Below are 57671 nucleotides of genomic sequence, written 5' to 3' on the forward strand. Positions count from 1 at the left end.
GTTCGCTTCATCAATGGAGTGAAAGAAATGGAGACTCATCAACAAGCTACTGCATGATCTTCCATACACCACATTTGACAATAGCTCGATGGAAAGAGAAGCATGCATTTTTTGATTTTTCTTGGTTCAGTGAGAGACAGCACGCCACCACGACCAGCCCGTTTAGGAATGCGAGTCAGTAGAGCGTGTGAGAAACTCATCGTGAGTCAGCATTCGCAACATACGGTCGAAATCATTGACCCATTGAACTACGACTTTGGCGATGTGTTTAAGCCCGAGTTTGCTTATCACCGTTCTAAAGTGCCAGAGCACCTAAGTGAGCTGGCAGACAAAATCAAACAGGCCGATGGGTATGTGATGGTTAGCCCGGAATATAACCATTCGATGAGTCCAGCTTTGGCAAACATGCTTAATCATTTTGGCAGTTCGCTGTTTTCCTATAAGCCAAGTGCTATCGTGACCTACTCTGCAGGGCAATGGGGTGGAGCTCGTGCTGCAGTGTCGATGCGTACTTTCTTATCAGAGCTGGGATGCTTGCCTGTGTCGGCAATGATCCACATCCCGAAAGCACAAGAGGTGTTTGATGAACAGGGTGTGGTTGCGGATGAATCGGATCAGGCGCAGTGGGACAGTTATATGAATCGCACTATGCATCAATTGATTTGGTGGGCAGAAGGGGCATTACAGCAAAGAGAGAAGCTTGATCCAACCTCGTTGGCACAAGCATTTAAGAGCGATCCTTCTCAAAGAAACGCCCCATAGAGTCTAGCTGCTTTCCACTACCGGAAGGGATTAGAAGGATCCAGAAACAAAAAAAGCTTGGTCATTGCTGACCAAGCTTTTTAAATTCTAACAAGCTAGTTTACTGAGAGATTATAGAGACTCAGTAAAAGTACGAGCGATTACGTCACGTTGCTGTTCTGGAGTTAGCGAGTTGAAACGTACTGCGTAACCAGAAACACGGATAGTTAGCTGTGGGTAGTTCTCTGGGTGTGCAACTGCGTCTTCTAGAGTTTCACGCTTAAGAACGTTCACGTTTAGGTGTTGACCACCTTCGATGCGAGGAGCAGTTTCGATTGCTACTTCACGGCTTTCGTATTCACCTAGGTCGCTGATTGCGATAACTTGGTCTGCTTCGTAAGTTGATGCTGCAGCAACACAACGCGCTTCGTTCTTCTCGCTATCTAGTAGCCAGATTGAGTTTAGTAGTTCGTCGTTAGCTGCTTTAGTAATTTGGATACCTTGGATCATCACTATCTCCTAGACCACTTACGTGGTGATTATTGGTGTTAATTTTCGAATTTTTGTCGAGCTAAGTATTATATAGCCAATATCCATTATTTTAATATTGATTTAAGTCAAAAAACAACCAAAAACCTTAATTTTTTGAAGGTGATTTTCTTGAGTTAAATCAATAAAACGTTTGAAAACATACTATTTACAATTTATTTGATAATATAAAAAATATTTAAAAGTTAATTTTGTTGTAAATTTACTACAAAATAAGTTCAAAACTTAACCTTGTTTACGCAACTGCCTGTATTTAGGTAGCCATACTGAAAGTCTAAAGTGATTAAATGACAAACATGAAAAACAAGTTTGGAAACAAATTTATTGGTGCTCACGTATCTGCGGCTGGAGGGGTTGATCAAGCGCCTCTTCGTGCTCGTGAAATTGGTGCGAATGCGTTTGCTCTGTTTACTAAGAACCAACGCCAATGGGTTGCAAAACCACTCGAAGAAAAAACCATTAGTGCGTTCAAAGCAAACTGCAAAATGCTTGGTTTCGGCGCTGAACACATTCTTCCCCATGACTCTTATCTGATTAACTTGGGTGCTCCAGAAGAAGAAAAGCTGAATAAATCCCGCGCGGCATTTATTGATGAGATGGAGCGTTGCAATCAATTAGGTTTAACGTTGCTAAACTTCCACCCTGGTAGCCACTTAAAGAAAGTGTCGGAACAAGAGTGTTTGGCGACGATCGCCGAGTCGATCAACCTGGCGCACAAAGCAGTGCCGAATGTGATCGCTGTGATTGAGAACACGGCAGGTCAGGGCACTAACTTAGGTTGGAAGTTTGAGCATTTGGCTGAAATCATCGATCAAGTGGAAGACAAAGAACGTGTTGGCGTATGTCTCGATACTTGCCACACGTTTACCGCAGGTTACGATCTGCGTACTAAAGAGGATTGTAAGCATACCTTTGCTGAGTTCGACCGTATCGTTGGTATGCACTATTTAAGAGCAATGCATCTAAATGATTCAAAAGTCGAATTCGCTAGCAAGGTTGACCGTCACCACTCATTAGGCAAAGGTGAGATCGGCTGGAGCTGTTTTGAGTACATCGCTAAAGATCCACGTTTTGATGGTATCCCTCTGATTTTAGAAACAATTGACCCAGATATTTGGCAGCAAGAAATCAACACCTTACGCCAATTCCACATTGAAGAAATGGTTAATTCCTAACGGGATGGCAAAGTTGGCATCCTTCTTTCTTAGCTAAAACCATTGAGCGGTTATGCGCTTGTTTTAAACGCCTGAACTCAACGTTGTAGTTAGGCGAAGCTAGTTAGGAGGATGACAATATGTCTCGACCAGTTTCTTTTATCCCGGCGACACACTCTCGACGAGTGTTGCGTTTACCCACCCCAAATCGCCATATCACCGGACAGGGGCATTTTCGAACGCCGCAACGACATTAGCGAGGGCTCTCGTTAATGTCATGATTTTTTGAAAAGCCATCTCAAGCTGATAGTAAGTTTTTGTTTGTTTGGACTTCGCTCGGTAGAATAAAGGAAAACCCTAGGACAGGAATTTTCCATGAATCAGTTACCGACTTGGCACGATGTGATCGGCGAAGAGAAACAACAGAGCTACTTTGTAGATACCCTGAATTTTGTTGAAGCAGAACGCGCCTCAGGCAAAGCGATTTATCCGCCAACCAAAGATGTGTTTAATGCGTTTCGCTTTACTGAATTCAATGATGTGAAAGTCGTGATTTTAGGGCAGGATCCCTATCATGGACCGAACCAAGCACACGGTTTGTGTTTCTCTGTGCTGCCAGGCATTAAAACTCCGCCATCTTTGGTGAACATGTACAAAGAGTTAGCGCAAGATATCGAAGGCTTCCAAATTCCGCAGCACGGTTTTTTACAAAGCTGGGCCGAACAAGGTGTGTTGTTACTCAATACAGTATTGACAGTAGAGCAGGGTAAAGCACATTCACACTCTAAAACCGGTTGGGAGACCTTTACTGACCGTGTGATTGAATCGATCAACCAGCATCAGCAAGGTGTGGTGTTCTTACTGTGGGGAGCACATGCGCAGAAGAAAGGTCGTTTCATTGACCGTAGCAAGCATCATGTGTTGGCCGCTCCACATCCATCGCCATTATCTGCTCACCGCGGTTTCTTTGGCAGTAAACCATTTTCACAAGCGAACCAGATCCTGCTTCAGCAAGGTAAAGAAGCCATCAATTGGCATTTGCCTTTAACGGTGTAAATCTCACTTTTCCCTTATATAAAGAGGTAATTCTCAGTACAGCGATCGTGACACAACGATCGTTGTTTTTTTGAACATCGTCGAATCAGATATTAGGTTTCTCATATACACTTATAGAAAGTAGGTGTTAAGGAGAGACGCTATGATGATCGAAAGAATTCGACGAGAACACGGCTATATGGTCCGTTTACTGGCGATATTGCGCCATAAATTAAATGAGATTAAACAAGAGAATGCCATCAATTATGCGTTGGTGAGCGAAATCGTAGATTACCTCTCTAACCATTCTGAAAAAATCCACCACCCTAAAGAAGACATTCTCTACCATTACTTCCTAAAACAGTACGGTCAGCAGAAGACAATTGAGAACTTAGAGCTTGAGCATCAAGTGTTGGCGAGCAAAACCAAAGAGTTCTCACTGTTGATAGAGATGATCTTGCAGGATGCGGTTGTCCCTCAAGAAATGTTCATTAATCAGTTAGAAGACTTTATTGTGACGCAAAAACGCCACCTTGAGTTGGAAGAGCGCCAGGTACTGCCTCTTATTGAAGAACTGTTTACCTCGGACGATTGGCAATATGTAGAAAGCCTATGGCATCAGAGTGAAGATGATCCATTATTTGGTAGTACTATTGCAGATCGCTATAAACAATTGGCTGAACGAGTGCGTCAGAACGATGTTGAGTTCGTTTAAAGCGAATTATGACAAGGTAAACGATTGCTTTAGCGCGGTTTATTTTACGTTTTCTTATTTGATGAGAATTAAGGGTAAATTGGATTCTTACAAATAGGGCAGAATTTTGAGGTGAATTCTCAATCAATAAGAATGGGTGTTATAGGACGAAATTCAACGCAAAAACACCCATCAAATTCATAGGTCTATAAATGACAAAAGGCACCCACGAGGTGCCTTTTGTCTAAATTATAGTTTGATATCTTCTAGAGAGATGTCGTTACAGACATCCAGTTCACGCAGTTCCTTTAGCAAATTACGTCGATCGTTCATTTCTTCTATTTCTCGCCACTTACGCTTCAATGGTTTCGCACGAGATTTTGATGTTGAGGTAGTATCCAGACCAAATAGGTCATCGAGTTGAAAGCCTTCCATAAGCCACCTTTACCTTTCTATATCTAAACTGTTGTAACCAGTCCTTGTGGAGCTTTTTAAGTACCACAATAGACGTGAGGATAACCATGATATATTTCGCATTTGTGTCGGTAACATGACATTTTCGCGCAAAAATACTCACAGAATCACATTTTGCATGTGGACGGAGTGCGCAAAAAATAAGCGAACGAACTCACGGAAACGATTAAATGAAGAGATTTGGTATGTTAATTCGAGCGACAGATTTTACTTAAATTTTGAATACTAAGGTTGCATAGCATCGCTTTGATGAAAATGTATCCAATCGTAACAGAGTGAGGTCATTAAAATTTGTCAGATACCTTGTGGTTGCTAGCCTCGCTAAAAATAAATGGGATGGTGTTTTGTTAACGATTGCGGGGCTATTTATGTTGAGTTTTGATAAACGCAATGTTGCTGTTTGTGAGCGATAAGTTTTCATTTTATGTTAATCAATAGTGACTTTATAGTGAAAAATAACAAGCTTATTTTACTGGTTGCATATTGATTTTTGCTTGTCGAGGCTGCATTATCCGCCCGTCAAAAAATACGCTGGTACGTAAAATGGATGCATGAAGCGACGTTTACGATTCTAGATTGCGAAATAAACATTATTCAAAAAGCTAAGCAGACTTTGACACTTAGCATGCAATCTGGTGGATGGCTCGGAAGCAAAGACTGGCGCAACTCACTTTGAGGTACACATGACAGACTTAATCAATTTGATGAACGACCTCCTTTGGGGCTCGATTCTTGTTTATCTTCTTGTTGGTGTAGGAATCTACTTCACCGTTCGATTGGGATTCATTCAATTCCGCCATTTCGGCCACATGTTCTCTGTTCTAAAGAACAGTCGTAAAGCAGACAAAGCTGGTATCTCTTCTTTCCAAGCGCTTTGTACTAGTCTTGCTGCACGTGTTGGTACGGGTAACATGGCGGGTGTTGCAGTTGCACTGACTGCGGGTGGCCCTGGTGCAATCTTCTGGATGTGGTTGATTGCGATGCTTGGTATGGCGACGTCGTTTGCAGAAAGCACACTGGCGCAGCTATACAAAACCAAAGATGATGATGGCAACTACCGCGGTGGTCCTGCTTACTACATGGAAAAAGGCTTGGGCATGCGCTGGATGGGCGTGTTGTTCTCAATTTTCCTAATCATCGCTTTTGGTTTGGTATTTAACGCCGTTCAAGCAAACTCTATCGCGAATGCAATGAGCAATGCATTTGGTTGGGATGACCTTTACGTAGGTATCGCAGTTGTTGCTTTGTCCGCTATCGTTATTTTTGGTGGTATTAAGCGTATCGCGAAAGTTGCTGAGTTAGTTGTTCCTGTAATGGCTCTGGCTTACCTCGTTCTTGCGATGTTCGTGATGCTTTCTAACTTAGAGAAACTACCAGACGTTCTAATGCTTATCTTCAAGAGCGCATTCGGCCTGCAAGAAGCAGCTGCTGGTGGTCTTGGTTATGCCATCGCACAAGCGATGATCAACGGTATCAAACGTGGTCTATTCTCGAACGAAGCGGGTATGGGTTCTGCGCCAAACGCGGCAGCATCAGCAACGCCTTACCCACCACACCCAGCATCTCAAGGTTATGTACAGATGCTAGGCGTGTTCATGGATACAATCGTTATCTGTTCGGCGACAGTTGCTATCATCCTGATGTCAGGTGAGTACGTAGGTCAAGCAACAGAAGTGACGGGTATTGAGCTAACTCAGCGTGCATTGAGCTCGCAAGTGGGTGATTGGGGCGGCATCTTTGTTGCGGTTGCGATCTTCTTCTTCGCATTCACCTCAATCATTGCTAACTACTCGTACGCTGAAACAAACCTAATCTTCCTAGAGCATAACCACAAAGCGGGTCTAGGCATCTTCCGTATCGTTGTACTAGGTATGGTTATGTTTGGTGCGTTAGCTTCTCTGCCTGTGGTTTGGTCGCTTGCTGACGTCTCTATGGGGCTGATGGCGATTGTGAACTTGGTGGCGATCATCTTGCTATCTGGCATCGTGATTAAACTGGCGAAAGACTACAACCGCCAGTTGAGTGAAGGTAAAGTGCCAACGTTTGATCCGAATGACTTCCCTGAGCTGAAATCTCAGCTAGAGGAAGGTATTTGGGACAACAACAAGAAGGCAGACTAAGTCGCTTAATCATTGTTGAAAGCTATCAACACGATTCAAAAAGCCATGCAGACAATGCATGGCTTTTTTTGTACCCTAATGGAAAACAAAATTAGGGAAGTTAAAGTCATGCTTATCGTCGTTTCTCCAGCTAAAACGCTTGATTACGAGTCTCCACTTGCAACCGAGAAGTTTACTCAACCAGACTTGGTTAGCTATTCAAAAGAGCTGATCGAGGTATGCCGTAAATTAACACCTGCCGATGTTTCGTCACTGATGAAAGTGAGCGACAAAATCGCTGACTTGAACGTCGGTCGTTTCCAAGAGTGGAGTGAAACCTTCACGACAGATAACGCTCGCCAAGCGATTTTAGCGTTTAAGGGTGATGTGTATACAGGTCTTGAAGCGGAAACTCTTTCAGATACCGATTTCGATTACGCTCAAGGTCATCTACGTATGCTGTCTGGCCTTTACGGTCTGCTTAAGCCGCTTGATTTGATGCAGCCATACCGTCTTGAGATGGGCACTAAGCTAGCAAACGAAAAGGGCACTAACCTCTACCAGTTCTGGGGTAATGTCATTACCGATAAGCTGAATGAAGCGATTGCTGCGCAAGGCGACAACGTGCTGATCAATCTTGCATCGAACGAATACTTCAAAGCGGTGAAGCCAAAGAACTTGGATGCTCAAGTGATCACACCAATCTTCAAAGATTGTAAGAATGGTCAATACAAGGTGATCAGCTTCTACGCGAAGAAAGCGCGCGGCATGATGGCTCGCTACATCATTGAAAACCGTATCGAAAGCGTTGCTGACCTCACTAAGTTTGATGTTGCGGGTTACTACTTCGTTGAAGAAGAGTCGACGCCAACTGACTTGGTGTTTAAGCGCGAAGAGCAAAACTGATTGAAGTAAGTGAATCGCGAGTTGATGACTCAGCGAAATAAAGTACGCCAAAAAGCCGGATAGTTATCCGGCTTTTTTATGTCTGTTAAACCTGATCTAAATCGGACTTTATTACATAAAAATTTTATTCATTAAAAAATAGTTGAGTGTGAAGGTTTAAAGTTGTATTTTGAATGCAACTTTAAGATAAAGGAGTTCTCCTATGTCAGACTTCAAGCTCACACACAAAAAAGCCTCTAAGTTATCGGAGTACATTGCACTACGTATTACCAAGTTGCTGAAATTCACTCTGAACATCTTTTATGGCAAGAAATACGCGAAGCGCGCTGTGATTCTCGAAACAATCGCCGCTGTGCCAGGTATGGTGGCTGGGATGTTCAATCACTTGAAAGCGCTGCGCCGAATGAAAGACGATGAAGGCTGGATCCGAGAACTCCTTGATGAGGCCGAAAACGAGCGCATGCACCTAATGATTTTCCTCGACATTGCCAAACCAAGTTTGGTTGAGCGTTTATTGGTGTTGCTGGGACAAGGTGTTTTCATTGTTGTGTACAGTTTCATCTATCTGCTTTCTTCTAAAATTGCTCACCGTGTTGTGGGTTACTTCGAAGAAGAAGCGTGTAATAGCTACACTGAGTACCTAGAGAAAATTGATAGCGGGGAAGTGGAGAATGTACCAGCTCCGACTCTGGCGATTGACTACTACAAGCTGCCTGCTGATGCGATGCTAAGAGACGTGATTTTGCGTATTCGAGAAGATGAAGCGGAGCACCGTGATCGCAACCATGGCTTCGCTGATGCCTATGAAGATAAAACTCTTCCAGCTCATCAATTATAGATGAAAAACAAAAAGAGCCGCGATTGCGGCTCTTTTAGATTTGGAATCAATCAGACGTGATTACTTCTTCTTAGCGGTTTTCTTTTTCGCTACTTTCTTCTTGTCGTCTTTTTTCTTTTTCTTCTTAAACACTGGTTTTTTGTGTTTAGGGCGCATCTCTTTGATGAAACGCTCTTTGATGTCTTCTTTTACGTAACGTGCAACACGATCCATCATTGGCTGGTCGTGCGCTTCTACGATAGAGATAGCGTTACCTTTTTTACCTGCACGCGCGGTACGGCCAATACGGTGAAGGTATACGTCAGCTGTGCGAGGCATGTCATAGTTGACAACGTGTGATACGTCTGGAAGGTCGATACCACGAGCAGCAACGTCAGTGGCAAGTAGTACGTTCACAGCACCTTCACGAAAGCGTGTAATGGCATTGTTACGACGATCTTGCGGCATTTCACCTTGGATCCATGAACAAGGAATTTGCGCACTTTCTAATTGGCCACGCAACTCAGCTAGACGCTCACGAGTCTTCAAGAACACAATTGTGCGTTCTGCTTGCTCTGTGATGATGTGTTTTAACAGTTCTAGCTTATGTTCTGCTGTGTCGGCACGGTGATACCACTGAGCAATTTTTTTGCGCTCACGCAATGGTGATTTTGCATCGATCTCTGCTGGCTCGTTAAGTAGGTCTGCTGTGAAGCCTTCTACGCCTTTACCTTCTAGTGTTGCGGAGAACAGAAGGGTTTGCTTACGCCAGCGACATTCGTTTGATAGACGGTCTACCGTTGGTGCGAAGCCCATGTCTAGCATGCGGTCTGCTTCATCCAGCACTAACCATTCAATGGCACGACAGTCAAAGCGCTCTGCATCAATGTACTCACGTAGACGACCCGGTGTAGCTACGACGATGTCTTGCGTTGTTGCAAGAATATCGGCGTGCTCTTGGTACTGAACACCACCAGTGATGGTGAAGATATTCAATTTTGTGTTCTTTGCAAGCGCACGCGCTTGATCTGCAATTTGCATAGCAAGTTCACGTGTTGGCGTCAGGATCAGGATACGAGCAGGTCCAGGCTTGCGACGAGGGAAGTCTTGCAGGTATTGCAACGCAGGCAGTACGAATGCTGCCGTTTTACCTGTGCCAGTTGGTGCTGACGCTAGAATGTCACGACCATCCAACGCTTGTGGAATCGCCTCAGCCTGAATTTTAGTTGGGCGTTCGTAGCCCATCTCTTCGATGGCTTCAAGTAGGTTTGGGTCTAGATCAAGTTCAGCAAAGGTTCTGATCACAATGAGTTCTCCACAAGCAAAGCTTGGTTAATGGTTCGCCGCAGCAGCATAGAATATAAAAAGGTCGCACATTATAAAGTGATTGGTGACAAGGATCACATGTTATTTCACATCTTAAGATAAAACTCGTGAGTTAGACGGATAAATTCTTCGTCATAACCCTGATTTGAGTGGATGGTCAATTGTGATTCTTCGGTGTCGCAGACCTTTTTCGATAACTCAAATAGTACACGATGCACCGCTTTTTTCTGTGATGGTTGCACGTAGCATAGACGTGATACATACCAGTTTTGTGTTTTCGCCATGACAATAAACTGCTCACCTTCGGTGATTGGCAGAACAAAACTGGCTTTGCCGTCTTCTTCAAGTAAGTCATAGCAACACGCTAATAACGCGCGATGTTGCAATGTGTCGGTATGTCGGGCGGTGGCGCGCTGAGCCTGCTTTGATTGCTCACCATTATTGAAGTAGGGCGGATTACAAATGATGTGCTGAAAACGTTGCGTTGGTTCAAACGTTAATACATCGGTGTGCAAAACGGTTAATCGGTCAGCCCAAGGTGAATGCGTAAAGTTGGTCTGGGCGGCTTCTACTGCGGTTGATTCGATGTCCACCGCGGTGATCATCGAGCCTGAAAAGCGTTGTGCGCACATTAGAGCCAACAGACCCGTACCAGTACCAATGTCCAGAATATTGCACTGCGATGGACACTTTGTCCAAGCGCCCAGCATCACGCCATCGGTACTGACAGGCATGCCACTTTCACCACCATCGATGGAAAATTGCTTAAACTTGAAGCCTTTAGTCTTGAATGTATCGCTCTTCATGATTGTTTTATATTTACTCAATAATAGAGTTAAATGCTCTATTGTTTCTAAATTGTATAGTTTGTTATCTTGTTGGTTATTAATTTGTATTGCTTTTTGATCAAGATAAAGAACTGGTCATGAATGTCAGTGTAGTGATATCCACTGCTTTTGAGTTTGCAAACTAAATTAATATGGTGTTTTTTTCTTAAAGGTTGCCAAATGATGGGTCTTTCGTCATTATGCGGCGGAAAATTTATAGATTGAACCACAGGTACTCATTTTATTTGGGTATACAAAAAGTGGTCGATGCATACACAACATTCATCAATTCAGAAAAAGGGTTATCTGTGAAGCAGACGTTAAAACTAACAGATATTATCGCAGTAGGCTTTATGCTATTTGCGTTCTTTTTGGGTGCTGGCAACATCATCTTTCCACCTCTAGCGGGTCAGCTAGCCGGTGATCATTTGATGCCAGCAATGTTTGGTTTCTTGCTAACAGCGGTAGGTCTACCTCTTATTACTATCGTTGCTATTGCTGTTGCAGGTGGTTCTTGGGATCATCTAACGCAAGACCTTCCTAAGAAAGCAGCAGTACTTATGGCTGCGCTTATCTTCATCATTATCGGTCCTGCATTTGCAGCGCCGCGTACTGGTCTCGTGGCTTACGAAATGGCAATCAAGCCTTTCTTCGTTGACGCGACACAAGCACACCTTACGTCATTCTCTATCCTGTTTTTTGCAGTAGCGATGCTATTTGCTTGGTTCCAAGGTCGTCTGATTGACTTGATCGGTAAAGTGTTAACGCCAGTTTTGTTCCTTGGCCTTATCGTACTTGCTATTGCGGTATTCGTTGATCCGCAAGGTGAGATGATGGGTGCGCATGGTGAGTACTTAACGCAGCCACTAACCAAAGGTTTCCTTGAAGGTTACAACACCATGGATACGTTCGCTTCGCTGATGTTCGGTATGCTAATGGTGGATGCACTGCGCAGTAAAGGCATCACTGAGCGTGCTGCAACGACGAAATACCTAATTTGCGCAGGTTGTATTGCAGCAGCAGGTCTGGCGTTCGTATACATCTCATTGTTCTACCTAGGTGCGACGAGTGCAACTATCGCAGCTGGTGCAGACAACGGTGGTGCAGTACTAAGCCAATACGTTCAGGCACTATTTGGTCCTTACGGTCAGATTGTTCTTTCAATCATTGTATTATTGGCGTGTTTGACGACGGCGATCGGCCTTATCTCTGCATGTTCAGACTTCTTCAGCTCTAAGACGAAACTGACTTACAAGCAATGGGTTATCATTAACGGTGCCGCTTGTGCACTGATTGCGAACGTAGGTCTATCACAGCTGATTTCGTTGTCAGTTCCTGTATTGTTTGCGCTGTACCCAGTAGCAGTCGCATTGGTTGCGCTAACGTTTGTACGTAGCAAGCTACCAAACCCGCGAGTAGCATACCGCTCTGTGTTGCTAGTATCATTATTGTTTGCATTGATTGATGCTGCGAAAGTAGCAGGTCTAGACGTTTCCGCATTCAACATGCTACCACTGTTCGAAGTGGGCATGGGTTGGGTTCTACCAACGTTTGCAGCAATTGTCTGCATGTTCTTTGTTGCTAAATCTTCTCAACCTGAGTTGACTGAAGAAGCGGCATAACTGCTGACTCGCAAGATTAAAAAAGCCCGGTGAAGTGATTCACCGGGCTTTTTATTTGTCTGTCGTTTTATCAGGGTTTATGCGGACTTATAGCGTGTCGTGAAACTCAACCAACACTTGCTCACACCATTTCTCGATGCGTTCGTCACTCAATTCGTACTGGGAATCTTCATCTAATGCCAAGCCAACAAATTGACTACCATCTTCTGTTAAAGCTTTTGATGCCTCGAACTCATAACCTTCATTTGGCCAGTAACCGATAAACTGCGCCCCCGTTGCTTTGAGCTCGTCATGAAGTAGGCCCATCGCATCAAGGTACCATTCGCCGTAGCCTTCTTGGTCACCCAAGCCAAACAGTGCAACTACTTTGTCTTTTAGAGGTGTGGTTGCAATGTCTTCCCAAATAGCACTCCAATCTTCTTGGATTTCACCGAAGTCCCAAGTAGAGATACCAATCAGCAATAAATCGTAGTCTGCCATCAGTGACAACGGTGTCTCTTTCACGTTGTGAATATCGACAAGGTCTGCGCCAATGATGTTGCGAATTTTCTCTGCTGCCATTTCGGTGTAGCAGGTTGTTGAGCCGTAAAAGAGTCCGATTTTCATTATATTCGTCGTTTTTTGTGTTGCTGTTGTGGCAGATTCTAACCATAAATTGAAGAAGATTGCAGCGAATATCCCGAGGGAGATGATTTTTTTATGGTATTGGCTTGGCTGTTGCCTTACTCTCAATACTGTAAATATAAACAGATAAGGACGCGTTCATGACGGCACAACAGCCTGTCAATCAACAAGATTTTGGTCTTGTTGAACAATTCTTAGATGCAATGTGGATGGAGCGTGGTTTATCAGAGAACACACTAGCTTCTTACCGAAATGACTTAATGAAGCTGCTCGTGTGGATGGAGCAACATCGCTACCGCCTCGATTTTATCAGCTTGTCAGGTTTGCAAGAGTACCAGAGTTACCTTGTTGATTTGGATTACAAGCAAACGTCCCGCGCGCGTATGTTGTCGGCGATTCGTCGTTTATTTCAATACATTCATCGTGAAAAAGTACGCGCGGATGATCCAAGTGCGTTACTGGTGAGTCCAAAGCTGCCTCAACGCCTACCAAAAGACATCAGTGAAGAACAAGTGGATGCTTTGCTTGAAGCGCCAGACCCGAATGACCCAGTAGAACTGCGTGATAAAGCCATGCTAGAGCTGCTCTATGCGACGGGGTTGCGTGTGACAGAGTTGGTCAGTCTGACAATGGAAAACGTCAGTTTGCGCCAAGGAGTAGTGCGTGTGACGGGTAAAGGTGGTAAAGAACGTCTTGTACCTATGGGGGAGAACGCCGTCGATTGGATTGAAACTTTTATCCAGCAAGGTCGGTCTGCTCTATTGGGAGAGACTACGTCAGATGTGGTATTCCCAAGTAAACGTGCCAGACAAATGACCCGTCAAACCTTCTGGCATCGTATCAAGTACTATGCTGTGATTGCGGGTATTGATACTGACCAATTGTCGCCACACGTTTTACGTCATGCATTTGCAACGCATTTATTGAACTATGGCGCAGATCTCAGGGTCGTACAGATGCTGTTGGGGCATAGTGACTTATCGACCACGCAAATTTATACTCACGTGGCGACTGAGCGATTGAAACAGATCCACAGTCAACACCACCCAAGAGCATAATGATGGTTTGTTTCATCCATTGTCTCATTGGATGAAAGGATTTTATTTTAAGGTGAATTTAATGAGCGTATTACGCCGACTAACTCTGCTGACTTTACCGTTTTTCGTTACCGCTTGTGGTGCTGAAGAAAGTCAGGCAAAAACGGAAACTCCTGCACAACAAGTCGCACCAGCGGCAAAACAGAACTTTGATGAGGCAGCGCTAAAAGCGAAGTTCTCTAAATTGGGCGTATCTATTCTTGATATCAAACCATCAGACGTTGCTGGATTATTAGAAATTCAAACTAATGGTGGTGTGCTGTTCGCATCAAACGATGGTAATCACTTTATTGCCGGTACGCTTTACGCCATCGATGATAACGGTGGTTACAAAGACGTAATTGCTGAGCGTCAAGCACCTCTAAACGCAGAGAAAATTGCCAAGTTTTCAGATAGCGTGATCGAGTACAAAGCGGACAATGAAAAGTACGTAGTGACGGTCTTTACTGACATCACTTGTGGTTACTGCGTGCGTCTGCACAGTCAAATGCAAGGTTACAACGATCTGGGTATTACCGTGCGTTACATGGCTTACCCTCGCCAAGGTGCAACAGGTCCTGTCGCTGAGCAAATGGCAACCGTTTGGTGTGCTGAAGATCCTAAAGCAGCAATGCACAACGCAAAAGTTGATCGTTCATTTGGTAACCCAGCGAAAGATCTTAAGCAATGTAAAGAAACGATTAAAGCGCATTACGATCTAGGTCGTGAGCTTGGTATTTCTGGTACGCCAGCTATTTTCCTACCAAACGGTGAGCTAGTTGGTGGTTACTTACCACCAGCAGAACTGCTAAAACGTTTAGAGCAACAATAATCCTTTAAGGAGCAGAGTCAGCGGTATTCGCTGGCTCTTTTCAAACATGATAGAAATTCAACGACGTCCCGAACCGGACCTTTCTCTTCTTCCTGATTCTATTCCTGCGATTCTCAAACGTATCTACATTAACCGTGGTATCACGGATGTGGCGCAGTTAGAGACATCTGCTCGTGGTTTACATTCTTACCAACAACTTGGCGGTATCGATAAAGCGGTCGAGCTTTTATTCCAAGCGATCGAAGAGAAAAAACGCATTATTGTCGTAGGTGACTTTGACGCTGATGGCGCTACTAGCTCGGCTCTGTCGGTACTCGCATTGCGTATGCTTGGTAGCAACAACGTCGACTACTTAGTGCCGAACCGCTTTGAAGATGGCTATGGTCTGAGCCCTGAAGTAGTGGACCAAGCCTTAGAACTCGGCGCTGAAATGATCATGACGGTCGACAATGGTGTGTCGTCGATTGAAGGTGTTCGCTATGCCAAAGAAAATGGCATAACGGTACTGGTCACCGATCACCACTTACCGGGGCAAGTGCTACCGAATGTCGATGCAATGGTTAACCCGAACCTCGACAGCTGTGCTTTTCCATCGAAAGCGTTAGCAGGGGTTGGTGTTGCTTTCTATCTGATGATGGCACTTTGCGTGTACATGCGTAAACAGAATTGGTTTGCACTACAAGGTATGCAAGAACCAAAGCTTATGGAGTTGATTGACCTTGTTGCGCTTGGCACCGTCGCTGACGTTGTTCCACTCGACGAGAACAACCGCATTCTTGTACACCAAGGCTTGCAGCGCATCCGTGCAGGTAAAGCACGTCCTGGTATTCAAGCGTTGATCGAAGTGGCGAAGCGCGATGCGCGTCGTTTGGTTGCGTCTGATTTTGGTTTCGCCTTGGGGCCACGTATTAACGCCGCCGGCCGTCTTGATGACATGTCATTCGGTGTTGAACTACTGATGAGCAATAACATCCACGCTGCGCGCCGCATGGCAAGTGAATTGGACGGGCTTAACCAAACTCGTAAAGAGATTGAAGAGGGCATGAAACAAGAAGCGATGGCTTTCTGTGAGCGTCTTCAGTTTGGTGAAAACAGTGAACTGCCATACGGCTTGGCACTTTTCCAACGTGATTGGCACCAAGGTGTGATTGGTATTCTGGCTTCACGTATTAAAGAGAAGTTCCACCGTCCTGTTATTGCTTTTGCTGATGGCGGAGAAGGGACGATCAAAGGTTCTTGTCGTTCGATTCCTGGCTTACACATGCGTGATGCGTTGGACTTTATCGATACGCAAAACCCAGGTTTGATCATCAAATTTGGTGGTCACGCGATGGCGGCAGGTTTAACCATCAAAGAGCAAGACTTTGAGCGTTTTTGTCGTCTATTCGATGATGTTGTGAAAAAAGAACTTGATGAAGCGGCGCTAAAAGGCGTGATCATGTCTGATGGTGAGCTCAAGCCAGAAGAATTTTCTATGCACATTGCGGAGCAACTGCGCTCAGGTGGTCCATTTGGTCAGGCTTTCCCAGAACCTATCTTTGATGGCGAGTTTAAAGTATTACATCAAAAGCTGGTGGGAGAAAAACACCTTAAGCTAATGTTAGAGCCACTGCATAAAGGTCACCCAACGAATGTGATGATCGATGGTATTGCCTTCAATGTTGATTTGCGTCGTTGGCCAGATGCCTCGGTCAAAACGGTACGTCTCGCGTATAAGTTGGATGTGAATGAGTTTCGTGGTAATCAATCATTGCAATTGATGATTGACTACATCGAAGCCAAGTAAAGTCAGGTTTTACACTTTATATAGAGTACGGTTGCCTTTAAGTGGGGCAAAAATTTTATGACCGTGCTCTCTCTAATTGCAATCTGATTTCCCAGCCGAAATTTTCCTGTATCTCCGTCACATTTTTGAGTAGAATTTCTCGGTTAAATTCTATTCTAAAATGTTGAGCAAACATGTTTGAAATCAATCCAATTAAAAACCGTCTTCAGGACGTGTCTGAGCGCACGAATGTCCTGAGGGGGTATCTTTGACTATGACGCAAAGAAAGAGCGTCTAGAAGAAGTCAACGCAGAACTTGAACAACCAGATGTATGGAACGAGCCAGAGCGTGCGCAAGCACTAGGTAAAGAACGTGCATCTCTAGAAGCGGTTGTTGAAACTATCGTTCAACTAGAACAAGGTGTAGAAGACGTTGATGGTCTTCTAGAGCTTGCGGTTGAAGAAGAAGATCAAGAAACGTTTGACGAAATCGAACCAGAACTTGCTGAGTTGGAACAGAAGCTAGAACAGCTTGAATTCCGTCGTATGTTCTCTGGCGACCACGACAGCTCTGATTGCTACATTGACTTGCAAGCAGGCTCAGGTGGTACCGAGGCACAAGACTGGACCAACATGATGCTACGTATGTACCTGCGTTGGGCTGAAGCAAAAGGCTTCAAGGCAGAGGTTATCGAAGTATCTGAAGGTGAAGTTGCCGGCCTTAAAGGCGCGACAGTTAAGATTTCTGGTGAGTACGCTTACGGTTGGCTACGTACGGAAACAGGTGTTCACCGCCTAGTACGTAAATCGCCATTCGATTCAGGCGGCCGTCGTCATACGTCATTTGCTTCTGCGTTCATCTACCCTGAGATTGATGAAAACATTGCTATCGACATTAACCCTTCTGACCTACGTATCGATGTTTACCGAGCGTCAGGTGCAGGTGGTCAGCACGTCAACACGACTGAATCTGCGGTACGTATTACACACGTTCCAACGAACACCGTTGTGCAATGTCAGAATGACCGTTCTCAACATAAGAACAAAGATCAGGCAATGAAACAGCTTCGAGCGAAGCTATTTGAGCTTGAATTGCAAAAGCAAAACGCGGAAAAACAAGCTAATGAAGACGCTAAGTCTGACATTGGCTGGGGTAGCCAGATCCGTTCTTACGTATTGGATGACTCACGCATTAAAGACCTCCGTACGGGCGTTGAAAACCGCAATACTCAAGCGGTTCTTGATGGCGATCTGGACAAATTTATTGAAGCTAGCCTGAAATCAGGTCTATAAAGCTTTTCACCGACAAAAAACAGGATACATCGAAAATGACTGATGCTGTTCAAAACGAAACTGTACAAGAAGCCTCTGCACAAGAAGAGAACAAGCTAATTGCTGAACGCCGCGCTAAACTGGATGCAATCCGAAAGAGCTGCAAAGCGAACGGCCATCCAAACGACTTCCGTCGTGACGCACTAGCGGGCGACCTTCAGAAAGAGTTCGGTGAAAAGACGAAGGAAGAGCTAGAAGAGCTTAACCACGTAGTAGCAATTGCTGGCCGTATCATGGCTAAACGTGGTCCATTCTTGGTAATTCAAGAAACTTCTGGCCGTATCCAAGCTTACGCTGACAAAGCGGTACAAAAAGTACTGAAAGACCAATACCAAGGCCTAGATATCGGTGACATCATCGGTGTGAAAGGTGCACTTCACAAGTCTGGTAAAGGTGACCTATACGTGAACATGGAAGAGTACGAGTTGCTAACCAAAGCACTACGTCCACTTCCAGAGAAGTTTCACGGTCTAACTGACCAAGAGATGCGTTACCGTCAACGTTACGTTGACCTAATCGTTAACGAAGATTCTCGTCAAGCGTTCGTAGTACGTTCTAAAGTAATGTCTGCAATCCGTAACTTCATGATCTCTAAACAGTTCATGGAAGTTGAAACGCCAATGATGCACGTTATCCCTGGCGGTGCGAGTGCGCGTCCATTCATCACGCACCACAACGCACTAGACATGCCAATGTACCTACGTATTGCGCCAGAGCTATACCTGAAGCGTCTAGTCGTTGGTGGTTTCGATCGCGTATTTGAAATCAACCGTAACTTCCGTAACGAAGGTCTTTCTCCACGTCACAACCCTGAATTCACAATGATGGAATTCTACATGGCGTACGCTGACTACAAAGATCTGATGGACCTAACTGAAGAACTACTAAGCTCTATCGCACTAGAAGTTCTAGGTTCAACATCAATGCCTTACGGTGAAGATACAGTAGAGTTCGGTGGCACTTACACTCGCATGAGCATGTTCGAAGCAATCAAGCACTACAACCCAGATCACGCGCAAATCCAAGCGCTAACAGAAGAAGACATTCAAAACCGTGACCTAATGGTTTCTATCGCGAAATCTGTTCACGTTGAAGTGGAATCTTTCTGGACATGTGGTCAGCTTCTAGAAGAGATCTTCGGCGAAACTGCAGAACCTAAGCTAATGCAGCCAACGTTCATCACTGGTTACCCAGCGGATATCTCTCCACTGGCTCGTCGTAGCGATGACAACCCATTCTTCACAGACCGCTTTGAATTCTTCATCGGTGGCCGTGAAGTTGCGAACGGCTTCTCAGAGCTTAACGATGCAGAAGACCAAGATGCGCGCTTTAAAGCACAGGTTGAAGCGAAAGAATCTGGTGATGATGAAGCAATGTTCTACGATGCAGACTACATTACTGCTCTAGAGCACGGCCTACCACCAACAGCAGGTCAAGGTATCGGTATCGACCGTCTAGTTATGCTATTGACTAACACGCACACAATCCGTGACGTGATCCTATTCCCAGCGATGCGCCCACAAGCGTAATCTCCTCGCTGAGCCATAAAAAACCACCTTCGGGTGGTTTTTTTGTATCTTTAATTTGAACAAATTCAACTATTTGCATTTGAGGTCGGATAGGAGTAGTAAATAAGTATTCGCGAAATCTCAATCTGTTGCATAGTCTTAATATTGAGACAGACTTCGTCAGGCGTAGTCTCGATAATGTTACCCGTTCGCAAAGTTGGGTTTGTGGCGCGAAATTTCAATCAACAATCAATAAGGGTTAGAGAATGGCTGGGCAGTTTAAGATGGATTCCATTCCGGGATCGCTAGTCGTAGTTGGCGGTACTTATGAACCTTGGTTATCAGTACTAGAACAAGTGGGATGGAAGTGTCACCAAGTGGGTGACTTACGTAAAGCCAACACATTGTTAGAAGATATTGGACCATGCATCGGTATAGTTGACCTCAGCCATGATGAGTTCAGTCTTAATGGTTTAGCGAACTTAGTGAGTTCTCATAAACACGTTCGTTGGTTGGCGTTCATCCGCGAATCTCAACTTGGTACTGACACCATCTGCCAGTTCATCGTGAACTTCTGTATCGACTTCTTTACTGCACCAATCCCAGATGCGCAGCTATTGAGCACGATTGGTCACCAATTGGGTATGCTTAAGCTTGAAAAGAAAGTTTGGCCAAGTTTTGGTAACAGTTTAGATATGGGGTTGATTGGTGAGTCAATTCCAATGAAGCGCCTGCGTGACCAAGTTAAGCGTATCGGTCCAACAGACGTGAGTATTCTTATTTACGGTGAAAGCGGCACGGGTAAAGAGGCTGTCGCTCGTGCAATTCACAAAGTGTCGTCACGTTCACATAAGCCGTTCCTATCGATTAACTGTCGTGCACTTAACGAGCAACGTTTCCAAGCCGAAGTATTTGGGATTGAGGCGGAAGAAGAGATGGGACCAAGCCTGCTAGAGCAAGCTGATGGCGGCACCGTTTTATTCAATGACATTCTAACCATCTCAAAAGAGCAACAGATGAACCTGCTACGCTTCCTGCAAGAAGGGACGATTGAAACACGTGATGGCGCGAAGAACGTCAATGTACGGGTTCTTGCCGCTAACTCGTCTGATGTAGAGAAAGCACTCATTGACGGAGACTTCAATGAAGAGCTTTACCACTACATTAATGTACTGCGTATCAACGTACCAAGCTTGAAAGAGCGCGCAAGTGACATCGCTTTGTTGGCGCGTTTCTACCTGCAGGAGTTCTCTAAAGAGTACAACTCACAGGCGAAGAGCTTTTCTGAAGATGCTTTGAAGGCTCTGACACGTTATTTCTGGCCAGGTAATGTCCGTGAGTTGATGAACCAAGTGAAACGCGCTGTACTGATGTCTGACAGCGTCATGATTGAAGAGCATCACCTAGACCTACCTCAACGCAATGACTCAAAGCGCAGCTTGAAATCGATTCGTGAGAAGAGTGAACGAGATGCGTTGCTGGTGGTATTAGAGTCGCATTCTGGTCAAGTATCGAATGCCGCAAAAGAGCTTGGTGTGTCACGTGCGACCATGTATCGATTACTGAACAAACACAACTTGATTACAGAGCAGACGGTATAAACCCTCTATCTGACAGCAAGATAAAAGGAGCGCAATGACGCTCCTTTTTTGTGCGCAAATTCTAAATATTTATAAAACTCGAGTTTTTATATATTCCTTAGTTGAATATGTTATTCAAAAAACCATATGCAACCTTATTTTAGGCTAATGGTTTGTTTTTAAGCAAAAACACAAAAATGGTTTGATAAATATCCTCTGTTGCTTACAATTCAACCGTAACTCAATGAGTTATACCACATCAATCACGGATTAATTTTTAGCTAGGAGGCGCAAGATGAAACATTACGTTGTTAACACCACTGCTTGCGCTGATCGTATGTCTGATGTTCGCTCAACCTTTGAAGCGATCAAACAAGATACTACTGGCTCATTAGATTAAATTAATCCGTAACCTACCTCTTATTACTAGGCTGCGGAAAAGTAGCGGCTTAGTCTCAACAGAGTCTTTCTGTTTAATTAGTCCACTATTTTTCCCTGTCGATTATTTATCGCTATTTGGAGAAAAATTATGCGTCACTCTATCTATTTGAAACTGGCCACTGTGCTTTTAAAAGCCGATCTCAAACGTGAAGAAAAGCAATGGCAACGTATGGTCCGCCGTAATGCTCATCAAATCCCTTGGACAAATGAGCACTTGTTAAAAGACATTGGCTTAGATAAAGAAGGTCGTTCAAACCATGTCAGTGTGCCTGATGCTGTCAAAGTTGAACGCCGAGTTCGTCATCTACGTCGTGTTTTAACTGCGCGAATACCAACGTAATCAATAACCCAAGTGGAGCTCTCAATCATATCTATTCGGTTCAACTTGGGTTTAATTCGCCAATGCAAAGAGGCTGACCATTGTGGTCAGCCTCTTTGTTTTTAGTCTATTGGGAAGTGAAATACTATGGGCATGGGTTCGAGTAAGTCGTACCAATCGCTTGGATATCATTTAGCAACGCTTCACTTAGGTGAACATCGATACTGTCGATATTGGATTTGAGCTGTTCTAGGTTAGTAGCGCCAATGATATTTGAACCCACAAACGGGCGCTGATTGACGAAGGCAAGCGCCATTTGCGCAGGATCTAATCCATGGTCTCTCGCTAGGTTGACGTATGCTTCTGTCGCTTTAACACCTTGTGGTGTGAAGTAGCGAGCGAAGCGTTCCCAAACCGTGCAACGCGCACCTTCTGGTTTTGCTCCGTTGAGGTATTTACCGCTCAAACAACCAAATGCTAGTGGTGAATAAGCCAGTAGCTGAACGCCTTCGTAGTGGCTTATTTCAGACAAACCAACTTCGAAACTGCGATTAAGTAAGTTATATGGATTTTGGATTGAAACGATTCTTGGTAAGTCATGCTTTTCTGCCAAACGCAGCAGTGACATCACCCCCCACGGCGTTTCATTCGATACGCCGATATAACGCACTTTCCCAGCCTTAACTAGTTCAGTGAGCGCTTCCAACGTTTCAATCAGCGTGACTTCTTCTTGTTTGTCTGGGTAAGGATAGTTGAGTTGACCAAAGCAATTGGTTTGACGTTGCGGCCAGTGCAGCTGGTACAGATCAACATAATCGGTTTGTAGGCGTTTAAGGCTGTCATCAATCGCAGTATGAATATGGCGACGGTTAAGGCTCATGTTTTCACGAATGTATGGGACGTTGCGCGGACCAGCTACTTTAGTTGCTAAAACCACTTTCTCACGTTTACCACTTTTCGCTAACCAATTGCCAATGTACTGCTCGGTGAGTCCTTGTGTCTCTGCTTTCGGTGGTACGGGATACATCTCGGCAGTATCGATGAAGTTCACCCCATGATCGAGGGCAAAGTCGAGCTGTTGAAAAGCTTCTTGTTCGGTATTTTGCTCACCAAACGTCATAGTGCCAAGGCAGATCTTACTGATCTCGAGTGATGAGTGCGGTAGTTTTGTATATTGCATTTCACATCCTTGAAGAGTTACCGACTGAATAAGTTATTCCAATATAGGGGATTTTTAGTTGCTGTCGCAAATGATTTAAGTTTCGTTATGTAGTTAACTCGAAAGTTATCAATACGGTAACTAGACTTAAAGGATCTTGTAAAGGAGGTGCAATATGCAGAAGCATCAACTCGACATGTGGTTGCATGGCTATCACAAAGACTCCTATAAAACGCCTAAGGTCTTTGTGATTGGTTGTTCTGATGTCTCTGATTACCTATTAGCAGTGGAGTACAAACACCAACTTGAACCGATCAAAGACGGTGAAGATCCGATTCATTTCGGCTCATTGGATCTGGTGAAAGAAGAACTGCTGAGGTTGGGGATAGATAAAGCTTATTTGAGGCTGCACAATGCTTACGATGAGTTTGGCAGTGAAGGTACAGCCTCGTACTGTGATATTGAGTTGTCACTCGTGACGCACTGATCATTCTGATTGGGCGTTGATGTAGTGTTTCAATAATATCTGTTCGGTGAATTGTGTCCTAAGGTAGAAACCACGGGGCAGGGTTTTTATCGGTTTACCATTTGAGCTGTAAGCTTCAGTTAGTGCTTTTGCGTTTGCTGCTTTAGGTCGCAAGTGAAGCGCTTCTCCATGTCTGGCGGAAATTTGATCAAACTTACCCAACACGATCAATTCCATCAGTTCTTCCCAATCATTTTTTAGAATTAACTCTTCTTCTTGATCGGGTGACCATATCAATGGGCTACCAACTCTTCGCTCTGCCAAAGGAATCTCGCGCTCGCCCTCTACAGGTACCCACAGTACTCGTGACAGTTTGTTGCGAACGTGACTGGTTTCCCACGTGAGTCCCTGAACCCCAGTCAATGGAGCGACAGAGACAAACGTTGTCTCTAATGGTCGACCTGAATAACTGATCGGAATGCTTTTTAGTTCGATCCCAAGCTTGGCAAAGTCTTGTTGCGGTTTGCTTCCTGCTGGCGCACCTAAATGCCATTCCAGTAATTGCCCAACCCAGCCTTTATCGCGTTTTAAGTTTTCAGGAACAGCCATTCCTGCCTCTTCGGCAAGCTCTGTAAAGCTTAAGCCCGCAATATCATGTGCGCGCTCCATCAGTTCAGCTTCGGATTGTGGTTCTGGTTTCATAACGGCAATGTGATGAGGGAAAACGTTAGTCTACCAAATTTCATCAAAATCGACTGTCCAAGATTTCACCGAGCTGGATTAAGAATGATCAATTCATAACTTATCCACAGATTAGAAAGCCACCAATAGGATCTCCATGTGGGCTGGATGAATAAACAGGGGTTTAAAGGTGGATTGAGACTTGATTTTATTGAGATGTCATGAAGTCCTACCTGTTCAATGTGGATAAATAACCGATTGAGCGATCTTTGACCGATCTGTATTTGGTGAAAAGATCATCAGGAAAATAAAGATCGTTAAATCGCCATTTTTGGGTTTTATGTTTTTATAATCAATGTCTTATGTTTATTTTGTTTGTGGTTGGAAAATATTGCTTGTAATGGTTTTGAACAAAAATCTTTATTGATAATGATTTCTTCACAAAGTTATTCACAGAAAAGGTGAATAAATGTGGGCTATGTCTCAATCTTGTGTTGATAAAATAATGTCTGTCTAAAAGATATCCAAAAAAGGCCAAAAGGTAATAAATCTTGCTCATATCACATCAGTAAGTTTGCTAGTAATGGGGATATGTGGAAAAATCACGGTAATAAAAAATTATTCATAGAGGTTAGCCGGTGATAGATGGCGATGGTTACCGACTTAATGTTGGTATTGTGATCTGTAATAACCATGGTCAGGTCTTCTGGGCTAAACGATACGGGCAACACTCATGGCAATTTCCACAAGGTGGGATTGACGAAGGTGAAACACCTGAACAAGCCATGTTCAGGGAGTTATATGAAGAAGTCGGTCTGACGAAAAAAGACGTTAAGATCATCGCAACAAGTCGTCATTGGTTAAGATATAAGCTACCAAAGCGATTGGTGCGTTGGGACTCCAAGCCTGTTTGTATCGGCCAAAAACAGAAATGGTTTCTGCTGCGATTAGAATGCGATGAATCCCGCATCAATATGCAGCGTGGGAAATCCCCTGAATTTGATGGTTGGCGCTGGGTAAGCTACTGGTATCCAGTTAGGCAAGTTGTTTCTTTTAAGCGAGACGTTTATCGTCGTGCGATGAAAGAGTTTGCATCTTTAGCCATGCCTTTTCGAGAGCGTAAGACGAAAGGGAAAAGAAAAAAGCAACGTAGATAGAGGATCAACATGCTCAGTCAGCTAAGGGAAATAGTTGAGAAAGTCTCCAGAGTCGATGATGTGCATCTGGCACTGGATATATTGGTTAAAGAGACTTGCGCAGCCCTATGCACTGAGTGTTGTACTATTTATCTAGCTAATGATGAAATGCAGCGCCTTGAGTTAATGGCAACTCAAGGCCTTATTTTTGAAGGCGATAGTATTCATATCAACTTCAACGAAGGCTTGGTCGGTTTAGTCAAACGCAGTGCGGAACCCCTAAACTTAGCTGAGGCTTCAACCCATCCTGATTTTAAATTCTTCCCTCAACTCGGTGAGCAGGTTTACCACTCCTTTCTAGGTACGCCGATCATTCATCGTAAACAAGTGCTCGGTGTTCTGGTTATCCAGCAGAAAACCCCACGCTTGTTTAGTGAAATGGAAGAGTCTTTCCTTGTGACCTTATCTGCGCAGCTTGCTGTGTTGATTGCGCATGCGCAAAACTTAGGTCACTGGCAACTCGCTTCCAAGCCGACTGTTATCAAGGGGCTTCCAGCTTCGACTGGTGTCGCTATCGGTGAGTTCTGGTTTGATAATACTCAACCTAATTTAAGTGATGTTTTCCCTGCCTCTGCCTTAGATAAAGAAAGGGAACATGAACTTTTGGCGGTTGCTGTGGAAAGAGCGTTGAATGATTTTCGCCGTATGCGTAAGAAGTTTGACAGCGAAATCAATAAAGACGCGTTAGCTATTTTTGACCTCTTTACCCACTTACTCAACGATCCAATGTTGCGTGGTGATCTTAAGAAGCAGATCGAAAAAGGCGACCGAGCGGATTGGGCATTGCGACAAGTCGTCGAAACCTACTCAAACCGCTTCGCGCGTATGTCAGACGTTTATCTACGTGAACGTGCTCAAGACATTCGCGAGCTTGGGCAACGCTTGCTTTACTTTTTACATAATAGTGAGCAAGAGCATGCCTCGATTGATCGCCCAGTGGTTTTAGTTGCCAATGAACTCACGGCGACGCTACTTGCTTCAATACCAAAACAGCACTTACTTGCCGTTGTTTCGCTGGAAGGTGCGGCGAACTCCCATGCTGCGATTCTATCTCGTGCGCTGGGTGTACCTGCCATTATGGGCGCAAACATTAATACTCGCGCGGTAAACGGCAAGAAGGGCATTGTCGATGGCTACACTGGCGAGATCTATTTAGAACCGAACCGTCAATTGCTGCGTGAATATCGCAGCTTAGTGAGTGAAGAATCTGAATTGTTCGCGATGGTGAACAAAGATCTTGCACTGCCTGCGATCACACAAGATGACCATCCGATTGAAGTCATGCTCAACGCGGGCTTGAGTGCGGATAGCAATATCGCCATCAACTCTGGTGTGGATGGCGTGGGTTTGTACCGTACTGAAATCGCTTTTTTACTTAAGCATCACTTTCCATCGGAAGATGAGCAGTATCATCAGTATCAAGCAATCCTCAATAGCTATCCAAATCAACGAGTCGTAATGCGTACGCTGGATATCGGTGGTGATAAACCGTTACCGTATCTTCCGATTGAAGAAGATAATCCGTTTTTGGGTTGGCGAGGTATTCGTTTTACGTTGGATCACCCTGATATCTTTTTGATCCAGTTGCGTGCGATGCTTAGGGCGAGTGCGGAAAGTGGTAATCTAAGCATCTTACTACCGATGGTTTCTGGTATTAAAGAGCTGGATGATGCTATTACGCTGATTAACCAAGCTTACAGCGAAGTCGTGTTATTGGATGACCGCATTCAAGCGCCGAAGGTTGGGGTAATGATTGAAGTGCCATCAATGGTGTACTTATTGCCTGCGATAGCCCATCGTGTTGACTTCGTTTCTGTTGGTACTAACGATTTAACTCAATATTTGTTGGCGGTCGATCGGAACAATTCTCGTGTTGCGGATGTCTATGAATCCATGCATCCGGCAGTACTGCTGGCGTTGAAGCAAATTCATGATGTTTGCCATCAATATCAGGTTCCGGTCTGTATCTGTGGTGAGCTCGCAGGCGACCCATTTGGTGCCCTTTTACTGTTGGGCTTAGGTTACGACAGTTTGAGTATGAACACCTCTAACGTGGCTAAGGTGAAGTATTTGATTCGCCATAGCCAGCAAAAAGAATTAGAAAAACTCGTCGAAAAAGCCATGTCATGCTCTTATGGGCAAGAAATCCATCAAATGATGCATGATTTCTTTATTCAACAAGGTTTTGCCGGCTTTATTCGTGCAGGTAAGAAGTAGGTAATTGTGACCATCTCTTTATTTATATTATTGCTCGCGCTAGGCGCTTTCGTTGGCGTGATGGCAGGACTCTTAGGCATCGGAGGCGGGCTGATAGTTGTACCGGCATTACTGTATCTTCTTCCTTTAGCTGGCATTTCTCCTGAAATGAGTATGCACATGGCACTTGCTACTTCCTTGGCGAGTATCATCGTGACCTCCGGTTCGTCGGCGATGAATCACCTTAAACTGGGTAACGTCGATATGTTCGTCGTGAAATGGCTGATGCCTGGTGTGGTTATCGGTGGTTTTGTTGGTGCCAATATCGCCGAATGGATCCCTACACACTATTTACCGAAAGTCTTTGGTGTGATTGTGTTGTGTCTAGCGGTACAGATGTTTCGTTCAATTAAAACGAAAAGCGAGAAGCCCATGCCGAGTAGTCCGGTCACTATGATTTACGGAACGGGAATTGGTGTGGTATCAAGTCTTGCAGGTATTGGCGGTGGTTCACTGTCGGTCCCTTTCTTGAACAAACATGGTATTGAAATGCGTAAAGCGGTTGGCTCCTCTTCGGTGTGCGGCTGCGTGATCGCCATCTCAGGCATGATTGGATTCATCTTACATGGCTACAAAGTAGAAGGATTACCTGACTACAGTGTAGGTTATGTGTACCTTCCAGCTTTGTTAGCAATCGCCATGACGTCGATGCTCACGACTAAAGTTGGCGCAAAACTGGCTTCTACCCTTCCAACTGCGGTATTGAAGAAAATATTTGCCGTATTCTTGATGTTTGTTGCAGCGACCATGCTGCTGTAAAGTCCACCTGTTTTATTAGTAATAAGAAGAGAATGAGTTATGTCTCAGGGATACTTTGAATTTCCCAATATTGATCCGGTTTTAGTCTCTATTGGTCCTGTTTCTGTTCGTTGGTACGGTTTGATGTACCTTGTCGGCTTCATGTTCGCACTTTGGCTGGCAAACCGCCGCGCAGATAAGCCGGGTAGTGGTTGGACACGTGAGCAAGTTTCTGACTTGTTGTTTGCGGGTTTCCTTGGGGTAGTGATTGGTGGTCGTGTTGGCTACGTGATTTTCTACAACTTCGATTTATTCTTAGCGGACCCTCTGTACCTATTTAAAGTTTGGACCGGCGGCATGTCGTTCCACGGTGGTTTAATGGGCGTGATTACTGCCATGTTCTGGTACGCGCACAAGAATGGTCGAACTTTCTTTGGCGTGGCAGACTTTGTGGCTCCGCTTGTACCATTTGGTCTTGGTATGGGCCGTATGGGTAACTTTATGAACAGTGAGCTTTGGGGCCGCGTGACAGACGTACCATGGGCGATTATCTTCCCGAATGGTGGACCGCTCCCACGTCATCCATCTCAGCTTTATGAGATGTTCCTAGAGGGTATCGTACTGTTCTTAATCTTGAACTGGTTTATTAAAAAGCCTCGTCCTTTGGGTGCGGTATCAGGGCTATTTTTAGCTGGATATGGTACATTCCGTTTCCTAGTTGAGTTTGTCCGTGAGCCGGATGCACAGCTTGGTTTATTTGGTGGCTATATTTCGATGGGGCAAATCCTATCTTCACCAATGATCATTCTAGGTGTGCTTATGATGGTTTGGGCGTACAAACGTGGTCTTTACCAAGACAAAGTCCAAGCAGAAACGAAGTAAGGAATTGGTGTGAAACAGTATTTAGATTTGTGTCAGCGTATCGTTGACCAAGGCACTTGGGTTGAAAACGAACGCACAGGCAAACGCTGCCTAACGGTGATCAACGCAGACTTGACCTACGATGTTGCCAACAACCAATTCCCATTAGTAACGACACGTAAGAGCTTTTGGAAAGCGGCAGTTGCTGAGCTACTTGGTTATATCCGTGGCTACGACAACGCTGAAGACTTCCGTAAGTTAGGTACGAAAACATGGGATGCGAACGCAAACCTAAATGAAGCATGGCTGAACAACCCATTCCGCAAGGGTGAAGATGACATGGGACGTGTATACGGCGTTCAAGGTCGTTCATGGGCGAAGCCAGATGGCGGTCATATCGACCAGCTGCGTAAGATTGTGGATGATTTAACGCGCGGTGTTGATGACCGTGGTGAAATCCTAAACTTCTACAACCCTGGTGAGTTCCATATGGGGTGTTTGCGCCCATGTATGTACAGCCACCACTTCTCACTGTTAGGTGACACACTGTACCTAAACAGCACGCAGCGCTCTTGTGACGTTCCGCTTGGGCTGAACTTCAATATGGTTCAAGTATATGTGTTCTTGGCAATCATGGCGCAAATTACAGGTAAGAAACCTGGTCAGGCTTATCATAAGATTGTTAATGCACACATCTACGAAGATCAGCTTGCGCCAATGCGTGACATCCAGTTGAAGCGTGAACCTCTGAAAGCTGCAACCTTCCACATCAATCCAGAAATCAAATCTCTAGAAGATTTGGAAACATGGGTAACTCTTGATGACTTCTGGGTAGAAGGTTACGAGCACCACGATCCAATTCAGTACCCGTTCTCAGTTTAACGAGTATATTGAGTTTCTAAGCCGCCTTTATGGGCGGCTTTTTTATATCCGAAGGGTGGCGGACAGGCTTCGCCCTACAGAACGCTACGCTTCGAAATGTGAGAGGGGATAAAAGATCCTCCAACTCACTCGAGCCTCGCTCTTGAAGATGATGTTCACTCACTCTGAAATCAAACGGTCGTCGGGAATCTCTTTTACCATAGTTTACTGCGTGATCAAGAAATGAGAGCGCTCCGCTGTAGGTATCGAGAGTGGGGGACCAGAAGCTTAGTGAAAGGAAGTTGAACTTAAAGAATTTTGGCAGGACTTGATGTCTTAGGTGGATATCATCGAGCCTTATCCCTCTCGAAGCTTAGCGTTCCTAGGGCGAGCCCATTTTTACTTCTCTAAAACGAAAAAAGGCCCCACCGAAGTGGAGCCTAACATAAGCGATGGTAATCTTATTATTATGCTGTCAGAGCAAGGATAGAGCCTGGTAGCACGATGAATACTGCTAGTAGGTAACCTGCTACAACCGCTTTGTTCTTAATAGCCATTTCTGAAATCACTTCTGCACATTTTACTGGAATCTCACGTAGGAACGGGATACCGAAGATGAACAGTGTCGCCAGAATGTTGAACGTTAGGTGTACTAATGCAATCTGTAGTGCGAATACCGCGAACTCACCAGATACTGCTGTTGCTGCTAGTAGAGCCGTGATACATGTACCGATATTAGCACCTAGAGTGAACGGGTAGATATCACGTACTTTTAGAACACCTGAGCCTACTAGTGGAACCATTAGACTTGTTGTCGTAGAAGAAGACTGAACAAGAACCGTTACTACAGAGCCCGATACGATACCGTGGATAGGACCACGACCGATTGCGTTCTTAAGGATGTCACGAGCACGACCAACCATCAGGCTCTTCATTAGCTTACCCATAACAGTGATAGCGACGAAGATAGTACCGATACCTAGAGCGATTAGTGCTACACCACCCATGGTGTCACCAAATGTAGATAGAGGCTCTTTAATCGCGCTTACTACAGGTTTAGTGATTGGTTTGATGAAGTCAAAACCACCCATGCTCATATCGCCAGTTTTTAGTAGAGGCGATACTAACCAGTGTGAAATCTTTTCTAGAATGCCGAACATCATTTCCAATGGTAGGAAGATCAGTACTGCAAGTAAGTTAAAGAAATCGTGGATTGTTGCACTTGCGAATGCACGTTTAAATTCTTCTTTACAACGTACGTGGCCAAGTGAAACAAGAGTATTCGTTACGGTAGTACCGATGTTAGCACCCATTACCATAGGAATAGCGGTTTCTACAGGTAAACCACCTGCAACCAAACCTACAATAATAGAAGTTACGGTACTTGAAGATTGGATTAGGGCCGTAGCCACCAAACCGATCATTAGACCTGCGACTGGGTGAGACGCAAATTCAAAGAGTACTTTAGCTTGATCGCCAGTCGCCCATTTGAAGCCGCTACCAACCATAGATACTGCTAGAAGAAGCAGATATAACATGAATGCCAAGTTAGCCCAGCGTAACCAGCGAGTCGTGCTCGAGATTGGTGCTGCTGTTGAAGTAGCTTGGTTCATCATAATTTTCTCCGTGGACCTTTCAGTTCGTTTATTTGGTCTGTTGTTGAAACTGAGGGCGATGTTAGAGATTAAATATTTCAGTAATATTACAGTTCGGTTTCTATGGAGAATTTTTATTATTCTTTTTAATAGTTGCCTGTGAAGAAAAATTCACAGCATTATAATTGATTGAAATTTATGTAATTTTCTGTGTTATTGGTTCGCTGCCACTTATCTTGATGAGATTAAAAAAGTGCGTTTTACTTCAAGTTTTATGACAGTGTGAATTCATTATTTTCGGTAAAACTTATCTTTTTCTTATTTATTGTAGGTTTTGCCGAACTTCTTGTCTGTCCTTGTCACATTTGATATAAAAAGTGTCATCTTCTTTATAGGGATTGATGATGTCACATCTAAATTACAACCACCTTTATTACTTCTGGATGGTGTGCAAACAAGGTTCTGTAACTAAAGCTGCTGATGCTTTATTTCTAACACCACAAACTGTAACTGGGCAGATCAAAGCACTTGAAGACCGCATGAAGGGGAAGTTGACCAAGCGTAATGGGCGCACGGTAGAACCAACAGAACTAGGACAGTTGGTATTTAAGTACGCCGACCGTATGTTTGGTTTGAGCTACGAAATGCTCGATATCGTTAACTACAGCCAGCACTCTAATATTCTTTTCGAAGTTGGCGTTGCCGATGCACTATCTAAGCGACTCGTCAGCAAAGTATTAATGACGACGGTTCCTGAAGATAACAGCATTCACTTACGTTGCTACGAATCGACTCACGAACTGCTTTTGGAGCGTTTATCCCAGCATAAACTTGATATGATCCTTTCTGATTGTCCGGTGGACTCAACACAAAGTCCGGGCCTTTACAGCAAGAAGTTAGGTGAGAGTAGCATGAGCTTTTTTGCTTCGTCTGAAATACCAGATGTGAAATTTCCTGAAGTTTTAGAGAATAAAAAATTACTTATCCCGGCCAGTAGAACGGCAATGGGGCGTAAAGTATTGCAGTGGTTTGATAGACAAGGATTACAGCCAGATGTGCTGGGCGAGTTTGATGATGTTGCCTTAATGAAGGCATTTGCTCGTTATCGTGATGATGTGATTTTTTTAGCTCCGACCGTTTATATGTCGGAGATTGAAGATGACCGCAATTTACAACTGATCGGTCACGTAGACGACCTTAAAGAAGAGTATTACGTTATTTTTGCTGAACGAATGATACAACATCCAGCAGTTAAGAACGTTTGTGATGCAGATTTTAGCCAAATGTTTGAATGAACACGTTTCGTTGCGCAAATAAATAGATTACTATCGACAAAACTATAACTCTAAATTATAAAATCTTTGTAACACAACAAACTGGCCAGGGTTGGGGAAAGTAAGTTGTAGCTAGAGGTCCAGCACATGAATCTACAAGAAATGGAGAAAAACTCCGCCAAAGCTGTCGTGTTGCTTAAAGCAATGGCAAACGAGAGACGCCTACAAATCCTTTGCATGCTGCATAATCAAGAACTATCGGTCGGGGAACTTTGCGCAAAACTAGAGTTGAGCCAATCGGCACTGTCTCAACATTTAGCTTGGCTTCGTCGCGACGAACTGGTGGCTACGAGAAAAGAAGCACAAACGGTATACTACACGTTAAAGAGTGATGAAGTGAAGGAATTAATCCAAACGCTTCATGGCCTTTACTGTGCAGAGGCCATGTGATGACAGGTCACATATAAGAAAAGCTGGCATCGCCAGCTTTTTTATTGTCTAAAATTCGATGAGTTACACGGAATTTAGATATAAAAAAACCGGCAGTAGCCGGTTTTTTCTTCACTGTAAAATCAAGTTTCTATTAAAGAGCTTTGATTTGTGCAGCGAAACGAGACTTATGACGTGCTGCTTTGTTCTTATGAACAAGGCCTTTAGTCGCCATACGGTCTAGGATAGGTGTAACTGCAGCGAATGCAGCAGTTGCAGCTTCTTTGTCGCCTGCTTCGATAGCAGCAACAGTTTTCTTCATGTAAGTACGCATCATTGAGCGACGGCTAGCATTGTGCTGACGACGTTTCTCAGCTTGGATAGCGCGCTTCTTAGCAGATTTACTATTTGCCAAGGGTCTAACTCCCAAAAACTTATTTCTGTGACAATTTAAGGGCGAGGACTATCCCTCATTTGCGCCTAAATGTCAAATGATTTGTGCAAAAACCAATCGAAGCCAAAACAAATTTTGGTAAGAAAGGTTATCGCGGTTAAGATGGCGGGGATTCTAACAGCATTTTTAGACCATTGCTAATAATTATCCGCCTAGATCTGACAATAAACGGATATATTTTTAACGCCCATTTGTAGCTTTCAAAGGCTTAGAGGAATAGGGTTGGCTATCTTTTGGTGATATTCCGAGGTTACAGTGAGTAAACGACTGCTCAAGTCTGGCATGATCGTCAGTGCCATGACATTAATTTCGCGCGTCCTAGGTTTAGTTCGTGATGTGGTAGTAGCAAACTTGATGGGGGCAGGCGCGAGTGCCGACGTCTTCTTCTTTGCCAATAAAATTCCTAATTTCTTACGCCGTTTGTTCGCAGAAGGCGCATTTTCTCAGGCCTTTGTGCCAGTACTAACCGAAAGTCACGCTCAAGGGGATATGGATAAAACTCGTGAGTTGATTGCTCGTGCGGCTGGTACGCTGGGCGTGATTGTCTCTATTGTTACCATTCTAGGGGTTTTAGGCTCTGGTGTAGTGACGGCGCTGTTTGGTTTTGGTTGGTTCCTAGACTGGATGCATGGCGGCCCGGCCGCTGAGAAGTTCGAACTTGCCAGTGTCATGCTCAAGATTACCTTTCCTTATTTATGGTTCATTACTTTTGTTGCGCTTTCTGGTGCGATCCTTAATACCTTAGGTAAGTTTGCCGTCTCTTCTTTTACGCCTGTCTTCCTCAATGTGATGATCATTTTGGCGGCGTGGTTTATCTCGCCTCAGATGTCGCAACCAGAAATCGGTCTTGCGATTGGCGTATTACTAGGTGGCCTTGTTCAGTTTCTATTCCAGATTCCCTTCCTTATTAAAGCGGGAGTAATGGTTAAGCCTAAATGGGGTTGGCGCGATCCGGGTGTGGTGAAGATCCGTACCTTGATGATTCCTGCCTTATTTGGTGTGTCGGTAAGCCAAATCAACTTATTGTTTGATACTTTTATTGCCAGTTTTCTGCAAACCGGTTCGATCAGTTGGTTGTACTATTCAGATCGCTTACTTGAATTCCCGTTAGGTTTGTTTGGTATCGCGATTGCGACGGTGATTCTCCCTGCATTGTCACGTAAACACGTAGATGCTCACAGTGAAGGTTTTGCTCATACCATGGATTGGGGCGTGCGCATGGTGACCTTACTGGGTATTCCTGCCATGCTTGGGTTGATGGCATTAGCAAAGCCTATGTTGATGGTGTTGTTTATGCGAGGAGAGTTTTCCCCGCAAGATGTACATCAGGCTTCTCTCTCTTTATTAGCATACGCCTCGGGCTTGCTTCACTTTATGTTAATTAAAGTGCTCGCTCCGGGCTACTACTCGCGTCAAGACACCAAAACGCCTGTAAAATACGGCATTATTGCGATGGTGACCAATATGGTCTTCAATGCAATTTTTGCTTATTTCTACGGTTATGTTGGCCTTGCGATTGCCACTGCACTCTCTGCGTTTGTAAACATGGCATTGTTGTATCGTGGTTTACATATTGCTGGGGTGTACCAAGTCACCAAGCGAACGGTCTTTTTTATTGTTCGCTTGATGGTGGCTGGTGGCGCAATGGTTGCGGCAATTCTATGGCAGCTCGAAGACATGTCGGTGTGGTTGGATTGGAGCTTTGCTCACCGTAGTGGTGTGCTAGCGATGTTGATTGGTTTAGGTGCCGCGGTTTACCTTGCTGTGGTGTTTTTACTCGGTGTTCGTTTAAAAGACCTAAAAGCTGGGACAGAATAAGGTTGATTGGTATATAATCCGTCAGTTTCACACAGTGCAAAGTAAAAACAGAGGCATAAAGCAGTATCCAATGGAACTGATTAGAGGCATTCACAATATCAAGTCGCGCCATCAAGGCTGCGTGCTGACTATTGGCAATTTCGATGGCGTACATAGAGGCCATCAACAAGTATTGCAACAAGTGTCTGAACAAGCGAAGAAACTTTTGTTACCTTCGGTTGTGATGACCTTTGAACCTCAGCCTATGGAGCTGTTCGCTCGAGATAAGGCACCAGCAAGGTTAACGCGACTGCGAGACAAATTTGTCCAGCTGAGTAAGCTGGATATTGACCGCTTACTTTGCGTTAACTTCAATCGTCATTTTTCCGACCTAACGGCGGAAGAGTTTATCCGTGACTTGTTGGTTACTCGATTGGGTGTTAAGTTTCTTGTCATTGGTGATGATTTCTGTTTTGGCAAAGGTCGAACAGGTAACTTTGCAATGCTACAAGAAGCGGGGGAAAAGTACGGCTTTAAAGTCGTAAGTACTCAAAGCTTTTGTTTACAGCAGTTACGAGTCAGCAGTACAGCAATTCGAGATGCATTGGCTCGTGATGATTTGCAGTCCGCACATGAGATGCTGGGAAGAGATTACAGCATCAGCGGTCGTGTTTCACATGGAAGAAAACTAGGTAGAACCATCGGGTTCCCTACGGCAAATATTCCTTTGAAGCGCTGTGTTTCTCCGGTTTCCGGAGTCTATGTTGTTCAAGCGCTTGGCTTAGGAGATAAGCCGATTGGTGGTGTCGCTAACATTGGTCAACGACCGACGGTTAATGGTGTTCGCCAACAGTTAGAAGTACACTTATTCGACTTTCATGCTGATTTATATGGTAAACAGCTAGAAGTGAAACTTTTGCATAAACTTAGAAATGAGCAAAAGTTTGAGTCGTTTGAAGCACTTAAACAACAAATCGTATTGGATGCTGAAGCAGCAAGGGTGTGGCTGCGTCAGCTTAAGCGTTGAGCGGTTTATTCCACCGTTCAACATAATGTCTAATTTTCGCCCAATATAACGGAATTAAGAATCGATGAGTGAGTATAAAGATACCCTGAACTTACCTGAAACAGGGTTTCCAATGCGCGGCAACCTGGCCAATCGTGAGCCAGAAATGCTTAAGCGTTGGTACAAAGAAGATCTTTACGGTGAAATCCGTAAAGCGAAGAAAGGCAAAAAGTCATTCGTATTGCACGATGGCCCTCCTTACGCGAACGGTGACATTCACATTGGTCACGCACTAAACAAGATTCTTAAAGACATTATTATTAAATCCAAAACACTTTCAGGTTTTGACGCACCTTACATCCCAGGCTGGGACTGCCACGGTCTACCAATTGAATTGATGGTAGAGAAGAAAGTCGGCAAACCAGGTCAAAAAGTGACAGCAGCTGAGTTCCGCGAGAAATGTCGTGAGTACGCTGCAGGTCAGGTTGAAGGTCAAAAAGAGAGCTTCAAGCGTCTTGGCATCATGGGTGAGTGGGACAAGCCATACCGCACTATGGATTTCGCAACTGAAGCGAACATCATCCGTGCTCTTGGTAAGATCGCAAGCAAAGGTCACCTACTGAAAGGTTTTAAACCAGTTCACTGGTGTACAGACTGTGGTTCAGCACTGGCTGAAGCTGAAGTTGAGTACAAAGATAAAGTATCGCCATCTATCGACGTTCGTTTTAAAGCGGCTGACGAAGCGGCACTATTGTCTAAGTTTGAACTGACAGAAGGTCATGAAGGTCACGGTGACGTATCTATCGTTATCTGGACAACAACACCTTGGACACTGCCAGCAAACCGCGCAGTATGTCTACGTGATGATCTAGAGTACGTGCTTATCCAAACAGAAGGCGACAACGCTGAGCGTATCATCGTTGCTGCTGAGCTGGCGAAAGACGTAATGGATCGTGCGGGTATCGAGCACTTCCACAACCTTGGCTTTGCTAAAGGTGCGGATCTTGAGCTTTCTCAATTCCAACACCCATTCTACGATTTCACTGTACCGGCGATCCTTGGTGATCACGTTACGACTGATTCAGGTACTGGTGTTGTTCACACTGCACCTGGTCACGGTCAAGAAGACTTCGCGGTTGGTAACAAGTACAACCTAGAAGTAGCAAACCCAGTTGGCTCAAACGGCGTTTACCTACCAGATACAGAGCTATTTGCTGGTCAGCACGTATTTAAAGCGAACGATGCAGTAGTAGAAGTACTGAAAGAAAAAGGTGTACTACTACACCACCACGCTTACGAGCACAGCTACCCACACTGTTGGCGTCATAAGACTCCAATCATCTTCCGTGCTACGCCTCAATGGTTCGTTTCTATGGACCAAGCTGGCCTACGTGCTAAAGCACTAGAGTCAATCAAGAACGTAGAGTGGATGCCTGAGTGGGGTCAAAGCCGTATCGAAGGTATGATCGAAGGTCGCCCTGAGTGGTGTATCTCTCGTCAACGTACTTGGGGTGTGCCAATTGCTCTGTTTGTTCACAAAGAAACAGCAGAACTTCATCCAAACACGCTAGAGCTGATCGAGAAAGTCGCTAAGCTGGTTGAAGAGAAAGGCATCCAAGCATGGTGGGATGTAGATGCAGCTGAACTACTAGGTGCTGACGCTGACCAATACGAAAAAGTACTAGATACGCTAGACGTATGGTTCGATTCAGGTGTGACTCACTTCTCTGTGGTTGATGCTCGTGAAGAGTACAACGGCAACAGTGCAGACCTATACCTAGAAGGTTCTGACCAACACCGTGGTTGGTTCCAGTCTTCTCTAATTTCATCTATCGCGATGAAAGACGAAGCGCCTTACAAACAAGTACTGACACACGGTTTCGTGGTTGACGGTCACGGTCGTAAGATGTCGAAATCTATCGGTAACGTAGTTGCACCAAAAGACGTAACTAACAAGCTAGGTGCTGACATTCTTCGTCTATGGGTTGCTTCAACAGACTATACGGGTGAAGTTGCGGTTTCTGATGAAATCCTAAAACGCAGCGCAGATGCTTACCGTCGTATCCGTAACACAGCGCGTTTCTTCCTTGCTAACCTAAGCGGCTTCAATCCTGAAACAGACATCGTTCCTGTTGAAGAAATGGTTGCGCTAGATCGCTGGGCGGTTGGTCGTGCACTAGCTGCACAAGAAGAGATTGTTAAAGCATACGAAGAGTACAACACACACGGTGTGACTCAGCGTCTAATGCAATTCTGTTCAATCGAAATGGGCTCTTTCTACCTAGACGTTATTAAAGACCGTCAGTACACAGCAAAACGTGGCGGCAACGCTCAACGTAGCTGTCAGACTGCACTTTACTACATCGTAGAAGCGCTAGTTCGTTGGATGGCGCCAATCATGTCGTTCACTGCAGATGAAATCTGGAACGAAATGCCAGGTCAACGCGACAAGTTCGTATTCACTGGTGAGTGGTTCGATGGTCTATTCGGTCTTGCTGAAGGTGAAGAGCTGAACAACGAATTCTGGACTGAGCTCCAAGCGGTTCGTGGTGCAGTAAACAAACTTCTAGAAGATGCGCGTAAAGAGAAAACCATTGGTGGTGCACTACAAGCTGAAGTGACTCTATTTGCTGATGACGCACTAGCGGCGAAGATCAACAAACTTGAAGATGAACTGCGCTTTGTTCTACTAACATCTGCTGCGAAAGTTAAGCCACTAAGTGAGAAGACTGATGCAGCACAAACGACAGATATCGAAGGCTTGTTTGTTGAAGTAGCAGCAGCTGAAGGCGAGAAGTGTGACCGTTGTTGGCACCACACGCCAGACGTAGGCACAATCGAAGGTCACGAGAAGATCTGTGGTCGTTGTGTGTCGAACGTAGACGGCGAAGGTGAAGTACGTAAATTCGCGTAATTGCCTAGAACGACTGAACTTTTTTTAAAATTAACAGCCCCAGTATTTACTGGGGCTGTTTGTAGGTAAAGTAATGAGTGAAAAAGCACTGACGTTAAAGCAATCTGGAGTTCGCTGGCTGTGGTTAGCAATTCTGGTATTTATTGCAGATATTGGCATCAAATTGGTGGTGATGGACAACATGGGCTACGGATGGGCAAACCGAATTGAGGTGCTGCCATTCTTCAACCTACTTTATGTTCATAACTACGGTGCAGCATTCAGCTTCTTGAGCGATCAAGCGGGTTGGCAGCGCTGGTTGTTCACAGGTATTGCGTTTGTTGTGACAGGTCTTTTGACCTACTGGATGAGCAAGCTTCCAGCAAAGGAAAAATGGAACAACATCGCTTACGCACTGATTATTGGTGGTGCAGTGGGCAACGTGTTTGACCGTGTTGTTCATGGCTTTGTTGTTGATTACCTAGACTTCTTCTGGGGTAACTACCACTGGCCAGCATTCAACCTTGCAGATACCACCATCTGTATTGGTGCGGCAATGATCATTCTTGATGGCTTTCGCAAAAAGGACGCTGACAAGTAATCTTTTGCGATATATCGAATAACCCTAAGCGTCGTCCGTTGATTCGGACGACGCTTTTTATTATGTTGGAGCCCAATCCGCGTATCTTCGTACAATAAAAAGCAATCACAGCACGTGATCAGATAGAGCGCAGGAAACCCAAGAACAAGGAAGCAGTAACGTGACAACAATAAATCAAGATTCAGCAGTAACGCTGCACTTCACCATCAAAATGCAAGATGGCTCTGTAGCGGACAGCACACATAATATGGGCAAGCCTGCTAAGTTCGTTATGGGCGACGGTAGCTTGAGTGAGAACTTCGAGCAATGCCTACTAGGCTTACAAGTAGGCGAGCAAAAAGCCATTGAACTAAAAGCGGCTGACGCTTTTGGCATGCCGAATCCAGACCATATCCACTATATGGACCGCACTAAATTTGTTGGCGAAGCGGAAGTTGAAGTCGGCACAATCATGGCATTTAGCGGTCCTGATGGAATGGAAATCCCGGGCATCATTACTGAGATTGCTGGCGACTCAGTAACTGTGGACTTCAACCATCCACTCGCGGGACAAGACGTGACTTTCGAAGTCGAAATTTTGTCAGTAGAATAGCGAACCAAATAAAAGATAACTTCCATGAGCAATGAAATGAAAATCCTGTTAGCTAACCCACGTGGTTTCTGTGCTGGTGTTGACCGCGCGATTAGCATCGTAGAGCGTGCGCTAGAGATGTATCAGCCGCCTATCTATGTTCGACATGAAGTGGTGCATAACCGTTTTGTGGTTGAAGGTCTAAAACAGCGTGGTGCTATCTTCGTTGAAGAACTGCACGAAGTACCAGACAACAACATTGTGATTTTCTCCGCTCATGGTGTATCTCAAGCTGTTCGTCAAGAAGCGAAGTCTCGTGACCTAACGGTATTCGATGCGACCTGTCCGTTGGTAACCAAAGTACATATGGAAGTGGCACGTGCAAGCCGTCGCAATATGGAAGTGGTACTGATCGGTCACGCTGGTCACCCAGAAGTGGAAGGCACGATGGGTCAGTATTCAAGTGATACAGGCGGTATGTACCTTGTGGAAACGCCAGCCGATGTTGAAAAGCTAAAAGCGATCGTGAAAGATCCATCGGATCTGCACTACGTGAGCCAAACGACACTGTCTGTTGATGAAACTGCTGACGTAATTGAAGAGCTACGCCGCGTGTTCCCAGACATCCAAGGTCCTCGTAAAGATGACATCTGCTACGCGACGCAAAACCGTCAAGATGCCGTGCGTGAGCTTTCTGCTGATGTAGATGTGATGGTTGTTGTAGGTTCCAAGAATTCATCAAACTCAACGCGCTTAAAAGAACTGGCTGAAAAGCTAGGTACGCCAGGATACCTAACAGACTGCCCAGAAGACATCATGCCTGAATGGTTTGAAGGCAAAGTGAAAGTTGGTGTGACTGCTGGCGCCTCTGCACCAGAAGAGCTGGTAAACCAAATCCTAGATCGCATCAAAGAGCTGGTTGGTGCAGAAGCGGTAGACGAAGTGCTTGGTCGTGAAGAGAACATGTTCTTCGAAGTGCCAAAAGAGCTACAAATTAAGCAAGTCGATTAAGACGAGTCAAACATCAAAAAGGCGACCACAAGGTCGCCTTTTTAATTGGGAATTTCTACACGAGTTATGCCAGAGTCTGAGCTTAGTGACTGATGCCTAGAAGTTCTTTGAGCACCTTTAAGTAACGGCGGCTCACTGGGATCTCAAAGCCTGTTTTGGTGATGATTTCAGCTAGGCCATTTTCCAATAATCTAATCTCGCTGATGGCTTTGATACTCACCAGATACTGGCGATGACAACGCACCAGTGGCGTTTTTTCTTCCAAGGTTTTCAACGTTAACTGTGTACTGGCCGTTTGGTTGGTAGAGCGCACATGCACACCGCTAATATCGCTGTAAGCAGACTCAACTGTCTCGGTTGCCATGATCACAATGCGGTTGTGGCCAATGCATGGGATCTGGTCTAGGCCCTCTGGGGCGATGGCAGACAACTGTTGAGTGAGCGCGGATTGACTCATTACTTTATTAAGGCGTTTTACTGTTTTCGTCAAACGACATGGATCAACCGGTTTTAATAGATAGTCGAACGCATTGTCCTCAAAAGCTTGAATCGCATATTGGTCGTAAGCGGTAACAAATACCACGTAGGGCATGGTCTCTGGATCTAACATACCCAGTAGCTCGATGCCCGTTACCTGAGGCATTTGGATATCTAGGAACACCACATCGGGCTTGAGCTCATTGATCTTCTTAAGCCCCATAATGGCGTTTGATGCATCGCCTATTACTTCAATTTGGCCTGTTTCGTCCAATAGCTCTGCCAGCTCTTCACGAGCAAACTGTTCATCATCAATGACGAGGGCGGTTAACATCCAGCATTACCTTTTATGCGTTTTTATTGCGCTTATCGCGATGAGGGAATGATAAAACTCATTTTAGTAAATTGGTGTTGTTGATAGTTAATTTTTAGTGCTGAATCACGTCCAAATTGATTAGAGAGGCGCTTATCGACAATTTCCATCCCCAAACCAGAATGATTCTCTTTTGGTGATTCATAGCTGCCTGCATTGTCTTCCACGGTAATAAGGTACCCTTGTGCATGAGGTTGGCTATAGATTTTTACTTTGCCGCCTTCCAACATAGTCGAGATACCGTGTTTGATTGCATTTTCGACCAAAGGTTGCAGCGTAAAGCTTGGTAACTTGATATCCAGCAGTTCAGGTTCAATATCAATCTCAACTTCTAGGCGATCAGTAAAGCGTGCTTTTTCGATCGATAAGTAGGAATTCACATGTGCTAATTCTTCTTTCAGCGTCACGGTATTGATGTTCTGTTTTAAGTTACTACGGAAGAAGTGCGACAAGTTTTGGATCAGTTCTCGTGCTTTATCTGGATCACGACGCGTAATCGCACTGATGGTATTAAGTGCATTGAACAAAAAGTGTGGGTTCACTTGAGCGTGCAGCAGTTTGATTTCTGCCTGAGCTAATAGAGTTTGTTGCTGCTGATAATCGCCATACAAGATTTGGCTCGATAGAAGCTGAGCAATGCCTTCTGCCATTGACATATTTGCCGTCGAGAACAGCTTACGTTTTGGTTCGTAAAGCTTAATGGTACCCACCACTTCTTTTCCTGCTCGTAGTGGAATTATCAGTGCGGAGCCCAGTTTACAGTCTTGTGCTAATGAACATTGGTAAGGGTGCTCACTGCCATCAAGGTAGATGATGTCGTTCTTCTCCATTGAGTCGAGCGTACTCTGCGATGAGATTGGAGTATTTGGCCTATGATGATCATCGCCGATGCCAACGAAAGCCAGAATCTTCTCTTGGTCAGTAATGGCGACTGCGCCTACTTTGGTTTCTTCATAAATGATGCGGGCGATCTTATCGGCATTTTCGCTGTTAAATCCGGTGCTGAGAATACCAACTGAGCGGTCGGCAATGCTTAATGCTCGGCGGGAAAAGGCGGCCGAGTACTTTTCAAAAATGGTTTTACGATCTTGCAGAATACTCATAAACAGAGCGGCACCAACGGAGTTAGCGATGATCATTGGGGCAGCAATCGCTGAAACGAGTTCATAGGCTTGGTTGAATGGTTTAGCGACAGCAAGCAGCAGCACCATCTGAACGATTTCTGCAACAAAAGTAATGCTGAATACTACGCTCGGGTTAAACAGCATTGCCCCTTTGTTACGCTTAATGAGGTAAACGTGGAGTAGCCCCCCAATGAGCCCTTCTGCTGTTGTGGAAATCGCACAAGCTAAGTCGGTAAAACCGCCTAAAGTATAACGATGAATCCCCCCAGTTAAGCCCACCGCAAAACCGACAACAGGACCGCCAAACAGTCCTCCCATCACGGCACCAATTGCACGCGTGTTTGCTATCGCGTCGTTGATCTGTAAACCGAAGTAGGTGCCTAGGATACAAAAACCAGAGAAAAGCACATAACAAATGAGTCGGTGACTTAAGCGAGAAGAAATGCTCAGTAAGGGAAGAATGATTGGCGTTTTACTCAGCATATAAGCCAGCACTAAGTAAACACACATTTGTTGCAAAAGGGAGATGATCAGTTCCATAGCGAACCTAACCTAGACATGATGTTGTTATTGTAAGTGAATTCATTCTTTAAAGAGAAAGAAAAAGAGCCTGCGATAGGCAGGCTCTTAGCGTTATCCAGATATTGATAATGAATCGGTTAGCAAGCGAAGGATTTCATTACGCCGTTTCTGAGACAGTGTCTGGTTTATCTTCATCTGCAAGATCTGTTTCGCCTTTGCCTTTCGAGATTTTGATAACGTAAGCCGCTGCAGCAAGAGCGAACAAAATGCCAGAGATTGTCGAGATTTGCATTGGTAGACCGAAGCCTAGCGTGCTGTTGTTCAAAATGAAAGTGACACACACGGTTGTCATGAAGACTGCTGGGATAGTCGTAATCCAATGCAGTTTGTTGTGACGTAGTAGGTAAGCCGACGCAGTCCAAAGCATCATTACTGCTGTTGTTTGGTTTGCGAAACCGAAGTAGCGCCAGATAATACCGAAGTCTACTTGAGTCAGAATGCCACCGATAACGAACAGTGGTAGAGCCATTAGAAGACGGTTACGTAGTGTTTTCTGTTCCATACCGAAGTATTCAGCAAGAATCAGACGGCTTGAGCGGAATGCGGTGTCACCCGATGTGATTGGCAGAATAACAACACCAAGGAAGGCAATCACACCACCGAATACACCCAGTAGACCGAATGAAGCGCTGTATACCACGTTACCAGGGCCACCGTTTTTCACTGCTTCTGCAAGGCCATCAAGCGTGCCGAAGAAAGACAGAGCGATAGCACACCAGATTAGCGCGATAACGCCTTCACCAATCATTGCACCGTAGAATACGAAGCGACCGTTCTTCTCATTTTCCATACAACGCGCCATCAGTGGAGACTGAGTTGCGTGGAAGCCAGAGATAGCACCACATGCGATAGTGATGAATAGTGCAGGCCATAGAGGCATATCGTTCGGGTTCAAGTTAGTCAGCATGTCGCTTACTTGGAAGTCACCCATCACAGTGTGTTCGCTAGAGAAAGCAATAGCAGTCATTAGACCTACAGACATGAAGATCAGTAGCGCGCCAAACAATGGGTAGAAGCGACCGATGATTTTGTCTACAGGAACAATTGTCGCGATGATGTAGTAAGCGAAAATCAACACAACCATGGTTGTCATGCTTACGCTAAAGCTAGTTTGGTCGTTGATTAGGTTTGTGATCATACCTGCTGGCGCTGACACGAATACCACACCAACAAGAAGCAATAGGACAATGGCAAAGATGTTCATAAAGTGTTTTGCGCCATTACCTAGGTAGCGACCCGTAATTGTTGGTACTGATGCACCGCCGTTACGAACAGAAAGCATGCCTGAGAAGTAATCGTGTACCGCACCTGCGAAGATACAGCCAACAACAATCCAAAGCATTGCAGCAGGACCGTATAGGGCACCCATGATTGGGCCAAAGATAGGACCAACACCTGCGATGTTCAGAAGCTGAACAAGGTAAACACGCTTGGTTGACATTGGAACGTAGTCAACGCCGTCCGTCTTAGTATGAGCTGGCGTTTGACGATTCTCATTGATGCCGAAAATCTTCTCAACGAAAGCACCGTAGATGAAGTATCCGCCGATGAGGGCTGCGACACAGGTTAGAAACCACATCATAGCAATTGTCCTTGGTTTGTTAGGTAGGGTAATTTTTTAAGCTCAGGATGTATGGTATTCATCTCTTTTGTTAAGCGCATTCGCTCTATGGATGAGTGGTCGAATAGAGAAGCGAGTGGTCGATATAACGGTTAAGTGGTTTTATCGTTTGCCTAGTGGTCGTGCTTAGGACTGAGCGGTTCTATCAACGATTAAGCGGTGGTTATCAAGGGTGAGCGGCGAGTTCGAGAGTTAAGTGGTGAAATCAACAGATAAGCGGCAAAGCACAGGCTTTAGTGGTAAGCTTGTTTTGAAAACAATTAGTTAAGGAAGAATGATGAAAAAGGCAACGTTAGGCTTGGCGCTGGCTTTACTAGCAGGGTGTGCGGCAACAACGGAAGAACTGGCGCAGTCCGGAGATTGGTACCAGATCGGTTATCAAGATGGTGTCGCTGGGCATACCTCTCGTACCATGAAAGAACTTCGCTCGTTAGGAAATGTAAAGCAAGGCGATTATGACCAAGGTTACCTTGAAGGGGTGACGGAATATTGTAATCCTGATTTTGCTTACCAAATGGGCTTATCTGGTCAGTATTATGAAGGTGTATGTGAGGGAACGCCTGGGGCACAAAAATTCCGTATGGAATGGCAACGTGGCTGGAACGAATACAGCAACTAGATCTGTTTCATAATCAAGACTGTGGTTTTGCTTGTTGATCTTCTGACATTTGAATTTTATTGCTTTGCTGTACTTATGGCTTGAGATTCAATCAGAAGTGAAATGAAAGCATGAAGAAGTACTTTTTGGTCGCATTAGCATTGTTGCCCTTAACGGTCGGTGCGACCAACGTGTTGAAAGAGTCGATTAAGATGAAGCGTAAATACGATCACGATAAGCATCGTATTACCAATACCATCAACAATACCAAGCGTAATATTAAAGAAGTCACTGACGGTACTTATGTCGAGAACCAAGTGAAGCGAGAAGTAAACCAAACCACTCGCAAGTACACCAATAAAGTAGAGAACGTTAAGAACATAACGAACCCTGATCACATCAAGCGTAAAGCAAATGACAAGCTTAACCAAGAGTTTGATGAATGGTTGTATGAAGACTAAATCTTGATATCTAAAACAAAAAAGGAGACCACGAGGTCTCCTTTTTGTTTTTGTTTGTCTTCTATCGACAGATTTGAACTACGGGACTCGAGATTTATTTAGGCTGGTGGTTTTCCACTGCTTTGCGTAAGAAGCCGTCTTGGTGGTGCAGGTGAGCACGAGCAGATTCAATATCAAGATCGGTCAGGATCATTAAGATCGCCAGTTTCACCTCATAACCAGTTTGTTTAAGTACGTCGGTAGCTTTTTCTTTGCTGCAATCGGTCGCTTGCATCACAATACGTGCGGCGCGTGCAACGAGCTTATTGTTGGTTGCTTTCACATCGACCATTAAGTTTTGATAACTCTTACCCAAACGGATCATGCTGGCAGTAGTCAGCATGTTCAGAACCAGTTTCTGCGCCGTACCTGATTTCAAACGTGTTGAGCCAGTCAATGCTTCAGGGCCTACAACAGGGCTAATTGCGACGTCGGCAATGTCGGCGATTGGAGAATCTGGATTACAAGATAGTGCAATCGTGGTTGCACCGATCTCGTTGGCGTACTCCAAACCACCAATGACATAAGGCGTTCGGCCACTTGCAGCGATACCTACGACCACATCGAGATTTGTGAATTTAATATCTTTTAGGTCTTGCTCACCTAAAGCCGGCGAATCTTCCGCACCTTCTTTTGCTTTTAGAATTGCCTCTGGGCCACCTGCAATCAGACCGACCACCATCTTGTCAGATACGCCAAATGTTGGCGGACATTCCGATGCATCAAGCACACCTAAACGGCCACTGGTGCCAGCGCCCATATAAACCAGACGACCGCCGACTTTAAACGCGTCGGTGATCTTATCCACCGCGAGTGCGATTTCGGGTAAAACCTTCTCAACCGCAAGTGGTACGAGCTTATCTTGCTGATTAAGTCGCTGAACAATGTCCAGAGAGGGCAGTAAATCGATGTCCATCGTATCTGGGTTACGACCTTCTGATACTAGGTGGGCAAGAGCAGCAATAAGCGCGTCATTTGTCATAGTGGTTTAAGCCTTTTGAATACTGATTTCGATTTATTTTGTCGCTGTGTCTGGCACAACGCATTTAGTTTTTAGGATAGAGCACACCCAGCGAAGCAAGACGGCTCGCACCAGTCACTTCAGGTAAGTTGCTCGGCAGCCCGTCAATATGTCGCTGAGCAAGCCAAGCAAACGCCATGGCTTCCATGTAATCGCCATCGACACCTTTATCATCCGTTGTTGCGACTTGCCACTGCGGCAGAAGTTCCGCTAAACGTTGCATCAGTAGAGGGTTTCTCGCCCCTCCGCCACACACCAACAGCTGTGGCAGCTGACCATACGTGAATTTCTCCACTTCGTTTGCAATGGTCTTCGCCGAGTATTCACACAGCGTGCGTTGTACATCTTGTGCTGAGATATTGTGGTTGGCTAACTGATGATGCAGCCAATCGATATTGAACAGCTCTCGACCAGTGCTCTTAGGCGCCGACATGGCGAGGTAAGGCTCTGCTAAGAGTTGAGTTAGTAGTGTTGCATCGGTGTTGCCTTGCAGAGCAAATCGCGCGTCTTTGTCGAAGCCTTGTCCTGTGTGCTGTTCACACCATGCATCCATCAACATGTTGCCTGGGCCAGTATCGTAGCCGATCACTGCTTGGTCAGGATGCAGTACCGAGATATTGGCAATTCCACCGATGTTAAGCACCACGGTGGTGGAATCGTGCATGGCAAAAATACTTTTATGGAAGGCAGGGACGAGCGGTGCACCTTGGCCACCTAACGCCATGTCTTTACGACGAAAATCTGCCACGGTATCAATGCCAGTTTTGACTGCAATGATGTTGGCATCACCCAGTTGGGTGGTGAAGGGCTGTTCGCCAGTCGGCTGATGGAACACGGTTTGACCATGATTACCAATGGCTCGGATTTGCTCTGCGGAATAGCCGGATTTATCCAGTAGCTGTAAAACCGCATCGGCAAACAGATGGCCAAGTTGGTGGTCGAGCTTACCAATGGCTTTTAGATTCGTGTCTTGCCCAGTGCAAACCGACAAAAGCGTCTGCTTAATATGAGCAGGCATTGGGTAATCATCGTGTGCGAGCAAGCGAACACGGTTATCTTCAATTTCAACCAGTGCGGTATCGACACCGTCCATACTGGTTCCAGACATCACACCGATATACAGTTTGTTAAGATTCACAGCCAATTCCGTCAATTCTTCGATTCACTTATTGTAAAGCAATTCTGAAGCGAATAACCTCATCGAATACGAGATATTCAGCCGATTTTGAGGAGAAAAAATGGGACCGTTATGGGTTGATGTTGCAGGCTATGAACTGACTGCAGAAGACAGAGAAATTTTGGAGCATCCAACGGTTGGTGGTTTGATTTTATTTACGCGTAACTACCACGACAGCAAGCAGCTTCAAGCTCTTACCCAATCTATCCGAGAAGCGGCGAAACGTCCGATTTTGATTGGTGTTGACCAAGAGGGCGGACGCGTTCAGCGTTTCCGTGAAGGCTTTTCATTGATTCCTGCGGCGGACCAATACGGCAAACACCAAAACAGTGAAGATCTGGCCCGCATGGGTGGTTGGTTGATGGCTGCTGAGCTGATTGCTCATGATATCGACCTAAGCTTCGCGCCAGTGTTGGATAAAGGTCACCAATGTAAAGCGATTGGCAGCCGTGCTTTTGGTGAGGATTTAGACACTATTTTGCGTCACAGCACTGCTTATATGCAGGGTATGAAGAGTGTCGGTATGGCGACGACGGGCAAACATTTCCCGGGTCATGGTGGTGTGATTGCTGATTCACACTTAGAGACACCATATGACGAGCGTAGTGATATCTTTGAGCAAGACATGGCTATCTTCAAAGCGCAAATCGATGCTGGCATCTTAGACGCGATGATGCCTGCTCACGTCATTTTCTCAAATTATGATGACCAACCTGCTAGCGGCTCTGAGTATTGGCTTAAACAAATCCTGCGCCAGCAACTTGGTTTTAAAGGTTTGATCTTCTCTGATGATTTGACCATGGAAGGTGCCGCAATTATGGGTGGTCCTGCCGAACGTGGCGCACAAGCATTAAACGCTGGCTGCGATATGCTGCTGGTTTGCAACAAGCGCGATGCGCAAGTTGAGGTGCTTGATAATCTACCCATCACTTCTGTTCCTCTCGCTGGTGCCTTGTTGAAGAAACAGAGCTTTTCTCTAAGCGAGCTAAAACGTTCGCAAGAGTGGAAAGACGCCTCTGAAGTTATGAAGCGATTGGTTGGCTAGCCATCTCACCCCTGAATAATGGTTTGTTCAGGGTGAGACGTAAACTTTCTAAAACATCCATTTAAAGCCGAAGTGCTCTGCATTTCGGCTTTTTCTTTTGATGTAAATTTAAATTTACACTGGATGTTTTTTATTGTGTACGGTTGTAATTCTTTTTTAGCCTGTTATCTTGTCCGTAAAGCTTAGTTGTCTCACCAAGGAATTGGTTGGGTGTAAAAAATAATATACAGGTCAAGGTTATGCAAAGAAGTGAATTGAGCAACATTAACATCTGCGAAGAACAAGTTCTTATCACGCCTGAGGAGCTAAAAGTTAAGCTTCCTCTAAGTGAAAAGGCCCGTCGTTTTATCCAAGATTCTCGTCAAACCATCGCTGATATCATTCACAAAAAAGATCATCGTCTACTCGTTGTATGTGGACCATGTTCTATCCATGACGTAGACGCTGCGAAGGATTACGCCAAGCGTTTAAAAGCACTTTCAGAACAACTAAGCGACCAACTGTATATTGTTATGCGTGTTTACTTTGAGAAGCCTCGAACCACGGTTGGTTGGAAAGGCTTGATCAATGACCCACACCTAGACGGCAGCTTCGACATTGAACATGGCCTGCATGTTGGTCGTGAACTGTTGGTTGAACTCGCTGAGATGGATATTCCGCTGGCAACAGAAGCTCTTGACCCAATTAGCCCACAATACTTGGCAGATACGTTTAGTTGGGCAGCGATCGGCGCTCGTACGACTGAGTCACAAACACACCGTGAGATGGCAAGTGGTCTCTCAATGCCTATCGGCTTTAAGAATGGTACGGACGGTAGTTTGGCAACGGCGATCAACGCAATGCAAGCGGCTTCTTCTAGCCACCGTTTCATGGGTATTAACCGTGAAGGTCAAGTAGCGCTTCTGACTACGCAAGGCAACCCGAATGGTCATGTGATTCTTCGTGGTGGTAAGCAGACCAATTACGACTCAGTATCCGTTACTGAGTGTGAGCAAGAGATGGCGAAGTCCAACCTTGATGCGTCCTTGATGGTGGATTGTAGCCATGCGAACTCACGTAAAGATTACCGCCGTCAGCCGTTAGTTGCAGAAGACGTGATTCACCAGATTCGAGAAGGCAACAAGTCGATCATTGGCCTGATGATTGAAAGTCATATTAATGAAGGTAATCAATCTTCAGACCTTACTCTCGAAGAGATGAAATACGGTGTTTCAATTACCGACGCGTGTATCAATTGGGATTCAACTGAGGCACTATTACGTCATGCACACGAAGAGCTGGTGCCTTTCTTAGAGAATCGCCTTAAAGGCTAAAACGGAACTTATTTAAGGAACATCAATGGCAGTTGAACTTAACGCATTGCGCGATCAGATTGATGCAGTCGACAAGCAAATGCTAGAGCTACTCTCTCAGCGTTTAGCGCTAGTAGAGAAAGTGGGTGAAGTAAAAAGCGAACACGGTTTGCCAATTTACGCCCCAGCTCGTGAGGCGGCAATGCTGGCATCACGACGAGCTGAAGCTGAAAAAATGGGGATCCCTCCACAGCTGATAGAAGACATTCTTCGTCGAACAATGCGTGAGTCTTATGCCAGCGAGAAAGATTCCGGTTTTAAGTGTTTGAACCCTGAATTGCGCTCAGTCGTTATTATTGGTGGTAATGGCCAGTTAGGTGGTTTGTTCGGACGTATGTTCAAACTGTCTGGATACCAAGTGAAAGTCTTGGGCAGTAAAGACTGGGAGCACGCTGACGAAATCTTAAAAGACGCTGGCCTGGTGGTCGTGACTGTGCCAATCCATTTAACTGAAGGTGTGATTGAAAAGCTCGGTAACCTGCCACAAGATTGCATTCTTTGTGATCTGACTTCTATCAAGTCCAAGCCACTGCAAGCAATGTTAAATGTACACTCTGGCCCGGTTGTTGGTCTCCATCCAATGTTTGGTCCTGATGTGCCAAGCTTAGCGAAACAGGTGATTGTGTACTGCGATGGTCGTGAGAATGAGCAATACCAATGGCTACTGCAACAGTTTGGTATTTGGGGCGCAAGCTTGTGCCAGATCGATGCGCAAGAGCACGATCATGGTATGACTTTGATTCAGGCGCTACGTCACTTTACTTCCTTCGCTTACGGTATGCACCTAAGCAAAGAAAACCCTAATATTGAACAATTGTTAAAGCTGAGCTCGCCAATTTACCGCTTGGAGCTAGCGATGGTAGGGCGTCTGTTTGGTCAAGACCCAAATCTATACGGTGACATCATTCTTTCATCACAAGAAAACATCGATATGATTAAGCGTTTCCACCAACGCTTTGGTGAAGCTTTGTCTGTTTTAGACAGTAAAGACAAGGCTGAGTTTGTCGAAAGCTTCGAGCAAGTGAGCGATTGGTTTGGTGAGTACTCTCAGCAATTCATGAACGAGAGTCAGAACCTACTTAAGCAAGCTAACGATAATATCCATCGTGGCTAATTCCCTATTTTAGATGCAAAAAGAGCAGCACATTGGCTGCTCTTTTTTGTTTGAAAATAATCAGTTGGTCGATGTACCACTGTTGTCTTCACTTGATACCGTGCTAATACTCGTATCTCGGTATGGCGAATTGGTTAGATTGATTTGCAGACGAACCACGTTATCGATCAACTGAACCAGAGGACCCCATTTTACCATCTTTTCTTTCTCGAACACGGAGTTAAAGTTCTCTGGTGTCCAATCCATTAAGTAGCGCGGGTTTAGCGTACGCCCAAGAAAGCGTACTTCGTAATGAAGGTGTGGCCCAGTCGAGTTACCTGAATTACCACATTTCGCTATTACATCGCCTTTACTGACAAACTGGCCATTTTTCACGCTGAATTTGTTCAGATGAGCGAATGAGCTTGAGAAACCAAATGAATGACGGAGCGTAAGGTAGTTACCGTATCCACGATTACTTGGTCGCACCGTTTCTACCACACCATCCGCTGGGGCTAAGATTTCTTCGCCGCGTTTACATGTAAGGTCGATGCCTGTATGCACATGACGTTTGCCAGAAATAGGGTTAATCCGACTGCCATAAGGGGAGGAGATACGTTGGTAAGTCATCGGACTGTCGTTTGGAATTAAACGGAACATCGTTGCGCGCACTGCTGAATCAATGGCTGCGGCATCAATACGCTCTTCTAGGGCAACGTTGTACTCTTCGCTTTCAAGCTCTTCGTCAGCGAGACCGAGAACCGACTCCACATCATATACACGCTTACCTAGCAATTGAATCTGATTGTTTTTGTCAGTTAAAGATTGAGAAAGAGAGTGGTTCGTATCAAGTTGTTCTTCATACAGTGCCGTGATCTCCGCTTTTTCACCTTCCAGCTTTGCGATGGTTTGGTTTAGCGTCTCTTGATTGTATGTTTGTTGTTGATTCAAATACCAAGCGCTACCAACGACGGCAGGCAAAGCGATGACTGACACACATACTGCAAGGATCGAAAGGCGACCCACATAAAATTGCTGATTCCCATCTTTTGTTGGGATCTGCATGATGATTTTTTTAGACATAGTTATTGTTACTAAAGCAGGCGTTCAATTTATTCTTCCCCCAAATCAGAAAGGTATTCTAACTCTCGATTCAGCAGCTCGTTATTGCCTACGTTTAACTCTATAAATCGTTTTAATTGGCTAATACTGTCGATGTCTATGTTGATGATCTTCAGCCGGATCTCGTTACTTGCAACAGCGATGATATCAGCGGTTAACTGCATCACCTGTTCTGATTGAGCGAACGAGAATGCGACTTCTACCGGTAGTGACGACTCAAGTGAGTTTGCATTTTCAGCTCTTAACAATAAACCATGTAATGAGAGATCTTGAATCGTGGCTTGTAGTGCCAAGTCACTTTGTTCCACTAAAGCAGAAACTTGGTAGATGATGCGTGAAAAGCGTCGTCTCTCCGTCATAGAGCTTTCTCATATAGTCGTCGAATCTGTCGATGACTATATCAAATAGAACAAAAATTGTTCAATTGTTGTTCTTAAAATGTCGAGGTAGCACAGAGTTACGATTGCTAAAGGTCAAGCTCTTAATTGAAAAAATGCCAATCTGAGCCATTTATGCAACACATACAACAAAGGTCGCTATGATAGCGACCTTTGTACGAATTACAAGCAAAGGTGAGTGTAAGGTGATATACCGCACACTCATCCTATAAACGAAATTACTTCGATACGCGCTTGTATTTGATACGGTGTGGTTCAGCGGCTTCAGGACCAAGCGTCTTCTTCAGCCATTCCATATACTCGTTGTAGTTACCTTCGTAGAAGTTAACTTGGCCTTCATCGCGGTAGTCGATGATGTGCGTCGCGATACGGTCTAGGAACCAACGGTCGTGCGAGATAACCATGGCACAACCAGGGAACTCAAGCAGCGCTTCTTCAAGTGCACGTAGTGTTTCAACGTCAAGGTCGTTGGTTGGCTCATCGAGTAGTAGTACGTTACCGCCGGCTTTAAGCAGCTTAGCAAGGTGCACACGGTTACGCTCACCACCAGAAAGCTCGCCGATAACTTTCTGTTGATCTGAGCCTTTGAAGTTAAAGCGAGAACAGTAAGCACGTGCAGGGATTTCGAAGTTGTTGATCTTGATGATGTCAGCGCCTTCTGAGATCTCTTGGAATACCGTGTTTTTATCGTTCATTGAATCACGGAACTGCTCAACAGAAGCCAGTTTCACAGTGTCACCCAGTTCAATCGTACCCGAATCAGGTTGTTCAGTACCGCTTAGCATCTTGAATAGGGTTGATTTACCCGCACCGTTGGCACCGATGATACCCACGATGGCACCTTTAGGCATGCTGAATGATAGATCATCGATAAGAACGCGACCGTCGAATGACTTAGTCAGGTTGCTCACTTCGATAACTTTATCACCTAGACGCTCACCAGGCGGGATGAACAGCTCGTTAGTTTCGTTACGTTTTTGGTGGTCAGTGTTTTGTAGCTCTTCAAAGCGCGCCATACGTGCTTTAGATTTCGCTTGGCGACCTTTAGGGTTTTGACGAACCCATTCAAGTTCTTTCTCGATGGTCTTTTGACGAGCTTTTTCTTGCGACGCTTCTTGTTGTAGACGCGCATCTTTTTGCTCTAGCCAAGAGGTGTAGTTACCTTCCCATGGAATACCTTCACCACGGTCAAGTTCTAGGATCCAACCCGCTGCGTTATCTAGGAAGTAACGGTCGTGGGTAATTGCAACTACAGTACCAGTGTAATCAACTAGGAAGCGTTCTAGCCATGCAACAGACTCAGCATCCAAGTGGTTGGTTGGTTCGTCGAGCAGTAGCATGTCTGGTTTTTCTAGAAGAAGACGACAGATAGCCACACGGCGACGCTCACCACCGGATAGGTGTTGGATTTTTTGATCCCATTCAGGAAGACGAAGTGCATCAGCAGCACGTTCTAGCGCGTTGTCTAGGTTGTGACCATCTTTCGCTTGAATTAGCGCTTCTAGTTCACCCTGTTCTTTTGCTAGAGCATCAAAATCGGCATCTGGTTCTGCATACGCTGCATATACCGCATCCAAGCGCTTAAGTGCGCCAGCAACATCTGCAACAGCTTCTTCAACGATTTCACGAACGGTTTTTGACTCGTCCAGAACGGGCTCCTGCGGTAGGTAACCTACGTTTAGGCCCGGTTGTGGGCGTGCTTCACCATCGATATCGGTATCGATACCCGCCATGATACGTAGCAGCGTAGATTTACCCGCACCGTTCAGACCTAGAACACCGATTTTTGCACCAGGGAAGAAGCTTAGAGAGATGTCTTTAAGAATTTGACGCTTAGGTGGCACAATTTTGCTCACCCGCGACATGGTATATACGTATTCAGCCATTGCCGATCGTTCCTAAATTAACTGTCATTCAAAGGCTCTATTTTATACCAACTCCTTCAGTTTTGTTACCGCATTGCAAGAAATTAGCATCTTGTGTGATTTCTTCTTCATCGCTGACCGGAAACTCTCAACTTTAGGGTATACACTTTTCTTGTTCGTCTTTAAATCAAAGCCAACAGTTCATTTAGTTGGATGAATTGATGGGAATCTATTTGTCTTAAAGGGTTCTAAAGTTTTACGAGTACAACATTTATTACATCAAGTCGCTTTACAATAAGCACTTATTACGGTGTAAATAGATGCATATGCTTTATTGCTTACTACGTTTGTATTCACCAGTGGTAAAGCATGAAGAGAGAAACGTCTGGGGAAAATGACGCACATGAAATTCAACGTAACTGAATTGGCTAAAAGAGTATGCTACGCAGCCGCTTTATGTGCGGTAAGCGTGTCGGCAAACGCGACGCTGAGCCTAGAAAAGCAGCGTCAAGTCTATGAGCAGGCACAAAATTTATTAGACAAGAATGACATTGATGGCTACTTGTCTATTCGTTCCAAAATCGCTGATTATCCACTCACTCCTTATGTGGACTATCGGGTATTTCTGAGGCAATTATCGAGCAAGTCACCACAACAGGTAGATGCGTTTATTAGTGAACATGAAGCTTTTCCATTCTCACGTCGTATTCGCGCCCCGTATCTAGATAACCTTTATCGCCAGAAAGATTGGAAAACCATTACCGAGTTCCAGAAAGTTGAGCCAAGTGGTGAGCGTTATCAGTGTATTTTTTATGTCGCTCAATTAGAACAGGGTAAACAAGTTGCTGCCTTTAAAGGCGCAGAGCACATGTGGCTGCGCGGCAAGAGTATTGCTGATGAATGTGACCCACTGTTCTCTGCATGGGACAAAGCGGGTGAACGTACAGATGACATGATTTTACAACGCATGTTATTAGCATTTGATGCGCGTAATGGCGGGCTAATGGCCTATCTGCAAAAGTTGCCTACATCGGCCAAAGCTCAGCAGCAAGCCAAAGCGATGAAGGCATTGTTCGATAAGCCTGAAAATGTGGCGGAGTTTGCCAAGAAGCAACAAGCGAATGACTTTAATCGAACTCAAGCAGAATTCGCATTAGAGAAACTGGCTCGAAAAAACACCAAGCAAGCGCAAGATGCTTATGCGACCGTAGTGAAAGGGCAAAAGTTCTCTCCAGAAAAGGCTCAAGCACTGGCGGATTACATTGCGATTCGTTTGATTCGTACTGAATCAGATTCATTGGCGAAGTGGCGCGATGACAAAACAAAAACCAGTAAAAACCTACCTCTGATTGAAAGTCGTATTCGTTTATCGATTCAAAATGGCGACTGGCAAGGGGTAAAAAAATGGATCGCAGTGCTTAATGATGAAGAGCAAGCATCACTTCGGTGGCAATACTGGTTAGGGCGCAGTGAAATCGCATTGGGTGATGAAGTCGCAGGTAAGCAACGTTTAGCAAAACAGACTGGCCAGCGTAACTTTTACAGTGTGGCCGCAGCGAATGCGATTGGTCAATCGATCAAGTATCCATCAAGCTCTGTTAAGCTCGATAAGACAGCTATTCAGCCATATCAAAAATCGCTGCTTCGTATTGAAGAGCTGATAGCAACCGACAAGATCGCTGCGGCGAAGAGTGAATGGACACATTTGCTCCGTCGTGTTGGTAAAGAGGAGAAAACGCAACTTGCCGCTTTT

The 57671-nt window shown here is 45.0% G+C and carries 52 protein-coding genes (1 of these 52 running past the window's edge); 35 read left to right on the forward strand and 17 right to left on the reverse strand.

All coding sequences use genetic code 11. The features are described 5' to 3' along the window. The first annotated feature begins 102 nt into the window (after window positions 1-102). Window positions 103-762, forward strand: a complete 660-nt coding sequence (locus VJL_RS05155) for an NADPH-dependent FMN reductase (RefSeq protein ID WP_038876219.1) — start codon at window positions 103-105, stop codon at window positions 760-762. Window positions 763-873: 111 nt separating this feature from the next. On the opposite strand, the gene grcA is transcribed toward VJL_RS05155, so the two are convergent. Further along, window positions 874-1251, reverse strand: coding sequence for an autonomous glycyl radical cofactor GrcA (gene grcA, locus VJL_RS05160; protein WP_005434930.1), 378 nt, complete (start codon window positions 1249-1251; stop codon window positions 874-876). A 326-nt stretch (window positions 1252-1577) separates the two neighbouring features. Here grcA and nfo point away from each other — a divergent pair, with 326 nt between their 5' ends. The 3 genes from nfo (at window position 1578) to VJL_RS05175 (ending at window position 4194) form a co-directional block, all read left to right on the forward strand. After that, on the forward strand, window positions 1578-2465 hold the full coding sequence (nfo, locus tag VJL_RS05165) for a deoxyribonuclease IV (RefSeq protein ID WP_038876220.1): 888 nt from the start codon (window positions 1578-1580) through the stop codon (window positions 2463-2465). Between the two features lie 354 nt (window positions 2466-2819). Then, window positions 2820-3500 carry a uracil-DNA glycosylase gene (ung, locus tag VJL_RS05170; protein WP_038876221.1) on the forward strand — a complete coding sequence of 227 codons (681 nt, stop codon included), beginning with the start codon at window positions 2820-2822 and terminating at the stop codon, window positions 3498-3500. Between the two features lie 142 nt (window positions 3501-3642). Beyond that, window positions 3643-4194 carry a hemerythrin domain-containing protein gene (locus tag VJL_RS05175; RefSeq protein WP_038876222.1) on the forward strand — a complete coding sequence of 184 codons (552 nt, stop codon included), beginning with the start codon at window positions 3643-3645 and terminating at the stop codon, window positions 4192-4194. 228 nt (window positions 4195-4422) lie between these two features. Here VJL_RS05175 and VJL_RS05180 read toward each other — a convergent pair whose 3' ends face one another. Then, the gene (locus VJL_RS05180) at window positions 4423-4608 is read right to left on the reverse strand and encodes a DUF3545 family protein (RefSeq protein ID WP_038876223.1); all 186 of its coding nucleotides are present in this window, start codon (window positions 4606-4608) and stop codon (window positions 4423-4425) included. A gap of 722 nt (window positions 4609-5330) precedes the next feature. Between VJL_RS05180 and VJL_RS05185 the strand changes: the two genes are divergently transcribed. The 3 genes from VJL_RS05185 to VJL_RS05195 all read left to right on the forward strand — a co-directional run bounded on the left by VJL_RS05185 (window position 5331) and on the right by VJL_RS05195 (window position 8490). Beyond that, a complete protein-coding gene (locus VJL_RS05185; RefSeq protein ID WP_038876224.1) occupies window positions 5331-6767 on the forward strand; it encodes an alanine/glycine:cation symporter family protein in 1437 nt (478 codons plus the stop codon). A 108-nt stretch (window positions 6768-6875) separates the two neighbouring features. Then, a complete protein-coding gene (gene yaaA, locus VJL_RS05190; RefSeq protein WP_038876225.1) occupies window positions 6876-7652 on the forward strand; it encodes a peroxide stress protein YaaA in 777 nt (258 codons plus the stop codon). A 202-nt stretch (window positions 7653-7854) separates the two neighbouring features. Beyond that, window positions 7855-8490: an alternative oxidase gene (locus tag VJL_RS05195; protein WP_038876226.1), complete on the forward strand. Its 636-nt coding sequence runs from the start codon at window positions 7855-7857 to the stop codon at window positions 8488-8490. Window positions 8491-8550: 60 nt separating this feature from the next. Here the strand turns inward: VJL_RS05195 and srmB are convergent, their stop codons facing one another. Together srmB and VJL_RS05205 are read right to left on the reverse strand one after the other, a co-directional pair. Further along, entirely contained in the window at window positions 8551-9774 is a 1224-nt protein-coding gene (gene srmB, locus VJL_RS05200; protein WP_038876227.1) for an ATP-dependent RNA helicase SrmB, read from the reverse strand. A gap of 107 nt (window positions 9775-9881) precedes the next feature. Continuing rightward, entirely contained in the window at window positions 9882-10601 is a 720-nt protein-coding gene (locus VJL_RS05205) for a tRNA1(Val) (adenine(37)-N6)-methyltransferase (protein WP_038876229.1), read from the reverse strand. Between the two features lie 329 nt (window positions 10602-10930). Between VJL_RS05205 and brnQ the strand changes: the two genes are divergently transcribed. Further along, the gene (gene brnQ, locus VJL_RS05210; protein WP_038866441.1) at window positions 10931-12244 is read left to right on the forward strand and encodes a branched-chain amino acid transport system II carrier protein; all 1314 of its coding nucleotides are present in this window, start codon (window positions 10931-10933) and stop codon (window positions 12242-12244) included. Window positions 12245-12331: 87 nt separating this feature from the next. On the opposite strand, the gene fldB is transcribed toward brnQ, so the two are convergent. Beyond that, window positions 12332-12850, reverse strand: coding sequence for a flavodoxin FldB (gene fldB / locus VJL_RS05215; protein WP_038876231.1), 519 nt, complete (start codon window positions 12848-12850; stop codon window positions 12332-12334). Between the two features lie 158 nt (window positions 12851-13008). On the opposite strand from fldB, the gene xerD reads away from it, so the two are divergent. The 7 genes from xerD (at window position 13009) to VJL_RS05250 (ending at window position 21742) form a co-directional block, all read left to right on the forward strand. Next, the gene (xerD, locus tag VJL_RS05220; RefSeq protein WP_038876233.1) at window positions 13009-13926 is read left to right on the forward strand and encodes a site-specific tyrosine recombinase XerD; all 918 of its coding nucleotides are present in this window, start codon (window positions 13009-13011) and stop codon (window positions 13924-13926) included. Between the two features lie 61 nt (window positions 13927-13987). Further along, the gene (dsbC, locus tag VJL_RS05225) at window positions 13988-14776 is read left to right on the forward strand and encodes a bifunctional protein-disulfide isomerase/oxidoreductase DsbC (protein ID WP_038876235.1); all 789 of its coding nucleotides are present in this window, start codon (window positions 13988-13990) and stop codon (window positions 14774-14776) included. A gap of 46 nt (window positions 14777-14822) precedes the next feature. Next, window positions 14823-16562, forward strand: a complete 1740-nt coding sequence (gene recJ / locus VJL_RS05230) for a single-stranded-DNA-specific exonuclease RecJ (RefSeq protein ID WP_038876237.1) — start codon at window positions 14823-14825, stop codon at window positions 16560-16562. Between the two features lie 173 nt (window positions 16563-16735). Beyond that, a protein-coding gene (prfB, locus tag VJL_RS05235; protein ID WP_096030938.1) for a peptide chain release factor 2 occupies window positions 16736-17834 on the forward strand; the annotation gives its coding sequence in 2 pieces (ribosomal slippage) (window positions 16736-16810 and window positions 16812-17834; 1098 coding nt in all). A 35-nt stretch (window positions 17835-17869) separates the two neighbouring features. Then, window positions 17870-19402, forward strand: a complete 1533-nt coding sequence (lysS, locus tag VJL_RS05240) for a lysine--tRNA ligase (protein ID WP_038866372.1) — start codon at window positions 17870-17872, stop codon at window positions 19400-19402. A gap of 245 nt (window positions 19403-19647) precedes the next feature. Next, window positions 19648-20982 carry a cyclic-di-GMP-binding transcriptional regulator VpsR gene (gene vpsR, locus VJL_RS05245; RefSeq protein WP_038866373.1) on the forward strand — a complete coding sequence of 445 codons (1335 nt, stop codon included), beginning with the start codon at window positions 19648-19650 and terminating at the stop codon, window positions 20980-20982. 508 nt (window positions 20983-21490) lie between these two features. Beyond that, on the forward strand, window positions 21491-21742 hold the full coding sequence (locus VJL_RS05250; RefSeq protein ID WP_038866374.1) for a hypothetical protein: 252 nt from the start codon (window positions 21491-21493) through the stop codon (window positions 21740-21742). 124 nt (window positions 21743-21866) lie between these two features. Here VJL_RS05250 and VJL_RS05255 read toward each other — a convergent pair whose 3' ends face one another. Next, window positions 21867-22901: an NADP(H)-dependent aldo-keto reductase gene (locus tag VJL_RS05255; RefSeq protein WP_038876239.1), complete on the reverse strand. Its 1035-nt coding sequence runs from the start codon at window positions 22899-22901 to the stop codon at window positions 21867-21869. Between the two features lie 154 nt (window positions 22902-23055). Here VJL_RS05255 and VJL_RS05260 point away from each other — a divergent pair, with 154 nt between their 5' ends. After that, window positions 23056-23367, forward strand: coding sequence for a DUF6482 family protein (locus VJL_RS05260; RefSeq protein WP_038866376.1), 312 nt, complete (start codon window positions 23056-23058; stop codon window positions 23365-23367). On the opposite strand, the gene mutH is transcribed toward VJL_RS05260, so the two are convergent. Then, window positions 23368-24048: a DNA mismatch repair endonuclease MutH gene (gene mutH / locus VJL_RS05265; RefSeq protein ID WP_038876241.1), complete on the reverse strand. Its 681-nt coding sequence runs from the start codon at window positions 24046-24048 to the stop codon at window positions 23368-23370. It abuts the gene before it with no gap. Window positions 24049-24665: 617 nt separating this feature from the next. Between mutH and rppH the strand changes: the two genes are divergently transcribed. The 5 genes from rppH to VJL_RS05290 are packed head-to-tail and all read left to right on the forward strand — an operon-like array spanning window position 24666 to window position 29960. Further along, window positions 24666-25184: an RNA pyrophosphohydrolase gene (gene rppH, locus VJL_RS05270; protein ID WP_005434895.1), complete on the forward strand. Its 519-nt coding sequence runs from the start codon at window positions 24666-24668 to the stop codon at window positions 25182-25184. A 9-nt stretch (window positions 25185-25193) separates the two neighbouring features. Then, on the forward strand, window positions 25194-27440 hold the full coding sequence (gene ptsP / locus VJL_RS05275; RefSeq protein ID WP_038876242.1) for a phosphoenolpyruvate--protein phosphotransferase: 2247 nt from the start codon (window positions 25194-25196) through the stop codon (window positions 27438-27440). A 6-nt stretch (window positions 27441-27446) separates the two neighbouring features. Then, window positions 27447-28238, forward strand: coding sequence for a sulfite exporter TauE/SafE family protein (locus VJL_RS05280; RefSeq protein WP_038876243.1), 792 nt, complete (start codon window positions 27447-27449; stop codon window positions 28236-28238). Window positions 28239-28277: 39 nt separating this feature from the next. Beyond that, window positions 28278-29099: a prolipoprotein diacylglyceryl transferase gene (gene lgt, locus VJL_RS05285; protein ID WP_038866385.1), complete on the forward strand. Its 822-nt coding sequence runs from the start codon at window positions 28278-28280 to the stop codon at window positions 29097-29099. Between the two features lie 9 nt (window positions 29100-29108). Next, window positions 29109-29960, forward strand: a complete 852-nt coding sequence (locus tag VJL_RS05290; RefSeq protein ID WP_005434888.1) for a thymidylate synthase — start codon at window positions 29109-29111, stop codon at window positions 29958-29960. Between the two features lie 446 nt (window positions 29961-30406). Here VJL_RS05290 and VJL_RS05295 read toward each other — a convergent pair whose 3' ends face one another. After that, window positions 30407-31552 carry a Na/Pi symporter gene (locus tag VJL_RS05295; protein WP_027726695.1) on the reverse strand — a complete coding sequence of 382 codons (1146 nt, stop codon included), beginning with the start codon at window positions 31550-31552 and terminating at the stop codon, window positions 30407-30409. Window positions 31553-31938: 386 nt separating this feature from the next. Between VJL_RS05295 and nhaR the strand changes: the two genes are divergently transcribed. Both nhaR and VJL_RS05305 read left to right on the forward strand, forming a co-directional pair. Then, window positions 31939-32829 (forward strand): transcriptional activator NhaR, encoded by an 891-nt coding sequence (nhaR, locus tag VJL_RS05300; RefSeq protein WP_038866387.1) that lies wholly within the window; start codon window positions 31939-31941, stop codon window positions 32827-32829. A 126-nt stretch (window positions 32830-32955) separates the two neighbouring features. After that, on the forward strand, window positions 32956-33258 hold the full coding sequence (locus VJL_RS05305) for an ArsR/SmtB family transcription factor (protein ID WP_038866389.1): 303 nt from the start codon (window positions 32956-32958) through the stop codon (window positions 33256-33258). 133 nt (window positions 33259-33391) lie between these two features. On the opposite strand, the gene rpsT is transcribed toward VJL_RS05305, so the two are convergent. After that, on the reverse strand, window positions 33392-33652 hold the full coding sequence (gene rpsT / locus VJL_RS05310; RefSeq protein ID WP_005440571.1) for a 30S ribosomal protein S20: 261 nt from the start codon (window positions 33650-33652) through the stop codon (window positions 33392-33394). Between the two features lie 294 nt (window positions 33653-33946). Between rpsT and murJ the strand changes: the two genes are divergently transcribed. The 6 genes from murJ to ispH all read left to right on the forward strand — a co-directional run bounded on the left by murJ (window position 33947) and on the right by ispH (window position 41570). After that, window positions 33947-35509, forward strand: coding sequence for a murein biosynthesis integral membrane protein MurJ (gene murJ, locus VJL_RS05315; protein ID WP_038876245.1), 1563 nt, complete (start codon window positions 33947-33949; stop codon window positions 35507-35509). 70 nt (window positions 35510-35579) lie between these two features. Next, on the forward strand, window positions 35580-36515 hold the full coding sequence (ribF, locus tag VJL_RS05320) for a bifunctional riboflavin kinase/FAD synthetase (RefSeq protein ID WP_038876247.1): 936 nt from the start codon (window positions 35580-35582) through the stop codon (window positions 36513-36515). A 64-nt stretch (window positions 36516-36579) separates the two neighbouring features. Next, the gene (gene ileS, locus VJL_RS05325) at window positions 36580-39408 is read left to right on the forward strand and encodes an isoleucine--tRNA ligase (protein WP_038876249.1); all 2829 of its coding nucleotides are present in this window, start codon (window positions 36580-36582) and stop codon (window positions 39406-39408) included. 73 nt (window positions 39409-39481) lie between these two features. Next, window positions 39482-39988 (forward strand): signal peptidase II, encoded by a 507-nt coding sequence (lspA, locus tag VJL_RS05330; protein ID WP_005440576.1) that lies wholly within the window; start codon window positions 39482-39484, stop codon window positions 39986-39988. Window positions 39989-40148: 160 nt separating this feature from the next. Next, a complete protein-coding gene (gene fkpB / locus VJL_RS05335) occupies window positions 40149-40580 on the forward strand; it encodes an FKBP-type peptidyl-prolyl cis-trans isomerase (RefSeq protein ID WP_038876251.1) in 432 nt (143 codons plus the stop codon). 24 nt (window positions 40581-40604) lie between these two features. After that, window positions 40605-41570, forward strand: coding sequence for a 4-hydroxy-3-methylbut-2-enyl diphosphate reductase (ispH, locus tag VJL_RS05340; protein ID WP_005440578.1), 966 nt, complete (start codon window positions 40605-40607; stop codon window positions 41568-41570). A gap of 82 nt (window positions 41571-41652) precedes the next feature. On the opposite strand, the gene btsR is transcribed toward ispH, so the two are convergent. The 3 genes from btsR to VJL_RS05355 form a co-directional block, all read right to left on the reverse strand. Continuing rightward, window positions 41653-42381 (reverse strand): two-component system response regulator BtsR, encoded by a 729-nt coding sequence (gene btsR / locus VJL_RS05345; protein WP_038876254.1) that lies wholly within the window; start codon window positions 42379-42381, stop codon window positions 41653-41655. 32 nt (window positions 42382-42413) lie between these two features. Then, complete coding sequence (locus VJL_RS05350; protein WP_038876256.1) at window positions 42414-44084, reverse strand: sensor histidine kinase; 1671 nt, start codon at window positions 44082-44084, stop codon at window positions 42414-42416. Window positions 44085-44223: 139 nt separating this feature from the next. Continuing rightward, complete coding sequence (locus tag VJL_RS05355) at window positions 44224-45708, reverse strand: carbon starvation CstA family protein (protein WP_038876257.1); 1485 nt, start codon at window positions 45706-45708, stop codon at window positions 44224-44226. Window positions 45709-46024: 316 nt separating this feature from the next. Here VJL_RS05355 and VJL_RS05360 point away from each other — a divergent pair, with 316 nt between their 5' ends. After that, window positions 46025-46366 (forward strand): DUF2799 domain-containing protein, encoded by a 342-nt coding sequence (locus tag VJL_RS05360; protein WP_009707688.1) that lies wholly within the window; start codon window positions 46025-46027, stop codon window positions 46364-46366. A gap of 110 nt (window positions 46367-46476) precedes the next feature. Then, window positions 46477-46806: a hypothetical protein gene (locus tag VJL_RS05365; RefSeq protein ID WP_005440588.1), complete on the forward strand. Its 330-nt coding sequence runs from the start codon at window positions 46477-46479 to the stop codon at window positions 46804-46806. 94 nt (window positions 46807-46900) lie between these two features. Here VJL_RS05365 and murQ read toward each other — a convergent pair whose 3' ends face one another. Then, window positions 46901-47827 (reverse strand): N-acetylmuramic acid 6-phosphate etherase, encoded by a 927-nt coding sequence (gene murQ / locus VJL_RS05370; RefSeq protein WP_038876259.1) that lies wholly within the window; start codon window positions 47825-47827, stop codon window positions 46901-46903. Window positions 47828-47891: 64 nt separating this feature from the next. Beyond that, window positions 47892-49004: an anhydro-N-acetylmuramic acid kinase gene (locus VJL_RS05375; RefSeq protein ID WP_038876261.1), complete on the reverse strand. Its 1113-nt coding sequence runs from the start codon at window positions 49002-49004 to the stop codon at window positions 47892-47894. Between the two features lie 100 nt (window positions 49005-49104). Here VJL_RS05375 and nagZ point away from each other — a divergent pair, with 100 nt between their 5' ends. The 3 genes from nagZ to tyrA all read left to right on the forward strand — a co-directional run bounded on the left by nagZ (window position 49105) and on the right by tyrA (window position 52554). Continuing rightward, a complete protein-coding gene (gene nagZ, locus VJL_RS05380; protein WP_038876264.1) occupies window positions 49105-50088 on the forward strand; it encodes a beta-N-acetylhexosaminidase in 984 nt (327 codons plus the stop codon). 239 nt (window positions 50089-50327) lie between these two features. Beyond that, window positions 50328-51401, forward strand: a complete 1074-nt coding sequence (locus VJL_RS05385) for a 3-deoxy-7-phosphoheptulonate synthase (protein WP_038876265.1) — start codon at window positions 50328-50330, stop codon at window positions 51399-51401. Window positions 51402-51426: 25 nt separating this feature from the next. Beyond that, the gene (gene tyrA / locus VJL_RS05390) at window positions 51427-52554 is read left to right on the forward strand and encodes a bifunctional chorismate mutase/prephenate dehydrogenase (RefSeq protein WP_038876267.1); all 1128 of its coding nucleotides are present in this window, start codon (window positions 51427-51429) and stop codon (window positions 52552-52554) included. 60 nt (window positions 52555-52614) lie between these two features. Here tyrA and VJL_RS05395 read toward each other — a convergent pair whose 3' ends face one another. From VJL_RS05395 to ettA, 3 genes are all read right to left on the reverse strand, one after another. After that, complete coding sequence (locus VJL_RS05395) at window positions 52615-53616, reverse strand: M23 family metallopeptidase (RefSeq protein ID WP_038876270.1); 1002 nt, start codon at window positions 53614-53616, stop codon at window positions 52615-52617. Window positions 53617-53645: 29 nt separating this feature from the next. Beyond that, window positions 53646-54014, reverse strand: coding sequence for a PilZ domain-containing protein (locus VJL_RS05400; protein WP_038876273.1), 369 nt, complete (start codon window positions 54012-54014; stop codon window positions 53646-53648). Between the two features lie 257 nt (window positions 54015-54271). Beyond that, window positions 54272-55939, reverse strand: a complete 1668-nt coding sequence (gene ettA / locus VJL_RS05405; RefSeq protein WP_038876275.1) for an energy-dependent translational throttle protein EttA — start codon at window positions 55937-55939, stop codon at window positions 54272-54274. A gap of 373 nt (window positions 55940-56312) precedes the next feature. Between ettA and VJL_RS05410 the strand changes: the two genes are divergently transcribed. After that, window positions 56313-57671 carry the 5' portion of a transglycosylase SLT domain-containing protein gene (locus VJL_RS05410; protein ID WP_038876277.1) on the forward strand. It continues 588 nt past the right edge of the window, so the window shows 1359 of its 1947 coding nt (coding positions 1-1359); the start codon lies at window positions 56313-56315; the stop codon falls past the right edge of the window.

The sequence above is a fragment of the Vibrio jasicida CAIM 1864 = LMG 25398 genome, assembly GCF_000400365.1.
GTDB lineage: Bacteria > Pseudomonadota > Gammaproteobacteria > Enterobacterales > Vibrionaceae > Vibrio > Vibrio jasicida.

What these genes read in the sequence shown, in the direction of transcription:
- dsbC (WP_038876235.1), top strand. Translation starts at nt 13,988, where the DNA reads ATGAGCGTATTACGCCGACTAACTCTGCTGACTTTACCGTTTTTCGTT.
- murQ (WP_038876259.1), bottom strand. Translation starts at nt 47,827, where the DNA reads ATGACAAATGACGCGCTTATTGCTGCTCTTGCCCACCTAGTATCAGAA.
- VJL_RS05155 (WP_038876219.1), top strand. Translation starts at nt 103, where the DNA reads ATGCATTTTTTGATTTTTCTTGGTTCAGTGAGAGACAGCACGCCACCA.
- grcA (WP_005434930.1), bottom strand. Translation starts at nt 1,251, where the DNA reads ATGATCCAAGGTATCCAAATTACTAAAGCAGCTAACGACGAACTACTA.
- nagZ (WP_038876264.1), top strand. Translation starts at nt 49,105, where the DNA reads ATGGGACCGTTATGGGTTGATGTTGCAGGCTATGAACTGACTGCAGAA.
- VJL_RS05175 (WP_038876222.1), top strand. Translation starts at nt 3,643, where the DNA reads ATGATGATCGAAAGAATTCGACGAGAACACGGCTATATGGTCCGTTTA.
- VJL_RS05195 (WP_038876226.1), top strand. Translation starts at nt 7,855, where the DNA reads ATGTCAGACTTCAAGCTCACACACAAAAAAGCCTCTAAGTTATCGGAG.
- VJL_RS05360 (WP_009707688.1), top strand. Translation starts at nt 46,025, where the DNA reads ATGAAAAAGGCAACGTTAGGCTTGGCGCTGGCTTTACTAGCAGGGTGT.
- VJL_RS05260 (WP_038866376.1), top strand. Translation starts at nt 23,056, where the DNA reads ATGCAGAAGCATCAACTCGACATGTGGTTGCATGGCTATCACAAAGAC.
- nhaR (WP_038866387.1), top strand. Translation starts at nt 31,939, where the DNA reads ATGTCACATCTAAATTACAACCACCTTTATTACTTCTGGATGGTGTGC.
- lgt (WP_038866385.1), top strand. Translation starts at nt 28,278, where the DNA reads ATGTCTCAGGGATACTTTGAATTTCCCAATATTGATCCGGTTTTAGTC.
- yaaA (WP_038876225.1), top strand. Translation starts at nt 6,876, where the DNA reads ATGCTTATCGTCGTTTCTCCAGCTAAAACGCTTGATTACGAGTCTCCA.
- ptsP (WP_038876242.1), top strand. Translation starts at nt 25,194, where the DNA reads ATGCTCAGTCAGCTAAGGGAAATAGTTGAGAAAGTCTCCAGAGTCGAT.
- VJL_RS05255 (WP_038876239.1), bottom strand. Translation starts at nt 22,901, where the DNA reads ATGCAATATACAAAACTACCGCACTCATCACTCGAGATCAGTAAGATC.
- VJL_RS05385 (WP_038876265.1), top strand. Translation starts at nt 50,328, where the DNA reads ATGCAAAGAAGTGAATTGAGCAACATTAACATCTGCGAAGAACAAGTT.
- VJL_RS05250 (WP_038866374.1), top strand. Translation starts at nt 21,491, where the DNA reads ATGCGTCACTCTATCTATTTGAAACTGGCCACTGTGCTTTTAAAAGCC.
- vpsR (WP_038866373.1), top strand. Translation starts at nt 19,648, where the DNA reads ATGGCTGGGCAGTTTAAGATGGATTCCATTCCGGGATCGCTAGTCGTA.
- fldB (WP_038876231.1), bottom strand. Translation starts at nt 12,850, where the DNA reads ATGAAAATCGGACTCTTTTACGGCTCAACAACCTGCTACACCGAAATG.
- VJL_RS05185 (WP_038876224.1), top strand. Translation starts at nt 5,331, where the DNA reads ATGACAGACTTAATCAATTTGATGAACGACCTCCTTTGGGGCTCGATT.
- btsR (WP_038876254.1), bottom strand. Translation starts at nt 42,381, where the DNA reads ATGTTAACCGCCCTCGTCATTGATGATGAACAGTTTGCTCGTGAAGAG.
- ung (WP_038876221.1), top strand. Translation starts at nt 2,820, where the DNA reads ATGAATCAGTTACCGACTTGGCACGATGTGATCGGCGAAGAGAAACAA.
- recJ (WP_038876237.1), top strand. Translation starts at nt 14,823, where the DNA reads ATGATAGAAATTCAACGACGTCCCGAACCGGACCTTTCTCTTCTTCCT.
- nfo (WP_038876220.1), top strand. Translation starts at nt 1,578, where the DNA reads ATGACAAACATGAAAAACAAGTTTGGAAACAAATTTATTGGTGCTCAC.
- tyrA (WP_038876267.1), top strand. Translation starts at nt 51,427, where the DNA reads ATGGCAGTTGAACTTAACGCATTGCGCGATCAGATTGATGCAGTCGAC.
- ribF (WP_038876247.1), top strand. Translation starts at nt 35,580, where the DNA reads ATGGAACTGATTAGAGGCATTCACAATATCAAGTCGCGCCATCAAGGC.
- VJL_RS05180 (WP_038876223.1), bottom strand. Translation starts at nt 4,608, where the DNA reads ATGGAAGGCTTTCAACTCGATGACCTATTTGGTCTGGATACTACCTCA.
- VJL_RS05295 (WP_027726695.1), bottom strand. Translation starts at nt 31,552, where the DNA reads ATGAACCAAGCTACTTCAACAGCAGCACCAATCTCGAGCACGACTCGC.
- xerD (WP_038876233.1), top strand. Translation starts at nt 13,009, where the DNA reads ATGACGGCACAACAGCCTGTCAATCAACAAGATTTTGGTCTTGTTGAA.
- VJL_RS05350 (WP_038876256.1), bottom strand. Translation starts at nt 44,084, where the DNA reads ATGGAACTGATCATCTCCCTTTTGCAACAAATGTGTGTTTACTTAGTG.
- lspA (WP_005440576.1), top strand. Translation starts at nt 39,482, where the DNA reads ATGAGTGAAAAAGCACTGACGTTAAAGCAATCTGGAGTTCGCTGGCTG.
- VJL_RS05355 (WP_038876257.1), bottom strand. Translation starts at nt 45,708, where the DNA reads ATGATGTGGTTTCTAACCTGTGTCGCAGCCCTCATCGGCGGATACTTC.
- VJL_RS05395 (WP_038876270.1), bottom strand. Translation starts at nt 53,616, where the DNA reads ATGTCTAAAAAAATCATCATGCAGATCCCAACAAAAGATGGGAATCAG.
- VJL_RS05365 (WP_005440588.1), top strand. Translation starts at nt 46,477, where the DNA reads ATGAAGAAGTACTTTTTGGTCGCATTAGCATTGTTGCCCTTAACGGTC.
- ispH (WP_005440578.1), top strand. Translation starts at nt 40,605, where the DNA reads ATGAGCAATGAAATGAAAATCCTGTTAGCTAACCCACGTGGTTTCTGT.
- mutH (WP_038876241.1), bottom strand. Translation starts at nt 24,048, where the DNA reads ATGAAACCAGAACCACAATCCGAAGCTGAACTGATGGAGCGCGCACAT.
- VJL_RS05205 (WP_038876229.1), bottom strand. Translation starts at nt 10,601, where the DNA reads ATGAAGAGCGATACATTCAAGACTAAAGGCTTCAAGTTTAAGCAATTT.
- ileS (WP_038876249.1), top strand. Translation starts at nt 36,580, where the DNA reads ATGAGTGAGTATAAAGATACCCTGAACTTACCTGAAACAGGGTTTCCA.
- VJL_RS05400 (WP_038876273.1), bottom strand. Translation starts at nt 54,014, where the DNA reads ATGACGGAGAGACGACGCTTTTCACGCATCATCTACCAAGTTTCTGCT.
- ettA (WP_038876275.1), bottom strand. Translation starts at nt 55,939, where the DNA reads ATGGCTGAATACGTATATACCATGTCGCGGGTGAGCAAAATTGTGCCA.
- VJL_RS05305 (WP_038866389.1), top strand. Translation starts at nt 32,956, where the DNA reads ATGAATCTACAAGAAATGGAGAAAAACTCCGCCAAAGCTGTCGTGTTG.
- lysS (WP_038866372.1), top strand. Translation starts at nt 17,870, where the DNA reads ATGACTGATGCTGTTCAAAACGAAACTGTACAAGAAGCCTCTGCACAA.